Below are 57671 nucleotides of genomic sequence, written 5' to 3'. Positions count from 1 at the left end.
CCCGCCCTCGCGGCCGGCGACCTGGTCGCGGTCTACCCGGAGGGCACCCGCTCACCGGACGGCAAGCTCTACCGCGGGCGCACCGGGGTGGCCCGCCTCGCGGTCGCCGCCGGGGTGCCGATCATCCCGGTCGGCATGCAGGGCACCGACAAGGTGCAGCCGATCGGCCGGCTCTACCCGAAACTGATGCGCGACACGGTCACCATCCGGGTCGGCAAGCCGATCGAGACCGCCGGGCGCTCCGACGACCGGACCTCGCTGCGTGAACTGACCGACCTGGTGATGAGCGAGATCCAGAAGCTCACCGGCCAGGAGTACGTACCGCGCTACGCCCCGAAGCGGCCCGATCAGATCTGATCGGTCAGGAACCGCGGCAGGTACTTCGGGGTCAGCACCTCGGTGCGCAGCCGGGCCACCAGCTCGGCGCTCTCGTCGATCGACCGGCGGGTGAGCACGGCGGTGGCCATGCTGCCGTGGTCGGCCCACGCGCACACCACCACGGCCGAGCCGTCCAGCCGGCCGATGCCGCAGCTCTCGTGCACGCCGGCGTCACCGGAGTCGTAGACCACGATGTTCTTCAGCTTCAGGTCGCCGGACAGGCTCGCCAACTGCTCCTCCACGTCGGAGCCCGGGGTGAACCGCCATCCGGTGACACCGAACAGGGTGACCCGCTTGCCGTTGCCGTCGCCGTAGACCCCGGCGAACGCGTCACCTGTCGCGCCGGCCGCGGAGAGCTGCTCGGCCAGGCGCTCGGCGGCCTGCCGGCCGTTGTCGCGCAGCTCCAGGTCGGAGAAGGACGGCGGCAGCACCGCGCTGACCGGGAACTGCCGGACCGCCGGGAACTGCCAGTAGGCCAGCGGGGCGCCGCAGCACAGCACGAGGGCGAGCGCGGAGGACGTGGTCAGTCGGCGCAGCCAGCGGCGGCGCCGGGGCCGGGGCCGGGACAGCGGTGGCGGCATCGGCGGGCGCGGCTGCACGGGGGCGCGCTTCTGCGGCGCCGGCGACTCCTTCCACCAGCGGGGCTTGGCGGGTGCGCGCGGCGGCAGCCCGGTGCCGGCGGGCGGCGGCGGGTAGGTGCCCGGGCTCGGGATCGCGGTCTTCTTCTCCGTGCGGGCCGCCTTCAGGGCCTCGGCGGCGGCCTTGAGAGCCTTCTCCTTGACCTCTCGGGCCTTCTCCTTGGCCTCCTGCGCCGCGGGGATCACCACGCGGGTCGGCGGCATGTCGACTGCCGGTGCGGGCGCCTCCGGCCAGACCGGGGTGTGCTCCTCCGTCTGGTCGGCCCAGGGGTCGACGGCCGGCACCGCGGTGCGGTCGTCGAAATCGGGCGCCGGCCCGGCGACCTTGTCGCGCAGCCGGGACCACACCGATCGGCGGGGTTCGGTCGCGGGGATCGGCGCGGCGCCGCTCCAGCGTGCCGGCGGCAGTGTCGCGGTGGCCGGTTCGGCGGCATCCTCGATCCGGGTCGTCTCGGGCGTGTCCCGGGCACTCTCGGGCATCCCCGCGACCGGAGTCGATTCTTCCGGCTGGTCGGCCATTCTCGTGTTCTCCTCCCGCGCGCTCTCTAATCCCAGGTTAGGCATGGTGTGCCACTAGGACGGCGATGCCGGATCCGGACGGTGGACGTGAATGCCGGACAAGGAGGGCGATGTGCGGAACGCTCCGGAGTCGTATGGTTACCCGGACTTGTCATCTGACCTGTCCACCGAAGGTGGATAGTGCCGGTCGTCACCCTGTGGTTTTCCGTTCGGTCACGTGCTATTGGGAGGAGGGGCGCCGCCCTCGGGCGCGCCACTAACAGCATGAGCACCACATACAGAAACGCCGTCTCGACGCTCGGTTCCGACGCCGGACAGCCGATGCTCTTCGCCCACGGGTACGGCTGTGACCAGAACATGTGGCGCCTGGTGACACCGGCCTTCGAGAAATCGCACCGGATCGTCCTCTTCGACCACGTGGGCAGCGGCAAGTCCGACCTGTCGGCGTACGAGGACTCCCGCTACGCCGACCTGAGCGGCTATGCCGACGACATCCTGCAGATCATCCACGAGCACGACCTGCACGACGTGGTCTTCGTCGGCCACTCGGTGAGCGCGATGATCGGGGTGCTGGCCGCGGTCCGCGAACCCGAGCGGTTCGCCTCGCTGGTGATGGTCGGCCCGTCCCCGCGCTACATCGACGACGAGCAGGACGGTTACGTCGGAGGCTTCAGCGCGCCGGACATCAGCGAACTGTTGGAGTCGCTGGACAGCAACTATCTGGGCTGGTCCAGCGCGATGGCGCCGGTGATCATGGGAAACCCGGAGCGCCCGGAACTCGGTGAGGAACTGACCAACAGCTTCTGCCGGACCGACCCGGCGATCGCCAAGAAGTTCGCCCGGGTCACCTTCCTCTCCGACAACCGCAAGGACCTGCCCCGGCTGCGGGTGCCGTCGCTGATCCTGCAGTGCGCCGATGACGTGATCGCCCCGACAGCCGTCGGCAGGTACGTTCACCAGCACACTCCCGGCAGCACCTTCGTCGAGATGAACGCGACGGGGCACTGTCCGAATCTGAGTGCTCCGGAGGAAACGGTTGACGCGATCAAGTCCTGGTTGTAGACAGCGGGCATGATCGGCGGAGCAGTTTCGTGAGTGAATCTGGTGGGCCGGACGTGACAAGCGAGTTACGACTGCCCTGGGACGACGATCCTGAGGACCTGTACGAGCACGCGCCGTGCGGCTATCTCACGACGCTCCCGGACGGCACGATCGTCCGGGTCAACGAGACCTTCCTGACCTGGACCGGGTATGCGCGTACCGACCTGGTCGGGCACCGGCGGTTCCGGGACCTCCTGGCGGTGGGGGACCGGATGTACTACGAGACGGTCTACGCACCTCTGCTCATGATGCAGAGCGAGGTGCACGAGATCGCGCTCGAGGTGGTCGGGCAGGACGGCCGGCGTCTGCCGACCCTGGTCAACTCGGTGCTCGAACGCGGTCCCGGGGAATCGCCCAGGATCATCCGGACGATGGTGCTCAACGCCACCGAACGGCGCAGCTACGAGCGTGAGCTGCTGACGGCGCGGCGGGCGGCCGAGTCGTCCGAGCAGCGTGTCCGGGTGCTGCAGCAGATCGTGGCCGACCTGGCGGCGGCCCCGACCGAGGCCGAGGTCGCCGAGGCGGTGGTCCGCGCGCCCGAACCCGGCTTCGAGGCGGCGAGCAGCAGCATCTACCTGGTCGACGTGGAACGCGACCAGCTCGTCGCGGTCGCCTCCACCGACCCGACCACCGGCAACTGGGACGACATGCCCCGGTCGTCGCAGCGGGCGGTGGCCGAGGTCGCCCGCCGCGGTGACCTGCACGTGGTCGCCACCGTCGACGAGGCGCGGGAGCACTTCCCGGACCTGGCCGAGACGATGACCCGGTCCGGTCGCAGCACGGTGGTGCTTCTGCCGTTGACCACCGGGCCGGTCGAGGAGCCGGACGGGGTGACCGTGCTCGGGGTGCTGGCGTTCAGCTTCCGCGAGGAGCGGGTTCTCGACGACGCCGAGCTGACCGTGATCCGGCTGCTGGGCCAGCAGGCCGGTCAGGCGCTGGACCGGGCCCGGCTCTACGACGACGCCCGGCGCCGCGAGGAGCAGGCCGGTTTCCTGGCCCGGACGACGCGGTCGCTGGACGAGGAGCACCGGTTGTTGCAGCGGGCCCGCCGGCTCGTCGAGCGGGTGGTCCCGGAGATCGCCGACTGGGCGTCGGTACGCCTGCAGGTCGGCCCGGCCGGACTGCTGGAGAGCGCCGGTGGCCCGCCGCCCGAGGCGGCCCTGCTGGCCGGCCGGATCGCCGAGGCGACCAGCACGGCCGGACCGGTCTGGGCGGCCGACGGCGACGGCCTCGGCTGCACCGTGCTGCCGCTCACCGCCCGCGGCCGGGTCCTCGGCACGCTGGCCCTGCGGATGGCCCCGGACCGCCGCGGCATCGAGGCCGAGCGTCTCTTCCTCATCGACCTGGCCGACCGGGCCGGACTGGCGCTGGAGAACGCCCGCCTCTACGAGCAGGAGCGGGCCATCGCCCGGACCCTGCAGCGCAGCCTGCTCGCCGCGGACGTGCCCGGCGGCGACCCGCGGTTCGCGGTCGAGAGCTACTACCAGGCCGCGGCCCAGGACCTGGAGGTCGGCGGCGACTGGTTCGACGCCTTCCTGATCACCCCGAACCGGCTGGCCGTGGTGGTCGGCGACGTCGTCGGCCGGGGCATCGAGGCGGCCACCACGATGGGCCAGCTGCGCAGTGCCATCCGGGCGCTGGCCTCGGGGGAACACGGTCCGGCCCGGCTGATCGAGCAGCTGGACCGGTTCTGCGAACGGGAGGAGGCGGCCCGGATGGCGACCGTGGTGTACGCCGAGATCGACCTGCTCCACGGGGAGATGACGTACACCTGCGCGGGGCACCTGCCGCCGCTGCTGCACGAACCGGCCGGCTCCCCGCAGTACCTCCTGCAGGCCCGGTCCGCGCCGATCGGCTCCCGGGCCGGCGACCGGCGGCGGACCGAGCAGAAGGTCCGCCTGGCCTCCGGCAGCCGCCTGCTGCTCTACACCGACGGCCTGGTCGAACGCCGGGGCCGGCCCATCGACCGCGGCTTCGAGGTGCTCGCCCGCGAGTACGCCCGCCGCCGTGACGCCCCGCTCAAGGGCCTGACCGCCGGTCTCGCCGACACCATGGTGGGCCGGGATCACGCCGACGACGTCTGCCTGCTCTGCATCACGCTCGGTACCGAGGAACGCCTGGAACGCTCGATCGGCGCCGACCCGCTGCAGATCGCCCTGCTCCGGGCCGACCTGCGCGGCTGGCTCGCCGGGCACAGCGTCGACACCGACTGCCTGAACGCCGTGCTGCTGGCCTGCTCGGAGGCGGTGGCGAACGCCATCGAGCACGGCTACCGCGACGACCCGTTCGGGGTGGTCGACGTGACCGCCACGGTCAGCGAGGACGCGGTCGAGGTCCGGGTCACCGACCGCGGCACGTGGCGCGGCACGGGCGCCGGCTTCACCCGCGGTCGTGGTCTGCAACTGATCGAGGAAGCGATGGACGAGGTCCTCTTCGATCGGGGGGACGGGACAACCGTGATCATGCGACGGCAGCGGGGAGGTGAGCTGTGACAGATCAGTGGGTGAGTTTCTCGCGGCGGGGGGTGGCCGAGTTGGTCCACCTGAAGGGTGAGATCGACCTGGCCAACGCCAACGACATCGGGCGGGCCATCGTGGCCCGCACCACCGGGGCGAACGCGGTGCTCATCGACCTGACCGCCGTCTCGTTCCTGGACAGCGCGGGTGTCCGGCTGCTCGACTTCATCGTCGGTGACCTGGACGATCGGGGGAAGCCGATCAGGCTGGTGGTCGGTGAGCGCGGCGCCGCCCGGATGACCCTGCAGCTGTGCGCGTTCCGGACCGATCTGCTGACGACGGATCTGGAACGGGCCGCGGCTGAGCTGGACGGCTAGTCTCGCGTACCCTGGACACCCATGAGCGTGAGTTCCGTCTTCCCGCAGCTCGAGCAGTTGCTGCCCAGGGTCAGTAAACCGATCCAGTACGTGGGCGGCGAGCTCGGCGCCGTCGTCAAGGACTGGGACGACACGGTGGTCCGCTGGGCTTTGATGTACCCGGACGCCTACGAGGTCGGCCTGCCCAACCAGGGCGTGCAGATCCTGTACGAGGTGCTCAACGAGCAGCCGGATGTGCTCGCCGAACGGTCGTATGCGATCTGGCCGGACCTCGAGGCGCTGATGAAGGAACACGGCGTCCCGCAGTTCACCGTCGACGCGCACCGCCCGGTCAAGGCGTTCGACGTGTTCGGCATCTCGTTCGCGACCGAGCTGGGCTACACCAACCTGCTCAGCGCGCTCGACCTCGCCCAGATCCCGCTGAACAGCGCGGACCGCACGGTGGAGCACCCGATCGTGCTCGCCGGCGGGCACGCCTCGTTCAACCCGGAGCCGATCGCCGACTTCATCGACGCCGCCGTGCTCGGTGACGGCGAGGAGGCGGTCCTCGAGATCACCGGGATCATCCGGGACTGGAAGGCCGAGGGCTGCCCGGGTGGCCGCGACGAGCTGCTGCTGCGCCTGGCGCGGACCGAGAGCATCTACGTCCCCCGTTTCTACGATGTCGACTACCTGGACGACGGTCGCATCCAGCGCGTCGTGCCGAACCGGCCGGACGTCCCGTTCCGGGTCGCCAAGCGGACCACGATGGATCTCGACGCGTGGCCGTACCCGAAGAAGCCCCTCGTCCCGCTCGCCGAGACGGTCCACGAGCGGTACGCCGTGGAGATCTTCCGGGGTTGCACCCGGGGATGCCGGTTCTGCCAGGCCGGCATGATCACCCGCCCGGTGCGGGAGCGTTCGATCACCACGGTCGGCCAGATGGTGCGTGAGGGACTGGAGTTCTCCGGCTTCAACGAGGTCGGTCTGCTCTCGCTCTCCAGCGCCGACCACTCCGAGATCGGTGACATGTGCTCCGGTCTCGCCCAGCAGTACGCCGACGAGAACGTGTCGCTGTCGCTGCCGTCGACCCGGGTCGACGCGTTCAACATCGATCTGGCCCAGGAGCTGTCCCGCAACGGGCGGCGCACCGGCCTGACGTTCGCCCCGGAGGGCGGCTCGGAGCGGATCCGCAAGGTCATCAACAAGATGGTGACCGAGGAGGACCTGATCCGGACGGTCGTCACGGCGTACGGCAACGGCTGGCGGCAGGTGAAGCTGTACTTCATGTGCGGTCTGCCCACCGAGACCGACGAGGACGTCCTCGAGATCGCGCACATGGCGCACGAGGTGATCCGGGCCGGCCGTGAGGCCGCCGGCACCAAGGACATCCGCTGCACGGTGTCGATCGGCGGTTTCGTGCCGAAGCCGCACACGCCGTTCCAGTGGGCGCCGATGGAGCGTCCCGAGGTCATCGACGCCCGGCTCAAGATGCTCAAGAACGAGATCAACAGCGACCGGTCGCTGGGCCGCGCCATCGGTTTCCGCTATCACGACGGCGAGCCGTCGCTGATCGAGGGCCTGCTCTCCCGCGGTGACCGCCGGATCGGTCAGGTCATCCGCCGGGTCTGGGAGAAGGGCGGCCGTTTCGACGGCTGGTCCGAGCACTTCTCCTACTCCCGCTGGGTCGAGGCCTGCGACGAGGTGCTTCCGCAGTTCGGGGTCGACCTGGACTGGTTCACCGTCCGTGAGCGTGAGGAGCAGGAGGTCCTGCCCTGGGACCACCTGGACTCCGGTCTCGACAAGGACTGGCTCTGGCAGGACTGGCAGGACTCCGTCGGCGAGTTCGAGCAGGACGACTGCCGCTGGACCCCGTGCTTCGACTGCGGCGTCTGCCCGTCGATGGACACCGAGATCCAGATCGGCCCCACCGGCAAGAAGCTGCTGCCCCTGACCCCCGTCAACAACCTCCGGGTTCCCGCTTAGGAGAAGGACCATTCCCCCGAAGAACCAGCCCGTGGGCGGTCAGGCCCCGGTCGTGCAGCGGATCCGCCTTCGCTATGCGAAGCGCGGACCGCTGCGTTTCACCTCACACCGGGACTTCGCCCGCGCCTTCGAACGTGCCCTGCGACGCGCCAGGGTGCCCATCGCCTTCTCGCAGGGATTCACCCCACACCCCAAGATTTCGTACGCCAGCGCGGCGCCCACCGGTGTCGGCAGCGAGGCGGAGTACCTGGAGATCGGTCTGCAGGCCGTGACCGATCCGGATCAGCTGCGGCTGGCCCTGGACGCCGCACTGTCGCCGGGACTCGACATCCTCGACGCCGTGGTCGCCGGTGAGGGAAGTCTCGCCGACCGGATCGACGCGTCGTACTGGCGTATCGAGTTGCCCGACGTCGAGCCCGCGTTGGCGAGCAAGGCGGTCACCGCGTTCCTGGATTCCCCGGAAGTCCTGGTGGAACGCATGACCAAGCAGGGCCGCCGGTCGTTCGACGCGCGCGGGGCGGTCGTCCGGTGCACGGCCGTGGGAGAGGCGGACCTACCTTCCGGGGCCATGGGAGTACCGTGTGCGATAATCGACCTTGTCGTACGGCAGGTGCAACCAGCCGTGCGGCCCGATGACGTCCTCTCCGGCCTGCGCGTGGTGGCCGGCCTGGAGCCGCCGGTGCCCCCACGGGTGACCCGGCTGGCCCAGGGCACACTCACCGCGCAGGGGGAGATCGTCGATCCGTTGGACACGGATCGCGGTGACGTCGGCATCGGAGGACGCTAGCCGGGATCCGGTCGGCGTTCGTTGGCAGACTTCGGAAGCCCGTCCGCGACGGCCGGGCCCGAAACACTTGCAGCGACCCTGCGTGGCAGCGCTTACCCGCGCCCGGGGTCGCGAGAACTGGAGAGCGCCCCATGCTCGATAACGAGCCCCCAGTCAACCTGGGAGATCAGGGCGGTGAACGGGACGGAGTTGCCGCTCCGACCGGAGAAACCGCCGCCGAAAGCACGACCCCGGCACGCCGGACGCGGGCTCCGCGTCGTAAGGCAGTGGCACCTCCGCCGGAGGCTGCCGAGCCGGACACACCCCCGAGTGCAGAGACGTCCGTCACCCCCGACGCGTCCGCGGAACCGGTCGCCCCGGTGAAGAAGGCCACGCGCAGCCGCCGCAAGGTGGCGGCGCCGGCCGCCGACCCGGCCCCGGAGGCTGAAGCCGCCGGTCCCGCTGCGGAGACCGCCGACGCGCCGGTGGCTCCGGTCGCTCCGGTGAAGAAGGCCACGCGCAGCCGCCGCAAGGTGGTTGCGCCGGTCGACGAGCAGCCGGCTCTGATCCCCGCCGAGGTTCCCGAACCGGTCGCGACCGTCCCGGTCGTGGCCGAGGACGACGAACTCACCGCCGAGGACGAGGCCGCCCTGATCGAGGACGCCGCTGTCGAGGCCGCCTCCGCGGCCCGTGCCGCGGGCGTCCCGGTGGCCGGGGTCCTGCCGCTCGACGACGACTTCGTCGAGGAGCAGCCGGCCAAGCCGACCCGTGCCCGCCGCGCCGCCCTTCCCCCCGCGGTGCTCTTCATGCCGCCGGAGGCCACCCAGGCCGAGGCCGCCGCGCCGCCCGCCCGGCGCCGCCGTGGCACCGTCGCGGTGGAGCAGCCGGCCGCCGAGCAGGAGACGCCGGCCGTCGAGCCGGTCGCCGCCGCCGAGCCGGTGGAGACCGTCGCCGAGGAGCCGGCCGAGGGCGTGCGCCGCAGCCGGCGCCGCCGTCGTGGCGCCGCTGAGGAGACTCCCGAGGAGACGCCGGCCGCCGAGGTCGTGCAGCCGGTCCTCGACGAGACCGACGAGAACGCCGACGACGTCGACGACGCCGAGGACGGCGACGAGAACGACGAGGACGACGAGAACGGTGGCCGCCGCCGCCGTCGCCGGGGTCGCCGTGGCCGTGGCCGGGGCAAGGGCCCGTCCGACGAGGCCGACGACGACACCGATGGCGACGCCGACGGTGAGGCCGACGGCGAGGAGACCGCCGAGGCGTCCGCCGACGACAGCGAGGACGGCGAGGACGAGGAGCCGGAGGGTGTCGACGGTGACGGCGTCACCCGCCGCCGGCGTCGTCGCCGCCGCAAGGGCGCCGGTGGCGAGACCGAGACCGGTGGCATCGAGGACGGCGTGCACACCGTCGTCCGGGTCCGTGAGCCCCGGCGCAGCGACGAGGTGCAGGGTGTCTCCGGCTCGACCCGGCTCGAGGCCAAGCGCCAGCGCCGCCGGGACGGCCGCGAGCAGCGCCGGACCCGTCCGCCGATCCTGAGCGAGTCCGAGTTCCTGGCCCGCCGCGAGGCGGTGGACCGGGTCATGGTGATCCGGCAGAAGGCGGACCGCACCCAGATCGCGGTCCTCGAGGACGGCATCCTGGTCGAGCACTACGTCGCCCGGGCCACCTCCGGCACCATGGTCGGCAACGTCTACCTCGGCAAGGTGCAGAACGTGCTGCCGAGCATGGAGGCCGCGTTCGTCGACGTGGGCCGCGGCCGCAACGCCGTGCTCTACGCCGGTGAGGTCAACTGGGACGCCACCGGGCTGGAGGGCCGGGCCCGCTCGATCGAGCAGGCGCTGCGGTCCGGCGACCCGGTGCTGGTCCAGGTCACCAAGGACCCGATCGGCCACAAGGGCGCCCGGCTGACCAGCCACATCGCGCTCTCCGGCCGGCACCTGGTCTACGTGCCCAACGGCAACGCGTCCGGGATCAGCCGCAAGCTGCCGGACAACGAGCGCAAGCGCCTGCGCGACATCCTCAAGAAGCTGGTGCCGGACGGCGCCGGCGTGATCGTGCGGACCGCCGCCGAGGGCGCCAGCGAGGACGAGCTGGCCCGCGACGTCAAGCGCCTGCAGGCCCAGTGGGAGGACATCCAGGCCCGGGCCGCCGAGGGCAGCGCCCCCAAGGCCCTGTCCGAGGAGCCCGACCTGGTGATCCGGGTGGTCCGGGACCTCTTCAACGAGGACTTCCGCGAGCTGGTCGTGCAGGGCGAGCAGGCGTACGCCGAGGTGGAGAACTACCTCGACTCGGTCTCGCCGGACCTGGTCGAGCGGCTGCGCCGGCACACCGGTGTGCAGGACGCGTTCGCCGAGTGGCGGATCGACGAGCAGATCCTCAAGGCGCTCGACCGCAAGGTCTTCCTGCCCTCCGGTGGTCACCTGGTGATCGACCGGACCGAGGCGATGACCGTGGTCGACGTCAACACCGGCAAGTACACCGGTGCCGGCGGCAACCTCGAGGAGACGGTCACCCGCAACAACCTGGAGGCGGCCGAGGAGATCGTGCGTCAGCTGCGGCTGCGCGACCTCGGTGGCATCGTGGTCATCGACTTCATCGACATGGTGCTGGAGAGCAACCGCGACCTGGTGCTGCGCCGGCTGACCGAGTGTCTGGGCCGGGACCGGACCAAGCACCAGGTCACCGAGATCACCTCGCTGGGTCTGGTGCAGATGACCCGTAAGCGGATCGGTGCGGGCCTGCTCGAGGCGTTCAGCGAGAACTGCGACCACTGCAAGGGCCGCGGCCTGATCATCCACCAGGAGCCGGTGCCGGAGAAGCGGTCCAACGGCAACGGTGGCGGTGCTCCGGCCGGCCAGGTGAAGGCGGTGGCGGCGCCGGTGCGTACCGAGAGCCCGGCACCGCAGCAGCAGCAGGCGCCGGCGGGAAAGCAGCGGCGGCGTCGTGGCGGCGAGAGCGCGCCGGTGGAGCAGCCGGTGGAGCAGCCGGTCGCGGAGACCCCGCTTGCGGAGGCCGTCGAGGCCCCGGCAGTGGTTCCGGTCACCGCCCCGGAGGCGGTGGCTCCGGTCACCGTGCCGGTGCCGGAGGCGGTCGCGCCGGTGGTCGAGGTGACCGCTCCGGTGGTGGAGTCCGGCCCGGTGGCGGAGGTGGCCGCGGTCGCGCAGACGCCGGTCGTGGGTTCCGGCATCGTCCGGCCGATGCGGCAGCCGGCGCTCTCCACGGCGGACGCCGACGACGAGTACGACATCAGCGGCTACGACCTGTCCCGTTACGACACCCCGGCGAGCAACGGCGCCGTGGAGAGCAACGGGACGCCGGAGACCAACGGTGCGCAGTACCCGGCCGACGAGGAGCCGATGCGTCTGGCCGGTGCGGACGACCCGGACGCGGCTGACGAAGAGGATGAGGACGAGGAGCCGGTCGGTGCGGGCACGGGTGCCCGGCGCCGGACCCGGCGGGGCGGAACGCGACGGCGTACGCGTCCCTGACCTGTGACGACGCGACCGGGCAGTTAACTTGAAACAAAGTTAACTGCCCGGTCGCGTCTTCGGTTACCCTCATCGGCATCGATTCCCCCGTCGATCCCGAGGAGACCGGACCATGCGCCGTGCCGCAGCACTTCTCGCCCTGACCCTGGTGGCCGGTTGTTCGAGCGGGGCGCCGGTGGGCGGTCCCGTCCCGGCCACGGGGGAGCCGCCGCGGCCTGCGGTGGCGATCACCCCCGCCCCGGGGGCGTCGAGCGGCCCCGGCCCGGCCCAGGGCGCGGTTCCGGCCCAGGGCGCCACGGGGCAGGGGGATGCGGCCCTGACGCAGGACACCGCGGCCATCTGCGACCAGGCGGACCGCGTCGGTACGGAGTTCGGCACCAGGTTCGCCGCCGACTACCGTGCCCTGGTCGCCGCGGCCGCTCAGGGCGGCCAGGACGAGGAGCAGGCCCGGACGAGGATCTCCCGGACGGTGCAGAACTACTCGTCGGCCCTGCTCGACATGGCACGGCTCGCCGACGACCCGGAGTTGACGAAGGCGTTGTCGGCGGTGGGCGCCCAGGTGACCACACTTCGGGAGGATTTCGCCGCGATCGACGGCGGGAAACTCGCCGCCGTGCACGCCACGCTGGACAAGGCCTGCGGCCAGGAGTAGCCCGGTTTGGGTTCGGGCCCGGCGATGAAGTAGTCTTTCCGACGGCGCCTTTTCGGCGCTTGTTCCGTGCGCGCTCACACAGCGGTCGCCGGATCCCAGCAGTATCCGCCAGCAGCCCTCTCGGCTGCGTAAGTCTCAGGGAGTCCGCGTCGATGTACGCGATCGTCAAGACCGGCGGCAAGCAGTACAAGGTTGCCGAGGGCGACGTGATCGAGGTTGAGAAGCTCGTGGGTCAGCCCGGCGATGCTCTGACCCTGGCCGCGGTGCTCCTCGTCGACGGTGACAACCTGGTGACCGATGCGGCCAAGCTTGCCAGCGTGACGGTGTCCGGCGAGATCGCCGAGCACACCAAGGGTCCGAAGATCCGGATCCACAAGTTCAAGAACAAGACCGGCTACCACAAGCGCCAGGGGCACCGCCAGCCGCTGACCCGCGTCAAGGTTACCGGCATCAAGAGCGGGAAGTAGGGGCAGCCATGGCTCATAAAAAGGGTGCGTCCAGCTCCCGCAACGGGCGCGATTCCGCCGCCCAGCGGCTGGGCGTGAAGCGGTTCGGTGGTCAGCTGGTCAGCGCCGGCGAGATCCTGATCCGTCAGCGCGGCACGAAGTTCCACCCGGGCGACCTGGTCGGCCGTGGCGGCGACGACACGCTGTTCGCGCTTGCCGCGGGCAACGTGCTGTTCGGCACGACGCGCGGTCGCAAGACCGTGAGCATCGTTCCGACCGCGGAGTAAGTTTCTTCTCCACAGCGGGCCGTGGACCCTCGGGTCCACGGCCCGCTGTCGCGTTTCCGGACGGGAAGTCCACGCGCCGACCGGACGTCGGGTCAAGGCGGCACCCTCTGCCGATCTTGGTGCGGCAGCCACCCCACGGGGTGGCTGCCGCACCAAGATCCGGGAAGGGGCGATCGTCTGCGGGACCGCAGACGCCGTCGGGCGTGATGTGGGTGAGTGAGGGGCTACCGCCGGGAGCGCGGTGGCACTGTTGAGGGTGCGGCCACCGGCCGCCGATGTGCTTTTCTCGGTTAGGGAGTCTCTGAAGTGACCACGTTCGTCGACCGGGTCGTGCTGCACCTGCAGGCGGGTGACGGCGGGCACGGCTGTGTCTCCGTGCACCGGGAGAAGTTCAAGCCGCTCGGCGGGCCGGACGGCGGCAACGGCGGGCATGGCGGCAGCGTCACGCTGGTCGTCGACCCGCAGCAGCACACGCTGCTCGACTTCCACTTCCACCCGCACATCAAGGCGAGCAACGGTGGCGGCGGTGCCGGGTCGAACCGGGACGGCGCCAACGGCAAGAACCTGGTGTTGAAGGTGCCGAACGGCACCGTCGTGCAGACCCTCGACGGTGAGGTGCTGGCCGACCTGGTCGGCGACGGCACCGAATACGAGGTGGCCCAGGGCGGTCGCGGTGGCCGGGGCAACGCGTCGCTGGCCAACACCCGCCGCAAGGTGCCGGGCTTCGCCGAGTTGGGCGAGCCGGGCGACAACCTGGACGTGGTGCTCGAGCTGAAGAGCGTCGCCGAGGTCGGGCTGGTGGGCTTCCCGTCGGCCGGCAAGTCGTCGCTGATCGCGGTGATGTCCGCGGCCAAGCCGAAGATCGCCGACTACCCGTTCACCACGCTGGTGCCGAACCTCGGCGTGGTGCAGGCCGGCGAGGAGATCTTCACCATCGCCGACGTGCCCGGCCTGATCCCGGGCGCGGCCACCGGCAAGGGCCTGGGCATGCAGTTCCTGCGGCACATCGAGCGCACCTCCGTACTGGTGCACGTGCTGGACGCGGCGGCGCCGGAGATCGAGCGGGACCCGCTGGCCGACCTGGACGCGATCGAGGCGGAGCTGGCGGCGTACGGGGGCCTGGAGGACCGGCCCCGCATCGTGGTGCTCAACAAGGTCGACATCCCGGACGGACGGGACCTGGCCGAGATGGTCCGCCCCGATCTGGAGGCCCGTGGTTACCGGGTGTTCGAGATCAGCGCGATGACCCGTGAGGGTCTCAAGGAGTTCACCTACGCGCTCGCCGCCCTGGTCAAGGAGTACCGCCTGGCCAAGCCGGTGGAGGAGCCGACCCGGGTCGTGCTGCGGCCGCGGGCCGTCGACGACAGCGGATTCACCCTGGAGCAGGACGAGGACGGCGTCTTCGTCATCCGCGGCCCCAAGGTCGAGCGTTGGGTGCGGCAGACCAACTTCGACAACGAGGAGGCCGTCGGTTACCTGGCCGACCGCTTGGACCGGCTCGGTGTCGAGACGGCGCTGGCCAAGAAGGGCGCCCAGCCCGGCGACCCGGTGCGGATCGGCGAGCGGGAGTTCGACTGGCAGCCCAACGCCGGCGACTACGTCTCCGGTCCGCGTGGCACGGACACCCGTCTGCAGGAGGCCAACCCCCGGGCCGGTGCCGCGGAGCGTCTCGCCGCTCGCAAGGCCCGCCGGGTCCGCAGCGAGGACGAGATGGTCCACATGGCAGCGGACGGCACCGTCAGTAACGTGTCGAACTCGAAACTCCCCGTGCTTGTTACCGACGAGGACGACGACGAGGACACCGACGAATAGTGCACCGTCCAGATCACCGCAACCCTCCAGAAATGGTCGTCACCTAGAGTCACGTTCGTGCTGATTGAGTACCGCTCCTCCCTTGATCCCGAATTGGCCGCCCTCGTCACCTTCCAGAACCGGGAGTTGACGGAGGCCGGCCTCGGGACGGGAAGCCGGATGTTCCGGCCGCAGGACGACGTCGAACACCTGATCGGTGTGGTGAACGGTCGTGCTGTGGCCTGCGGCGCGTGGCGGGCTCTGGAGGACGGTGTCGCCGAGTTCCAGCGGATGTACGTACGGCCGGCGTACCGCGGTCGCGGCCTGGCCCGCCAGATGATCGTCGCGATCGAGGAGGAGGCGCTCGCCGCGGAACGCCCGGTCGTCCGCCTGGAGACCTGGAGTTTCCTGCCCGCGGCGATCGCCCTCTACCAGTCGTCGGGATACCGGCGGATCCCCGTCGCCGGGGCGTACGCCGGTGATCCGCGCCGTGTCCGCTTCGAGAAGCGCCTGCCCGCTCTGGTGTTCTGACGAGGCGGGTGCGCCCCGTGCCGGGGTGGTCGGCGGCGGCGTTTCGCGAACGATCGGTTGTGATTCTCACGTCCGTGGCGCGTGCCTGCACTGATGCCACTCCCCGGCGGGCATGATGGTCGTCATGCCGACCCTGACCCGTGCCGAGGCCGCCGAGCGAGCGTCCACCGTCGACGTCGACGAGTACCAGGTGGATCTCGATGTCACCGGGGACGGTGACACGTTCCGGTCCCGGACCGTGGTGCGTTTCCGTTCCCGGGCCGGCGCCGCGACATTCCTGGAGTTCGAGCCGGTCGAGGTCACCTCGATGACGCTGAACGGCGTGCCGGTGCCGGCCGCCGCGGCCACCGGCGACCGGCTGGCCCTGACCGGCCTCGCCGCGACGAACGAGCTGGTCGTCGATGCCGTGATGCGCTACTCCAACAACGGCGAGGGCCTGCACAGGTACATCGACCCGGCAGACGGCAACGTCTACCTCTACCAGCACCTGTTCATCAACAACGGCGGCCGGGTGCTGCCCTGCTTCGACCAGCCGGACCTGAAGGCGTCGTTCCGGGTGAGCGTCACCGCCCCGGCCGACTGGACCGTCGCCACCAACGGTGAGCTGGTCTCCCGCGACGGCGGGCGCTGGGAGTTCGGCGCCACCGAGCGGATCTCCACCTATCTGGCCACCCTGATCGCCGGCCGCTACCACGTGGTGCGCGACGAGCACGACGGCATCGCGCTCGCCCTGTACGCCCGGGCCACGCTCGCCGGCCACCTGGACACCGAGGCGCCGGAGATCTTCGAGATCACCAAGCAGTGCCTGGACCGGTTCCACGAGATGTTCGACATCCGCTACCCGTTCGGCCACTACCAGCAGGCGTTCGCCCCCGAGTTCAACTTCGGCGCGATGGAGTACCCCGGCCTGGTGGTGTTCCGCGACGAGTTCATCCCGCGCTCGGCGATCACCGAGAGCGAACGCGAGCACCGGGCCAACGTGATCGCCCACGAGATGGCCCACCAGTGGTTCGGCGACCTGGTCACGATGGCCTGGTGGGACGACCTGTGGCTGAACGAGTCGTTCGCGGAGTACCTCGGGGCCCGGGTCACCGCCGAGGCCACCCGGTACCGCGGCACGTGGACCACGTTCGCGATGCACCGCAAGGCGTGGGGCCTGCGGTCCGACCAGCGGCCGTCCACCCATCCGGTCGCCCCGGACGAGGTGACCGACACCGACGAGGCTCTGATGAACTTCGACGGCATCTCGTACGCGAAGGGCGCCGCCGTCCTCAAGCAACTGGTCGCCTGGCTGGGCGACGAGGCCTTCCTCGCCGGCCTGAACGCGCACTTCGACGCGCACGCCTTCGGCAACGCCACCCTGGCCGACCTGCTGGGCGCGCTCTCCACGGCCAGCGGCCGCGACCTGTCCGGCTGGGCCGAGGTGTGGCTGCGCCGCGCCCAGGTCAACACGCTGCGGGTCGAGGTCACCCGGAACGGCCCGGACTACGCCGAGGTCGCCGTGGTGCAGACCGCGCCCGAGGGCTTCCCGACGCTGCGCCCGCACCACATCGGCATCGGCCTGTACGACAAGGGCGCCGGCGGTGTGGTCCGGCGGCGCCTGATCGAGGTGGAGCTGGCGGCGACCGGGCGGACCGTGATCGCCGAGCTGTCCGGGGAACCGGCGGCCGACCTCCTGCTGCTCGACGACGGCGATCAGACGTACGCGAAGATCCGCCTCGACCCGGACTCCGCCGCGGCCGTGCCCCAGCTCCTGCCCCTGCTCGACGACTCGCTGGCCCGCGCGGTGATCTGGGCGTCGACCCTGGACGCCGTGGTCGACGGCGAACGCCCGGTCGACGAACTGGTCACACTGGTGCTGACCGCCCTGCCTGCGGAGACCGAGGTGGTCGTCGTCGAGGACGTGCTGCGGGCCACCCGCGGTCTGGTCGACCGGTACGCGACCCCGGCCGCCCGCCCCGCCGCACTGGAACTGCTGGCCCAGGCCACCGACCGGCTGCTCGCCGCGGCGGCGCCCGGCGACTCCCGGCAGCTGGCGGCGGCCCGCGGCCTGATCGGCGCGACCGTCGACACCGCCCGCCTGCACGGCTGGCTGGCCGGCGAGGACGTGCCGTCCGGTCTGGCCGTCGACGAGGACCTGCGCTGGCTGATCATCTATCGGCTGGCGGTGCTCGGCGCGGCCGGGCACGACACCGTGGACGCCGAGCTGGACCGGGACCGCAGCGCCTCCGGCGAACAGTGGGCCGCCCGCTGCCGGGCCGCCCTGCCGGACGCCGAGGCCAAGGCGGCGGCCTGGTCGGCGGTGGTCGGCGACGCCTCGCTGTCGAACCGGCTGGCCGAGCTCACCGCGGCCGGCTTCTGGCAGCCGGAACAGCGGGAGCTGCTGGAGCCGTACGTGGAGCGCTACTTCGCCGAGATGCCGGCGATGATGCGGATCCGCAGCGGGATGAGCGCGGAGAAGACGGCCGGGGCGGCGTACCCGGACGTGGCGGTCTCCGAACGCACCCGCGAGCTGGCCGCCGGGCTGCTCGCCGACCCGCGGGCCAACGCGATCCTGCGCCGGGTGGTGCAGGACGCCGACGACGACATGCGGCGGGCACTGGTCTCCCGGGCCTGACCGATCCGGCGTTCCCCTCCCTGCGACCTCGTGGCCCTCGTAGCCTGAGGTCACGGGGCGGGGAGGGCGCGTGGAGTGGTCCGAGGAGTTGTCCAGCGGTCTGCTGCAGGCCGCGCCGGACGCCATCCTGGTTCTGGACGGCCCCCGGATCCTGCTGGTCAACGACCGGGCCGCGCAGATGTACGGCTGGCCCCGCGACGACCTGGTCGGACAGTCGGTGGAGGTGCTGCTGACCGCCGAGGCGAAGGCGATCTACCCGGAACGCCGCCGGATGATCGAGGAGGGTCCGCCGGGCTCGATCGGCACGGTGGTCACCACCCTGCGACGCCGGGACGGTTCGGAGTTCCCGGTCGAGTCGTCCACGACCGTGGTGGAGACCCCGCAGGGCCGCCTGACCATCTCGGTGGTCCGTGACCTCACCGAACGGATCCGCGCCGAGCAGGAGCAGGCCCGGCTGCGCGCCGAGGCGCAGGCCCACCGTAGTCAGCGGCTGGAGAGCCTGGGTCAGCTCGCCGGCGGCATCGCCCACGACTTCAACAACATGCTCGGCGTGATCCTCAACTACGCGAGTTTCGTGGTGGAGGAGGCGCAGTCCGGCCGCCCCGACCCCGCGCTGATCATCGCGGACGCGGAGCAGGTCATCCAGGCCGGCAACCGGGGCACCGACCTCACCCATCAGCTGCTCGCCTTCGCCCGGCGCGAGGTGGTACGCCCGCAGCCGCTGGACCTGAACGCGCTGATCAGCGGGGCGCAGGAGTTGTTGCGGCGTACCATCGGCGACCACCTCACCCTGGTCTTCCGCCCCGGCGGCGACCTGCCGCTGGTGACCTGCGACCCCCACCAGATCGAGCAGATGCTGGTCATCCTGGCGTTGAACGCCCGGGACGCGATGCCCTCCGCCGGTGAGCTGGCCATCGACACCGACTGTCACGAGGAGCGGGTCCGGCTGCGGGTGGCCGACACCGGCCGGGGCATGCCGGAGGACGTCCGGGACCGCGCCTTCGAGCCGTTCTTCACGACCAAGGGCAGCGCCGAGGGCACCGGGCTCGGCCTGGCCACCGTCTACGGCATCGTCACCCAGGCCGGCGGCGAGGTGAGCATCGCCAGCGAGGTCGGCCGGGGCACCACGGTCACCGTGCTGCTGCCGCCGGGGGCCGGGGCCGAGGCGTACGCCGCGACGGAGAAGCCGGTCACCACGGGCGGGTGCGGCGAGACGCTGCTGGTGGTGGAGGACGAGGTCGCGTTGCGCGAGGTCACCGGGCGGATCCTGACCGCGGCCGGGTACCGGGTGCTGAGCGCGGAGGGCGGACCGCAGGCCCTGGAGCTGCTGGCCGGCCACGACGGGGTGATCGACCTGCTGGTCAGCGACGTGGTGATGCCCGGGATGCTGGGCAAGGAGCTGGCCGAACGCCTGGTCGAGGCCCGTCCCGGCACCCGGGTCCTGTTCATGTCCGGGTACGCCCAGCCGGTCCTGGCCTCCGAGGGAACCCTCGACGAGGGTGTCGCCCTCCTGGAGAAGCCCTTCACCGCGAAAGACCTGCTGACGGCCGTTCGCCGCCGTCTAGACGGTTGATCTCCATCCGGCCGCCCCGCCCACCGTCCCTGATCGGAACAAAAGATATTCTCCTTCGATGGCCGGGCGTCGCGTAGGAATCATGGGTGGGACCTTCGACCCCATCCATCACGGGCACCTGGTCGCGGCCAGCGAGGTCCAGGCCCGCTTCGACCTCGACGAGGTCATGTTCGTCCCGACCGGCCAGCCGTACGAGAAGGGCCGCGTCTCCCCGGCCGAGGACCGCTACCTGATGACGGTCGTCGCGACCGCCTCCAACCCGCGCTTCCACGTCAGCCGCGCCGACATCGACCGGGACGGCCCCACCTACACCGTCGACACGCTGCGCGACATGCGTGCCGTCTACGGCCAGTCCGCCGAGCTGTACTTCATCACCGGCGCCGACGCCCTCTCCCGGATCCTGTCGTGGAAGGACGCGCTGACCATGCTCGGCCTGGCGCACTTCATCGGCGTGACCCGTCCCGGCTTCGAACTCTCCGGCGAACACCTGCCGCCGGACAGCGTGACGCTCGTCGAGGTGCCGGCGATGGCCATCTCCTCGAGTGACTGCCGCAGCCGGGTCGCCCGGGGCCTGCCGGTCTGGTACCTGGTGCCGGACGGTGTCGTGCAATACATCAACAAGCGCGGCCTGTATCGGGACTCGGGACTTCCCGGGACGGTGTGAGACTCTTGAAGCTCATGAAACCCGACCGAGGGGACTCTTTTGCCCGTCACCGAACGCGCTCTTGAACTCGCGACGGCAGCCGCTCAGGCCGCCGCCGACAAGAAGGCGCAGGACATCTCCATCATCGACGTCGGCGAGCAGCTCTACATCACCGACGCGTTCGTGCTCGCCTCCGCGGCCAACGAGCGTCAGGTGGTCGCGATCGTGGACGCCATCGAGGAAGCACTCCTCAACCTTCCGGAGAAGGCGAAGCCGGAGCGTCGCGAGGGCCTGCAGCAGGGCCGCTGGGTGCTGCTGGACTACGTCGACATCGTGGTCCACGTGCAGCACACCGAGGAACGCGAGTTCTACGCCCTGGACCGTCTGTGGAAGGACTGCCCGATCGTCCCGTTCGTCGACCGGGACATGGTCGAGGCCGGTGCTGCCGGCACCGAGGCACCGTGACCCGTCTCATCGTCTGGCGGCACGGCAACACCGACTGGAACGCGGTCGGCCGTTTTCAGGGGCAGACCGACATCGGGCTCAACGACCGGGGCCGGCGGCAGGCCGCCGAGGCCGCCGCGCTGCTGGCCCGGAAGAAACCGGATGCGCTGGTCTCCAGCGACCTGAGCCGGGCCGCGGACACCGCGGCCGCGCTCGCGGCGCTGACCGGTCTCACCGTGCGCCACGACGAACGCCTCCGGGAACGCTCCTTCGGCCGCTGGCAGGGCCTGACCGCCCAGGAGGTGGCCGAGCAGAGCCCGGAGGAGTACTCCCTGTGGAAAGCCGGCCGGGAGGTCGTCGGCGTCGACGTGGAGAGCGCCGACGACCTGAGCAAACGGGTGTCCGAGGGGCTGCAGGACGCGGCCCGGCAGGCACCGGGCGGGACGATCGTCGTCGCCACGCACGGCGGCGCCGCCCGGTACGGCGTCGCCCAGCTGCTGGGCTGGCCGGCCGAGCAGGTGCGGACTCTGCGCGGTCTGCAGAACTGCCACTGGGTGGAGCTCACCCATGACGCGGTCCGTGGCTGGCAGCTCTCGGCGTACAACGTGGGTGTGGTCGGGGACAAGGCGGTCCCGCCCTCGATCTGACGGCGGGGCACGGCCGGGGGAACCGGCGAGCCTCCGGTAGCGTCCAAGCATCATGTCGATCCGTCGAACCGTTGCCCCCGCGGCGCTGCTCCTCGCGATGCTCGCCGCCGGTTGCGCGAACAACACCAGTGACAGCACCGATGCCGGCGCCCCCGCGCCGGCCTCGTCCTCCGCCGGGATCCCGGAGAGCACCACCGTGCAGCCCTCCGGCTCGGCACCCGCCGACGCGAAGACCATCACCGGCACGGTCACCGCGGGTGTGGAGCCCGGCTGCCTGCTCCTCAAGGACGCCACCGGCGATCATCTGCTGGTCGCCAAGGACCAGACCCTGACCGCCTCGCTCACCGTGGGCACCCAGGTCACCGTGGTCGGCGTGCCCGAGCCGGGCATGATGAGCACCTGCATGCAGGGCGAGCCGTTCCGGGTCCTCTCCGTGGCCGCGAACTGAACCGGGCCTGAATCAAGTACCTTGCCTGCATGGCCATAGCGGTCGTCACCGACTCCACCGCCTATCTCCCCGCCGAGCTGAACGGCACCTACGACCTGACGGTCGTGCCCCTCACCGTGGTCGTCAACGGCTGGGACGGGCTGGAGGGTCTGGAGATCTCCCCGGCCGAGGTGGCCCGTGCGCTGGGGGAACGCCGGGCCGTCGTCAGCACCTCCCGGCCCGCGCCGTCCCAGTTCGCCGAGGTCTACCGCCGGTTGCTGGACGAGGGCGCCGACGGTGTGGTCTCGGTGCACCTGTCCGCCAAGCTGTCCGGCACGTTCGAGGCCGCCCGACTGGCCGCCGCCGAGGTGGGCGACCGGGTGCGGGTGGTGGACAGCGGCACCGCGGCGATGGGGCTGGGCTTCCCGGCCCTGGCCGCGTCGGCGGCCGCCCGCGCCGGTGCGGACCTGGAGCAGGTCACCGCCGCGGCGATCGAGCACGCCGCCCGGGTGAGCACCCTCTTCTACGTCGACACCCTGGAGTTCCTGCGCCGGGGCGGCCGGATCGGGGCGGCGTCCGCGCTGCTCGGCACGGCCCTGGCGGTCAAGCCGATCCTGCACGTGCTGGGCGGTGCCGTGGTGGTGCGCGACAAGGTGCGCACCGCCGGGCGGGCGCTGACCCGGCTGGTCGACCTCGCGGTGGAGGCGGCCGGCGACGGCGAGGCCGACATCGCCGTGCATCACCTGCGCACCCCGGAACGTGCGGCGGCCCTGGTCGAGGCGGTCAGCATGCGTCTCGGTGACCGCCTGCGCGACTGCTATCTGACCGAGGTGGGCGCCGTGGTCGCGGCACACACCGGACCCGGTCTGGCCGGCGTCGTGGTCCATCGCCGCTGATTCTCCGGTACGCGTCGATGTCCGGCACACGTCAACCTGCGCTGGTGGCCACCGCCAGTCCGGTGCCGGTGACCACCGCGGCGATGTCACCCCGCTCGTCGGTGCGTAACACCCGCGCGCCGTCCCGTGCCAGCCGGGCCAGCAGCGACGCGTTCGGATGCCCGTAGTCGTTGTCCGGCCCGACCGACACCAGCGCCACCGCCGGATCCACCGCGTCCAGCAACGCCGGGGCCTGCAGCGCGCTCCCGTGGTGGGCCACCTTCAGCACGTCCGCCCGTAGCGCCGCCGGTCCCAGCCGGTCGAGGAGGTCCTGCTGCTGCTCGGTCTCCGCGTCGCCGGGCAGCAGCACGGTCCGCCCGCCGGTCACCGCCCGCAGGATCAGGGAGTTGTTGTTCGGGTCCGAGTTGGTCCCGCGCATCGCGTCGATCGGCCCGAGCACGTCCAGTCGCAGACCACCCGCCGCGTACGACCAGCCCGGCCCGGCGAGCCGCAGCACCGTCCCGGCGGCGCGGGCCGCCCGCTCGACCCGGGCCCGCCCGCCGGCCGGCTCCGGCCAGTCCGGCCCGATCACCGCGGCCACGTCGCGTCCCCGGAACACGCCGTCGATCCCGCCGATGTGGTCGGCGTGGTAGTGACTGATCGCCAGCACCGCCACCCGGGTCACGGCGAGCCGGCGCAGACAGCGGTCCACCGGATCCGGCTCCGGTCCGGCGTCCACCACCACCGCCCCGGCCGGCCCGCCCGGCAGCACCACGGCGTCACCCTGTCCGACCTGGCAGACGACGACGAGCCAGCCGGGAGGCGGCCAGCCCGATGCGAGAAGGCGTACCGGGAGGGCACCCAGCATCGCGCCCAGCGCGACCACCACGGTGAGCCTGCGCACCACCGGCCGGTGGGCCGCGACCAGCAGACCGACGGTGACGACCGCCAGCAGCAGGCCGCCGAGCACCCCACCGGGCCAGGGCAGCGCCCCGGCCGGCACCCGGGCACCGGCCCGGGCCACCAGGACCAGCCACTCGGCCGGCCAGTGCGCCAGCCAGGCGGCGAACTCGGCGCCCGCCGGCCACACCGGTGAGAGCACCGCCGCGGCCACCCCGAGCAGCGTGGCGGGGGCGATGGCCGGCACCGCGACCAGGTTGGCCGGCACCGCGATCAGACTGACCGTCGCCGAGATGGCGGCCACCACGGGACCGCAGGCCACCTGGGCCGCCGCCGGCACGGCCAGGGCCTCGGCGGCGCCGGACGGCCAGCCCCGGCGGCGCAGCGCGTCCCGCCAGCGCGGCGCCAGCAGCAGGAGCCCGGCGGTGGCCAGCACGGAGAGCGCGAACCCGGCGTCCGCGGCGAGTTCCGGGTCGATCAGCAGGAGCACCGAGGCCGCGGCGGCCAGTGCGGGAACCGCGGCCCGGGGCCGTCCCGCGGCCAGGCCCAGGAGACCGACCGCACCCATCGCCGCGGCACGCACCACGCTCGGCGAGGGACGCGCGAGGATCACGAACCCGGCCAGCGCGACGGCACAGAGAACGGCGGAGAGCAGCGGCCCGGCGCGGGCCCGACGCACCACGAACAGCACCACGCCGAGGACGATCGCCACGTTGGTGCCGGAGACCGCCACCAGGTGGGTCATGCCGGTGGCCCGGAAGTCCTCGGCGAGCGCCGGGTCGAGACGGCTGACGTCCCCGACCACCAGGCCCGGCAGGAGACCGCCGGAACCGTCGGGCAGCGGCTCACAGGCGCGTTGCAGGCCGTCTCGCAGGACGCCGGCGGCCCGCTGCACCCGGGACGGTTTCTTCGTCGGTACGGGTGGTCTCCGCACGGAGAGGACCGCGGCGCGCAGATCGCCGGGGCGGGGCGCCCCGAGCCGACCGGACGCGGTGACGTGCTGGCCGGGCAGCAGATCACGCCAGCCCGGATCGGTGCCGAGCACCAGCGCCCGGGCCGACAGACGGACCGGTGCGGCGTCCTCGGGCCGGACCGCCCGCAACTCCACCGACACCAGGTAGGTGGGTGGTCCGGCCGCGGCCGGCAGCAGCTGGGGATCGTCCTGGACGACGAGATCCGCCTCGACGGTGGCGCCCGCCGTCACCAGTGCCACCAGCGGTTGCGCCTCGCGGACCGAGACCCGTGCCGCGGTCGCCACCGCCCCGCACCCGATGCCCAGCGCGACCGCGATCACGATGCCGGGCAGTGGTTTCCGGATCAGCCCGAGCAGCGCGACGACCAGCCCGGCCGCGGCGAGGACGAGGCCCGCGGTCGCGGACAGGCGCAGGGCGGCCAGCGCGGCCGCCCAGAGCCCGGCGGTGAAACCGGCCAGCCGCAGGTCCGGCGTCATCAGACCGTCACCAGGTCCTTGAGCTGCTCGAACCGGGCATCCCCGATGCCGTCCACCTTGCGCAGGTCAGCGACCGCCCGGAAACCGCCCTGCGCGTCCCGGGCGTCGAGGATCCGCTGCGCCAGCACCGGGCCGACCCCGGGCAGCCCGTCGAGGTCGGCCGCCGTCGCCGTGTTCAGGTTGACCAGCCCGCCGGTGACCGCCCCGCCCGGGCCGGCCACCGGTGGCGCGACGCTCACCACGATCCCGACCGCGATCAGCTCGCCGTCGACCACCTTGCGGGCCAGGTTCAGCGGGCCCACGTCCACGCCCGGCTCCGCCCCGCCCGCCGCCTCCAGCGCGTCGGCGACCCGGGCGCCCACCGCCAGCCGCACCAGGCCGGGACGGCGGACCCGGCCGCTGACCGCCACCACGACCGCCTCGGCGGAGACGGCGGAGGCCGGGGCGGTCGTGGTGGTGACGGAGACGTCCGGCACCGGCTCCACCCGGGGCCGGGACCGCCACGCCAGGAACCCGGCGACGGCGACGACCAGCACGGCCACCGCCGCCAGCGCCCGGACCCCCGGCCGCCCCGGGTCGAACGCCCGGACCCACCCGCCGACCGGCCCCGGTGCCGGTGGGGTCTCCGCCGCCGACCAGGACGGGACGATGTCCGACCACTCCAGCGGCCCGTCCCCGGCCACCGGTTCGGGCACCGACTCGGGTCGCGCCGGTGGCCCGGCCAGGACCGCCCGCAGCCGAGCCGCCGCGGCCTCCCCGTTATCCTTCGCCTCTCGCACGGCCCCGACCGTAGGAACTCCCCGGTCGCCCTGCCCGGGCCCTTGTGGACGACCTCGCACTGTGGACAAGGACGAATCTATGGAAGACGCCCTGACCAGGGCCGTTATCCGGCTCCGCGCCGCCGGCTGCGTCTTCGCCGAGGAGGAGGCGGCGATCCTGCGGGAAGCAGCCCCCACCGAGGCCGTCCTGGACGACCTGGTGGAGCGACGGGCCGCGGGGGAGCCACTCGAACAGGTGGTGGGCCATGCCGATTTCTGCGGTCTGCGGGTCCACCTGCGCCCGGGTGTGTTCGTCCCCCGGGTTCGCAGCGCCCTGCTGGTCCGCCTGGCGGTGGAGGCGGCGAAGCCCGGGGCGGTGCTGGTCGACCTCTGCTGCGGCTCGGGTGCCCTCGGTCTCGCCGCACGGCGCTCCGTGGACGTCACGCTGCACGGCGCCGACCTCGACCCGGTCGCCGTCGACTGCGCCCGGGACAACTACCGGCGCCACGGGCTCGATCCCGGCGACGTCCACCGGGGTGACCTCTACACCGCCCTGCCCGGCGCGCTCCGGGGCACCGTGGACGTTCTGATCGCCAACGTGCCGTACGTCGCGACCCGGCACATCCCCTTTCTGCCCGCCGAGGCCCGCGACCACGAACCCCGCGAGGCCCTGGACGGCGGCGCCGACGGGCTCGACCTCTTCCGCCGGGTGGCCGCCGGAGCACCGGACTGGCTCGCCCCCGGTGGCCTGCTGCTATCCGAGATCACCGAGGCCCAGGAGGAGACCGCGGTCCGGATCGTCACCGGGAACGGATTGACGGCCACGGTGCTCCAGGACGATGATCTCGACGCCCGCGCGATCGTCACGCGGCGCACCCACCCTTGACCCCGAGGACGAAGTGGGCCTGATGCGACGACGGATCGCCCGCGCCCGGCTGGCCGCCCAGGTCATCCGGCGACTACGCCGTGCCGGGGTGCCGGACGCCCGCTACCACGCGCGTACCTTCGAGATCCACTTCACGGTCCCGGGCGACGACGAGCCGACGATCCTGCAACTGGCGCCCCTGCTGGCCGAGCGGGGCCGGCGGGGACGGTCCCGGCGTCGGATCCTCGACGAGTTCGTTGCGGGGCTCCTGCACTCGCCGGAACTGCCCGCCGACTGGGCGGACGCGGCACCGCTGCTGCGGCCGGTGCTGCGCGGCGCCGCGCCGGGGGAGCCGCTGCACCGGCCGGTGCTGCCGTTCCTGTCCGAGTTCGTCGTCGCCGACAGCCCGGAGACGATCACCTACGTGACCCGGGCCCAGCTGGAGACCTGGTCGGTGTCGTCCGCGACGGTCTTCGAAACGGCACGGTCGCAACTGACCGGCGCGGTCCTGCACGGCACGGCGACCGGGCCGGTGGTGGTGCGGTTCGTCGACGACGGGAACGCGTACTGGACCTCTCACCTGTTGCTGCAGGGCTGGCTGGCGCGGCTGTCCGGGCAGGTCGGCGGTGTGCCGGTGGCGTTCGTGCCGGAGCGGGGCACGCTGCTGGTGGCCGCGGACGGCAGCGATCATCTGCCCGGACTGTTCGCCCAGTCCGAGGCGGTCTTCCTGACCTCACCGGCGGCGCTCTCCCCGATGGCCTACGTCAGCGACGAGAACGGTTGCACGATCCCGTACCCCGCGCCGCCCGGCCATCCGCTGCACCAGACGGTGCGGCGGGCCGAGCGGGTGCTCGCGGTCCAGGAATACGCCCGCCAGGCCGCCGCGTCCCCGGAACCCCTGCCGCCGCTGTTGCTGCGGGACGCGGATCCGGCGGGCTGGACCACCCGGGCGATCTGGGAGCACGACGGTCCCGCGTTGCTGCCGGAAGCGGACGAGGTCCAGCTGGGGGACCGGGTGGTGCCCTGGGCGAGTCTCGCCCCTCATCTGACGCGCGCGGAAGACTCTGGTCCGCCGCGCTGGGTGGGCCGGTCCTGGTCGCTGTGAAGATCTTTGCGGGGGTACGCCGTAAGCGGTGGTCCCGGTGATCTCCCTCTCCTCCGCGCGCTCCCGTCACTCCGGGGAGCACTGTCTTGTCGGGAGGGGACACGCCCGGGTGGGGGATGCGTTTTGCGCGGACAAGCGGTCCGATTGTGGTCGATAAGGGACGAAAAGGCATCCATGCATTTGACCTGAGCAACCGACTGTACGACCGCCGAGGCATCTTCGTCCGCCGATATGTCTGGTTTCGCATTCGGTGATCGGTGCCCTGCGCGCAGGAGTGAGCCGTGCGGTCCTGTCGGTGCACCGTGCGACGATGTTGCACGTGAATGCCGCGCCGCCCCCCTCGCTGCTGCTCGTCCAAGGCGATGAGGAGCTGCTCGCCGCCCGCGCCGTCACCACGGCCGTCGAGCAGGCGCGCGCCGCCGACCCCGGCGCCGACGTCCGGGAATACGAGGCCGGCTCGCTCGCCGCCGGTGAAGTGGCCGAGATGCTGAGCCCGTCCCTGTTCGGCGGGCGGCGGGTGCTGGTCGTGCGCAGCGGGCAGGACGCCCGCAAGGACCTCACCGCAGCCCTCCTCGCCTATGCGAAGAACCCCGACCCTGACGTCACCCTGATCGTCACCCACCTCGGCGGCGCCAAGGGCAAGGCGTTCGCCGACGGCCTGCGCTCCGCCGGCGCCACCGTCGTCACCGCCGCCAAGATGAAAGGCGACCGGGAACGCATCGGGTTCGTCCGCGACGAATTCCGCCGCAACGGGGCCCGCTGCGACGAGGCCGCCGCGTCCGCCCTGCTCGCCTCGGTCGGCAACGACCTGCGGGAGATCGCCGCCGCCTGCTCACAGCTGCTCGCCGACACCGACGGCACCATCACCGAGGCGGTCGTCGCCCGCTACTACAAGGGCCGGGCCGAGGTCAGCGGCTTCACCGTTGCCGACGCCGCAGTGGTCGGCGACCTGCCCGGAGCACTCGAGGCGCTGCGCTGGGCCCTGCACATCGGCGTCGACCCGGTGCCGATCGCGGACGCGCTCGCCGACGGTGTCCGGACCGTGGCCCGGGTGGCGTCCGCGGGCCGCGGCAACCCGTACCAACTGGCCGGCACCCTCGGCATGCCGGCGTGGAAGATCCAGCGCGCCCAGGAACGCAGCCGCGGCTGGACCCCCGACGGCCTGATCACCGCGATGCGAGCCGCCGCCGACTGCAACGCCGCGGTCAAGGGCGGCGCCGAGGACCGCGGCTTCGCCCTCGAACAGGCGGTCTTCGCGGTTGCCGCGGCCCGCCGGGACGGCGGCTCCCGATGACCCGGACGGTCCGATCGAGTCGCGCCGAGTCGGCCTACCAGCCGCTCTACGCCCGCACGCTGCGACTGCGCCACCTGGCCCCGAGCGGCCTGCTCTGCTTCGTCTTCCTCGAGGGCACGATCGTCCTCGGCATCCTCCTGGCCCTCGCCGAGCTGGTCAGCTGGTGGGGCGTCCTGGTTCTGCCGATCACGGTGGCCCTGATGGTCAAGTTCAACGACATGGTCGCCGGTTCGCTGACCCGCCGCTACGCGCAGACGGCGTCGGCCCGTGCCAGTGTCCGGGGCGGCGGCTTCCCCGGTTTCCCGGAACAGGCGACGGTCGAGGCGCCCGCGGTGGGCGGCCCCCGCGTCACCTTCGAAGGCATGACCGGCCCGGTCGGCCCGATGCAGCAGCCCGCGGCGTGGGTGCCCGAGGCTTCCCGCTCCACCACGAGGGCGACCGCGGCTGCCCCCGGTGCCGTCGCCTACGGGAGCCCGGCCGGAGACCCCGGCAGCGCGGCTGCCGGGGTCGGCACCGCGGGTGCCGGATCCGGTCATGGCGCGGGTCATGCGGGTGCCGGATCCGGTCATGGCGTGGGTCACGCCGGTGCCGGTGTCGAGGGCGGGGCGCCGCGGCGGGGGTGGGCGGACGAGGTCGACGTGCGACGTCAGATGGCCCGCCAGGCTGCCGTCCGCCGTTACGAGTGAACGTCCCGATCGGGCACGTGACCAGGTAACGAGCGTTCCCGGCCGTCAGCGGCCGCAACCGATCGGTCAGGCCGTCATCCGATCGCGTCGTCGGATTCCGGGTTCTGCGTGGCTATCGCTGTGTTCGACCGCGGAGTCCGTCGGTCAGGGCGTGACCGGTCGCGCCCATCGATGTCGGCGAAGACCGCCGGGATTCGATCCACGACCATCCCCGAGAGCGGCTCCCGGGCCGGCGGCGGTGGTGAAGGCCACGTCCCGTCCGGTGCGGCGTCCGCCTGATCCGGCGCTGCCGGGCGCGGACCACCTCATGCGGGCAAAGAAAACCGGGCACCGCCGTGGACCTGGGAAGGTCCGGCGATGCCCGGGTCGTCCAAGCGTGCTCGCCTGACGTGGCAAGCGTTGTCCCGGGTCGCGTCCGTGCGACCGAGACCTGATCCCGAACGAGTGGGTCAGGCGGACAGCGAGGCGATCTTCTTAGCGATGGCCGACTTGCGGTTGGCCGCCTGGTTCCTGTGGATGACGCCCTTGCTGACAGCCTTGTCCAGCTTGCGGGAAGCGTCACGCAGGAGCGCGGTGGCCGTCTCGGCGTTGCCGGCGTCGCTTGCCTCGTGAAGCTTGCGGATCACGGTCTTCAGCGACGACTTGACGGACTTGTTGCGCAGACGGGCCTTCTCGTTCTGCCGGTTGCGCTTGATCTGGGACTTGATGTTCGCCACGCGACAGCCTTGTCCTGACTAGGTTCGGAAACGGTCTCAAGCGGTGACACTGTCAACCCCAGGCCCGGCGGTGAAGCCAGGCAAGCGGCGAACAGCGTGTTGCCACACGCGATGTATCAGGTTACCAGCACCCCTCCGAGCCGCCAAAACGGCTGTCGAGAGCGCGGATGAAACCGCTGCTGGAGGGGCTGCCGGACGTTGCGAAAGAGCCTACTGCCACCGCGGGAGCCGGGCCCGGCGGGGCGGGTCAGTGAAGAGGGGGCCAGCCTCGGCGCTCGGCCAGCCAAGCCAGGGCCTGGCCGCCGCTGAAGCGCTGATGCTGCCGACTGTGCGGGGAGGCGCTGGTGGGACCACCGTCGGCACGGACCAGCCAATATCCGGACAGGGCCGCCAGCGCGCCGTCCACCCCGGCGTCAGGGGCACCGAAGTCGCGCAGCCGGGCGTCGGTGTCGTGGCCGCCGGCGTACGCGCTGACGAGCACGGTGACCGTGTCGAACCAGGGCGCCCCGAGACACGGCCACGTCCAGTCGCACAGCCACGCCGCCCCGGCCCGGTCGATGAGCACGTTGTCGACGCGCAGGTCGCCGTGTGACATCCCGGTGCCGGCCGCCAGGGCGGGCAGGGACCGTTCCAGCGCGGCCAACTCGGCGAGGTGCGCTTCGGCGAGGGTGCCGCGAGCCGTTGCGGGCATCGGTTCATGGCCGGACTCGATCAACGACCACCAGGACATCTCCGCGCGCAGGATCTCCGGCAGGGGTGGGAGGCCGACCGCGAGCAGCTCCGGGCCCGGCTCGGCGAGCGCCGCGGAGGCCGCCGACCACGTGGACATGGTGGCGTCCAGGTCGGCGGGGGACCACGGCAGTGCCGGGATCCGGCCGTCGACCGCCTCCAGACAGAGGACGAACCAGCCGGCCGCGGTCATCGTCCAGCGCGGCCGGGCAGCGCGTACCCCCTGAGGTAAGGCGCTGGTCAGCGCTGCTTCCCGTGCGTACCACCGCGAGACCGGATCCTGCAGGGGCGCGGCCTTCACGAAGACCTCGGCCCCCGACCGGCCGGTGAGAACCGCGGCGAAGGCGCGGGTGAAGCCGCCGCCCGCGGTCCGCGCGGTGGCGACCGGCTCACCGAGGCGTTCGCTGATCGCCGCGCGCACGCGCCGGGGGAGGTCGGGCCATCCTGGGCGTACGGACGTCGCGTCGTACGGAACCTCGGGCAGCGTGATCGGCCGCATGTCGCTCCTGTCGCCTGCGGAGTTGTCGTACCTCACTGCGAGGATGGCAGGCATGAGAACCGACGACTTCTGGGCGGTCATCGACCGCGCGACCGAGCAGCGACCCGCCTCGCCCGCCGAGGTGGCCGAGCGTGCCGTCGCCGACCTGGCCGCCCGTGCCCCGGAGGAGATCGTCGCCTGGGGCCGTCACCTCGACAAGGTGCTCGTCGCGTCCGGCACCGAGGATCTGTGGGCGGCCGCCTACCTGATCAACGGCGGGTGCACCGAGGAGGGCTTCGACAACTTCCGTGGCTGGCTGGTGGCGCACGGGCGCAAGGCGGTGGCGGCCTCGGTGAAATCGCCCGACGTGCTGGCCGGGATGCCCGCGGTGCGCGCGGCGGCGGACACCGGCGCGGTCTTCGAGGCGGAGGAGGTGCTGTCGATCGCGGCACGGGCCCATCAGGAGGCGACCGGTGAGCCGCTGCCCGCGGAGGAGCGGGCGAAGACCCGGCCGGACGTCGCCGACCTGTGGGACTTCGACAACGAGGACGAGATGCGCCGGCGTCTGCCCCGGCTGTCCGAGCTGTTCCTGGAGCCGCCGGACTGAGACGCCGGACCTTCGAGGGGGCGGTGCCGGCCGGCAGGGCGCATTGAGCGCTGTGGGCCGTTCTGCTGCGTCGTCGGGCGAGACCGGCTGGTCGAACCGGATCCGACCGAACCGGATCCGACCGAACCGGATCCGACCGAACCGGTTTGACGCGGCTGGGCGTTCGACCGCGGGTGGGGCGCCGAGGTGCGGGGGACAGGTCGGCCCGCGAGGTGGGAAGAGGGTCGAACGGGATGGCTCCGAGCGGTGAGACTCGGTGGCATGAGCGCTGAGACCGGAACAGTCGTCGCAGTCAGCGGTAACGACGTCTACTCCTTCACCAAGCCGACCCGTGACGAGATCGTCCTGCTGGCGGGCCTCGGCGTCGAGGGTGACGTGCATGCCGGGGTGAACGTGCGGCACCGCCACCGGGTCCGGATGGATCCCACCCAGCCGAACCTGCGGCAGGTGCACCTGATCCACGCGGAGTTGTTCGACGAGGTGGGGGAGAAGGGCTACGACGTTCCGGCGGGCGGTCTCGGTGAGAACGTCACCACCAGCGGGATCGATCTGCTCGGGTTGCCGCGGGGCACGATCCTGCGGTTCGGCGTCGCCGAGGGGCCGGGTGCCGCCGACGGGACCGGTCCGGTGGGTGCCGTTCTGGCTGCTGCCGCGGCCGCGACCCTCGACGCGGAGAACGAGCGGGCCGCCGCCGCGGTGAGTGCCGCGCTCGAGCGGGATGCCCGGGACGGTGACGGGCGGCCCACCCTCGTGCTGGCCGGTCTGCGCAACCCCTGCCAGCAGATCAACGGATTCCGGTCCGGGCTGTTGAAGGAGGTCATCGGCCGGGACGGGGACGGCAACCCGGTCCGCAAGGCCGGTGTGATGGCCGTGGTGTTGCGGGGCGGCACGATCCGCCCCGGCGATCCGGTCACCGTCGAACGGCCGCCGGGCGTCCCCGAGCCGCTCGAGAGGATCTGACCGAGTGGAAAGTGCGGGCCGGGAGGTGTGATCCGAGTGCACCGCGCGGACGTGGGACGATAGGGAGTGCCGGTCCCGACGGACCGGCGCTCTCCGGGGCAGGCGCGGGACGACCGCCAGAGGCCAGCCCGAGACGAACGACTGCCGGCCATCGCGTGGGCCGGCCCGACAAGAACGGAAGACCGTGCCTGGACCGCTCGACCCCGGCGTGAACGTGATCGGATCGACCGATCCCAGCCGCATCCGCAACTTCTGCATCATCGCTCACATCGACCACGGCAAGTCGACGCTGGCCGACCGGATGTTGCAGATCACCGGGGTTGTCGACCCGCGTCAGATGCGTGCGCAGTACCTCGACCGGATGGACATCGAACGCGAGCGCGGCATCACCATCAAGTCGCAGGCCGTGCGGATGCCGTGGACGGTCCGTGCCGGCGACAAGACGGGCGAGACCGCCGTCCTCAACATGATCGACACCCCGGGGCACGTCGACTTCACCTACGAGGTGTCCCGCAGTCTCGCCGCCTGTGAGGGCGCGGTTCTGCTGGTCGACGCGGCGCAGGGCATCGAGGCGCAGACCCTCGCCAACCTGTACCTGGCGATGGAGAACGACCTTCACATCATCCCGGTGCTCAACAAGATCGACCTGCCGGCCGCGCAGCCGGAGAAGTATGCCGAGGAGCTCGCCAAGCTGATCGGCTGCGAGCCGTCCGACGTGCTGAAGGTGTCCGGCAAGACCGGTGTCGGCGTCGACCACCTGCTGGACGAGATCGTCCGGCAGTTCGTGGCGCCGGTGGGCAAGGCCGACGCCCCGGCCCGCGCGATGATCTTCGACTCGGTGTACGACGTGTACCGCGGCGTCGTCACCTATGTCCGTGTCATCGACGGCCGGATCGAGGCCCGTGACCGGATCAAGATGATGTCGACCGGGGCCGTACACGAGCTGCTGGAGATCGGTGTCGTCTCGCCGGAGATGGAGAAGGCCGGCGCGCTCGGTGTCGGCGAGGTGGGCTATCTGATCACCGGTGTGAAGGACGTCCGCCAGTCCCGGGTCGGTGACACGGTCACCGGCAACAACCGGCCGGCCCAGGAGGCGCTCGGCGGTTACAAGGACCCGAAGCCGATGGTCTACTCGGGTCTCTACCCGATCGACGGCTCGGACTACCCGGCGCTGCGGGACGCGCTCGACAAGCTGAAGCTGAACGACGCCGCGCTCACCTACGAGCCGGAGACGTCGGCTGCGCTGGGCTTCGGGTTCCGGGTCGGTTACCTCGGCCTGTTGCACCTGGAGATCATCGGGGAGCGGTTGGAGCGCGAGTTCAACCTGGACCTGATCTCGACCGCGCCGAACGTGGTCTACCGGGTGCTCACCGAGGACGCCAGCGAGACCGTGGTGACCAACCCGAGCGAGTTCCCGGCCGGCAAGATCGCCGAGATCCACGAGCCGGTCGTGCGGGCCACCGTCCTGGTGCCGAACGAGTACGTCGGTGCCGTCATGGAGCTGTGCCAGAGTCGTCGCGGCAACCTGCTCGGCATGGAGTACCTGTCCGCCGAACGGGTGGAACTGCGGTACACCCTTCCGCTCGCCGAAATCATCTTCGACTTCTTCGACCAGCTGAAGAGCAAGACCAAGGGGTACGCCTCGCTGGACTACGAGCCCTCCGGCGAGCAGGCGGCCGAACTGGTCAAGGTGGACATCCTGCTGCACGGTGAGCCGGTCGACGCGTTCAGTGCCATCGTGCACAAGGACAAGGCCTACTCGTACGGCACGACGATCGCCGCCAAGCTGCAGAAACTCATCCCGCGGCAGCAGTTCGAGGTGCCCATCCAGGCGGCCATCGGCAGCCGGGTCATCGCTCGCGAGACGATCCGTGCGATCCGTAAGGACGTGCTCGCCAAGTGCTACGGCGGTGACATCAGCCGTAAGCGCAAGCTGCTCGAGAAGCAGAAGGAAGGCAAGAAGCGGATGAAGATGGTGGGCCGTGTGGAGGTGCCTCAGGAGGCCTTCATCGCCGCACTTTCCACCTCGGACACCGCCGACAAGGGGCCTGCCAAAAAATGAGCAAGAAATAGGGCGGTTTGAGTTCTGGGAGGGTCGGGAACTCAGGGGGCCGACGGACGCAACAACATGCTCCACCCCCCGAGGAGGAACCTCATGGAATTCACTCTCACCGGCATCATCGTGGCCCTCATCGTCGGCCTGATCATCGGTGCGCTCGGCCGGCTCGTGGTGCCCGGCCGACAGAACATCCCGATCTGGCTGACCATGGTGGTCGGTGTGGTTGCCGCGCTGCTGGGCACCGTGCTCGCCCGGGCCTTCGGTGTCGCTGACACCGCCGGCTTCGACTGGATCGAGTTCTTCTTCCAGGTCGTGTTCGCCGCGATCGGTGTCGCTCTGGTCGCCGGTGTCGGCAGCCGTCGGCACCTGACCCGCTGAGGCGGGGTGCCGCAGTAACAACTGAAACCTGAGAAACGCCGGTCCTTCGGGGCCGGCGTTTTTCAGTGTTCCGGTCGATAAGAGATCGTTTATAGAAGATCAGATCAATAGCGGAACTTGTGCTGGGCACTCCGCCTGTTCACCCGTCCGGGCATGTCGTCGTGCTGTTCCGGATGAGGGAGGCGTTCCACCGGATCGTGGCGGTCGGTGATGTCCTTCAAAGTGACCACCAGTCCCTGGACGAGGCGGTCCTCCCGCAGATCCCGATAGGTGATCTCGATCAGTGCCTGGGTCTCGTCCACCCGTTGCAGCGCACAGTGGATGGTGCCGTCGCCGGTGGCGCGCATCTCCCGCTGGACCCGCCGGCGGTCGTCCGGGTGGATCAGGTCGTCCAGCGCGGTCAGCGGCGGCAGTTCGTCGAGGCCGATCAGCTGTCGCAGGGCCGGGCTGGCGTACCGGATGCGGCGGTCCGAGTCGACGACCGCCATGATCTCGGCGGTGTTGCGGATCACGGCGCGCAGGTAGAGGTCGCTGTCGCGGCGGCCGACCGCCTCGACCAGGGTGATCCGGTCCAGGGCGAGGGCGGCCTGACCGGCCAGCACCTCCAGCGCGTCGCGTCCGGCGGTCAGGGCGTCCCGGCTGCCGGTGATCACCAGGGCGCCGCCGCTGGGCCGGGCCACGGCGAGGGGCTCGAGGCGCAGCGGACAGATCAGGGTCCGCTCGTCCGGGTCGGCGGTGGTGGCCAGCCAGCTGCGGGAGTCGGCTCCCGCCGGGGCGGGCGGCAGGTTCTCCCCGGCCAGCCGGCCGTCGTCGGTGGCGAGCACCACACGGCGTACCGCGTGCGGCGGCAGCAGGCGGGTCACGGCCGCGCGGACCGCGGCGTCCACGGCGGGCAGGTCGGCCGCGGCGACCAGGTCGGTGGTGGCCGTCCGCAGACCGCGTTCGCGGCTGAGCGCCTGGCTGTGCTGGTGCACCGCGTCGGCCAGCCGGGTGACGGTGAGCAGCAGGGTGATCGCTCCGGAGACGGCGAGGACCAGCCCGTTCTCCACCGAGACCGTGCCGGTGAGCGCCTCGGCGAGCAGCACCGCCGGCGGCGTCGCGACCGACAGCGCGAGCAGGGCGATGTGACGCAGACGCCACGGGCCGGGTTCGGGCGATCGGGGCTCGGTGAGCCGGGTCATCGACGGGTGCAGGCCGGCCGCTCCCCACGCGAGGTAGAACAGGACGTATCCGGCCTCGGCGGGGCGGTCCGGCCACAGCGGATAGGTGATGTCCGCGGCGAGCAGGCCGAAACCGCCGGTGAGCAGCAGGTAGGCCGCGGCGTTGCGCCGGTCCTCGGCGACGAGACGGCCGATGACGCCGATGAGCAGCAGGTCACCGATCACGTCGTAGGAGGACACCGCGCCGAACTCGTCGGCCGCACTGATCCCGTAGACCCAGACGACCAGCAGGGTCGCGCAGGAGAAGGCGAGCAGGTCGATCAGCCGGGACCGGTCGGCGAGCATCGTGCCGACCCGGGTGAACTGCAGCAGACTGATCGTGATCAGGGCGTAGTTCAGCAGGTATCCGACGTCGGCGAGCCCGGTCAGATGCAGGTCGTAGGCCACGTCGCCGACGGCGAGCGCGACCAGCGACGCGGCCACCAGCAGCCAGGGTGTGGGCCGGACCGGCCGGTGCCACCGGATGCCCGCCAGGACGGCGATCGCGCTGCCCACACCCAGCAGGATCCACTCGACGGCCCTCAACACGTCCTACTTAGTACCAGGATGGTTGCGCACTGTCCATGTGGATGTATACGCAGCGCAATCACCATCCTCGGGTCAGTTGTAGACCTCGGCCACCACCTGTGCGGCGTCGGCACTGCTGCCGTCGGTCAGCGGCTGCCACTTGCCCTCCGGGGCGTGCCACTGCAAGTTGCCGAAACGTACCCGTTCGAGTCCGGTCGCCGAGGCGTGCGAGACCAGCCAGTGCGCGTACCGCCAGCCGATGCTCTCGTCGGCGACGGCCACGGTCAACCCCGCGGAGCCGGTCGCTTCTTCAGCTTTGCCGGCCAGCTTCTTGCCCCAGTCCAGTTTGAGGGTCTCCAGCAGGTTGGTGGCCGCCGCGGCGCCGCGCAGCACGGGCGTCCCGGTGAAACGGCACTCCACCGCCTGGGTGGCCCGGCCGGTCAGCGCGGCGGCGAGCACCCGGGACTTGTCGGCCCACTTCTCGTAGGCCTCCGGGTAGGCGGACCGCTGCACCGTCTGCGCGGCGTCGGTGATCCGCATCTCCTCCCAGCCCTCGACCTTCTTGAGCGCCGTGTAGAACCTGCCCGCCGAGTACCGCGGGTCGGAGATCTCCTCCACGGTGCCCCAGCCCTGGCTGGGACGCTGCTGGAACAGGCCGACCGAGTCCCGGTCGCCGTCCTCCAGGTTCTCCAGCTTGGATTCCTGGAACGCGGTGGCCAGGGCGATCACGATGGCCTGCTCGGGCATGTTGCGGCGCACCCCGACCGCGGCGATCGTCGCGGCGTTGGCCATCTGCACCGCGTCGAGGGCCACCTCGCCGTCGGCGCGGACCGTGCACGCGGGGCCTATCTGCGGCAGTTTGAGGTTGCTCGCCATGGTGTTCACCAGCACGACGACACCGAGGACACCGGCGAGGGCGACCACGGCGAGGACGCCCACCAACGGTTTCGTGCGCACCCTCACCTCCTGAGTTCCTGAACTTTCGGACCGCCAAGCCTAGACAACGAGCGCTCGGCGCCCGGCGTGACTGGAGCGGCAGCACCCGCTCCAGTGATCACGGTATCCAGTCCGGATCGCGTTTCTGGCGGGCGGCGGCGACGCCCTCCCGGCCCTCGGCGGACTGGAAGTATCCGGCCGAGCGGTGCGCGAGATCGGCCAGTTCGGCGCGGATGCCGTCGTTACGCGTACGCCGCAGCAGTTGTTTGGTGCCGGCGAGCGCGAGCGGACCGCCCCGGATGAGCGACGCGCAGAAGCCCGCCACGGTCGTGTCCAGTTCCTGCGCCTCGACGGCGGTGGTGACCAGCCCGATCTCGGCGGCCCGTGTCCCGTCGAAGACGTCGCCGGTCAGGTAGAGCTCGGCGGCGGCCCGGGGCGCGAGCCGCGGCAGGACCGTCGCGCTGATCACCGCGGGGATCACCCCGAGTCGCACCTCGGTGAAGGCGAAGGTGGCGGCCCGGTCGCAGACCGCGATGTCGGCCGCCCCGATCAGCCCGAGCGCGCCGGCACGGGCCGGGCCGGCGATCCGGGCGACGACCGGTTTGGGGTACTCCCAGAGCACGGCCAGGACGTCGGCGAGTATCTCGGCGGGGAGCCGGTCGCCGGGTCGCGCCGCGGCGGTCTCCTTGAGGTCGACGCCGGAGCTGAACACCGGGCCGGTGTGCGAGAGGACGACGACCCGGGCGGACTGGTCGCCGACCGTCCGGCCCAGGGTGTCGAGGAGTTGCTTGAGCAGGGTGGTGGACAGGGCGTTGCGGTTGGCCGGGCTGTCCAGGGTCAGAGTGGTCACTCCGGCGGCGGTGGCGGTACGGACCAGATCCATGCCGGGAACCTTAACTACGCTTGACCGATGGCCGGCGCACTCCCTGACGGCGAACCCGTCCCCACTGACGGTTCGCTCCCCGACGAAGCAACCCAGCACGTGGGCAAGAACGGCTTCGCCGTGTATGTCCATGTCCCGTTCTGCGCCAGCCGGTGCGGTTACTGCGACTTCAACACCTACACGGCGAGTGAGCTGGGCGGAGGGGCGAGTCGCGACGAGTACGCGGACACCGTCCTCCGCGAGTTGTCCCTGGCGTCCCGGGTGATCGCACCCGGCCGGGTGGACACGGTCTTCGTCGGTGGCGGCACCCCGACGCTGCTCAGCGCGAGTGATCTCGGCCGGATCCTGGAGGGCATCGACCGGACGTGGGGCCTGGCGCCGGACGCCGAGGTGACCACCGAGGCGAATCCGGAATCCGTCGATCTGAAGTATTTGTCGGAACTTCGGAAAAGTGGCTTCACCCGGATCTCCCTCGGCATGCAGTCCTCCGCCGAGAACGTGCTCCGCCTCCTCGACCGCCGGCACACCGCCGGGCGCGCCCCGCAGGCCGCCCTGGAGGCGCGCGAGGCCGGGTTCGAGCACGTCAACCTGGATCTGATCTACGGAACCCCGGGCGAGACCGCCGCCGACTTCGACCGCTCGCTGCAGACCGTGATCGATGCCGGGGTGGACCATGTGTCCGCCTATGCCCTGATCGTCGAGGACGGCACCCGGATGGCGGCCCGGATGCGCCGCGGTGAGATGCCCTATCCCTCGGACGATGTCGCCGCCGACCGCTACCTGGCCGCTGACGAGGCACTGACCGCGGCCGGTTTCGACTGGTACGAGGTCTCCAATTGGGCGAAAAAAGACGGAAACTGTCGTCATAACGAGCTTTACTGGACGAACGCCGACTGGTGGGGGTTGGGTCCCGGCGCGCACAGCCATGTCGGCGGCGTCCGCTGGTGGAACGTCAAGCATCCGACGGCGTACGCGCAGCGCCTTCACCGGAACGAGACCCCCGCGCAGGCGCGGGAACTGCTCACCGACGATGACCGCCATATGGAGGACGTGATGCTGCGGGTCCGCCTCCGCGAGGGCATCGAGCTGAGCCGGGTGGACCGGGACGCCGCCGCGAAAGCGCTGGCCGACGGCCTTCTGGACCCCGATGCCCACGCCGCCGGGCGACTCGTCCTGACCCTCCGCGGACGGCTGCTGGCCGATGCGGTGATCCGTGACGTCCTGTGATCGGTGGAGGATCCGTACTTTCGATCATCGCGCCGACGCCCGCCGGGACGTAGACTGGCACTCTGTCCACTGGAGTGCTAGCAAGGGGAGGAGCCGGATGAGTCTGGATGACCGCAAGCTCGCCGTGCTCCGGGCGATCGTCCAGGACTACGTCGAGACCCGGGAGCCGGTCGGCAGCAAAGCCCTCGTCGAGCGCCACCAGCTGGGCGTCTCCCCGGCCACCGTGCGCAACGACATGGCCGCGCTGGAGGAGGAGGGCTATCTCCGCCAGCCGCACACCAGCGCCGGCCGGGTGCCCACCGACGCCGGTTACCGGCTCTTCGTGGACCGGTTGACCAGGATAAAGCCGCTCAGTCCGGCCGAGCGCCGGGCGATCGAGCGCTTCATGGTCGGCGTCGTGGACCTCGACGATGTGGTGCATCGCACGGTCCGGCTGCTGGCCCAGCTCACCCGCCAGGTCGCCGTCGTGCAATATCCCAGCCTCTCCCGCTCCGCCGTCCGCCACCTCGAGCTGGTGCCGATCTCCACGACCCGGCTCATGCTGGTCATGATCACCGACACCGGCCGGGTGGAGCAGCGACTGGTGGAGATGCCCGGCCCGGTTCCGGAGACCGACGTGTGGGAGCTGCGCCGCCGGGTCAACGAGAAACTCGCCGGTCAGCGGCTCGCCGACACACCACCCTTGGTGCAGACCCTGGTGGACGAGTGTGACACCGAGCGGCGTGCGACGATGGCCTGTCTGGCTTCGGTGCTGCTCGAGACGCTCGTCGAGCGCAGTGAGGAGCGCCTCGCCCTCGCGGGTACGGCAAACTTGACACGCGGGGGTGTGCTGGACTTCCAGGGCACGTTGCGCCCCGTCCTCGAGGCTCTCGAGGAGGAGGTCATCCTGCTCAAGCTGATCGGCGACCTGGAGCCCAGCACCACCCGGGTCCGGATCGGCGACGAGAACGAGATCGACAACCTGCGGTCCGCCTCGGTGGTCAGCAGCGGTTACGGACCGGGTGCGACGATCGTTGGGGGGCTCGGAGTGCTGGGCCCCACTCGCATGGACTATCCCGGGACCATCGCTACTGTTCGAGCCGTGGCACGGTACGTTGGCGACCTGTTGGCACAGAATTGACGGATTCGCGCAGACATTGAGGACTCCAAACCCCGTGGCCAAGGACTACTACGGAATTCTCGGCGTCAGCCGGGAAGCCACCGACGACGAGATCAAGCGCGCCTACCGCAAACTGGCTCGGCAGTACCACCCCGACGTCAACCCCGACCCCGAGGCTGCCGAGAAGTTCAAGGACATCAACGCCGCCTACGAGGTCCTCTCCGACGACCAGAAGCGGCAGATCGTCGACCTGGGTGGTGACCCGCTCGCGCCCGGCGGCGGCGCGCCCGGCCCCGGGGGCGCCGGACCGTTCGTCGGTTTCCAGGACATCATGGACGCGTTCTTCGGCACCGCCGCCGGTGGTGGCTCCCGGGGACCGCGCCCCCGCACCCGGCCCGGCGCCGACGCGATCCTGCGTCTCGAGCTCGACCTGGTCGAGACCGCCTTCGGCGTCGAGGCGCCGATCACCGTCGACACCGCGGTGCTCTGCACCCAGTGTTCCGGCGCCGGCACCGCCCCCGGCACGCACCTCGCCACCTGTGAGGTCTGCGCCGGCCGTGGCGAGGTCCAGTCGGTGCAGCGCACCTTCCTCGGACAGGTGGTGTCGTCGCGCCCCTGCCAGAACTGCCAGGGTCACGGCACCACGATCCCCAACCCGTGCCCGACGTGCGCCGGTGACGGCCGGATAAGGACACGCCGCTCGCTCACCGTCAAGATCCCGGCGGGTGTCGAGGACGGCATGCGGATCCGCCTGGCCCAGCAGGGTGAGGTCGGCCCCGGCGGTGGCACCGCCGGCGACCTCTACGTCGAGATCCACGAGCGCCCGCACGACGTCTACTCCCGCAAGGGCGATGATCTCCACTGCCGGGTGACGCTGCCGATGACGGCCGCCGCCCTCGGCACCCGGATGACCATCAAGACCCTCGACGGCGAGGAGAACATCGAGGTCAAACCGGGCACGCAGCCCGGCAGCACCCTGCGCATCCGCGGCAAGGGCGTCCCGCACCTGCGCGGTCAGGGCCGCGGTGAGCTCTACGTGCACCTCGACGTCAAGACGCCGACCAAGCTCACCGCCGATCAGGAACGCATGCTGCGGGACTTCGCCAAGACCCGCGGCGAGGACATCGCCGAGCTGAGCAAGCAGGGCGGATTCTTCAGCCGGATGCGCGACGCCTTCAACGGGCACTGATCAAAATCGTAAGACCGATGTCGTAGCGGGGTGGTGGGTGCCGACCGTCGCTCCCGCCGAGGGCCTCGGAGAGCTTCACTGGCCGCTGGCGCGTCCAGAGCGTGAAGCCCTCCGAGGCGACCTGCGTGAGTGGTTGCGCCCCTCTGGTACGCCTGAACTCCCCGCGGCCGCCGCCGATGTGGGAGTTCAGGCGTTCTGTGGCCGGTATGACAGCCTCGGGTGGGTCAGATCTGGCTGGCGCCGCCGTCGACGTACAACTCGGCGCCGGTCATGAAGCTGCTCCGGTCGGAGGCGAGGAAGACCACCGCGTCGGCGATCTCCTCCGGGCGGCCGAGGCGGTTCATCGGGACACCGGCGGCCAACTGCTTGAGCAGCTGCTCGGCGGCGGCCGGGTCGGGGGCCAGGCCGCTGAGCCCGGGCGTCTCGATCGGGCCGGGGGCGATGCTGTTGACGCGTACCCGGCGGCCGGCCAGTTCGGCGGCCCAGCTGCGGGTGAAGGAGCGCAGAGCCGCCTTGCTCGCGGCGTAGACGCTGAACGCCGCAGCACCCTTCACGTCGATGTTGGAGCTGGTGACGATCACCGAGGCGCCCGGGTTGAGCAGGGGAAGCGCCTTCTGAACGGTGAAGAGCGTCCCGCCCACGTTCGTGTGGAACGTGTCGGCGAAGTGCTCCCAGGTGATGTCCTCGAGGGCGGCGAACCCGCCCCCGCCGGCGTTGGCGAACACGATGTCGAGTCCGGTCCCGCGGTCGCGGACGGCGTCCATCACCCGGTCGAGATCGCCGTGGTCGGCGACGTCCGCCCGGATGCCGGTGACGTGTCCTCCGGCGGCGACGGCGGTCGAGGCCCGCCCGGCCGGGGCGAGTGCCGGATCCCGAGCGACCAGGGCTGCCGTCTCCTGCTCGATCGCGGCGACCGCGGCATCGAGCGCGTCCTGACGCCGGCCGGTGACGAATACGTGGGCACCCTCCGCGGCGAGTGCCCGGGCCGCGGCGAGTCCGATGCCCGAGGTGCCGCCGGTGACGAGCGCGGTCCGGTTGTCGAGTTGTCCCATGATGTCTCTCCTTGATGAACAGGTCGGGCGAAGTGGCGAACAGGTCAGGCGAAGTGGCGGTTGAGGAAGGCCAGCTCGCGCCAGGCGGCGAGGGGCAGGCCCGGAGTGGCCGGATCGGTGAGGACGTGCACGGCCACGTGGTCGGCGCCCGCGTCCCGGTGTTCCTGGACGCGCCGGGTCAGGTCCTCGGCGGTGCCGTGGGCGACCAGCGCGTCGATCAGGCGGTCGCTGCCGCCGGGGACGAGGTCGTCGTCGCCGAATCCGAGGCGCCGCAGGTTGGCGCGGTAGGTCGGGAATCCGAGGAACATCCCGATGCCGGCGCGGGCCGTCGCGCGCGCCCGCCGCGGGTCGGTGTCCAGCACCACGGCCTGGTGCGGGGCGAGGAAGGGCGCGCTGCCGACCCGGTCCCGTGCGGCGGCGATGTAGTCCGGCGTGACCAGGAACGGGTGCCATCCCGCGGTCCGCGCCACCGCCAGGTCGACCATCTTCGGCCCCAGCGCGCCGAGGAGCCGCCGGCTCTCCGGGATTGCCAGGTCGTCGAGGTAGTGCCGCATCGACGTGACCGGGTCGCCGTACGGCCGGCCGTGCGCGGCGGCGCCGGCCGGGCTGCCGATGCCGAGGCCGGTGACGGTCCGCGGCCCGTGTTCGGCGTCCAGGGCGGTGACGCGCCGGGCGAGGTCGGTGGGGGACTGCCCCCAGATGTTCAGGACGCCGGTCACCACCCGGCTGTGCGGGGCGGCGCCGAGTAGCCGGTCGACGTCGTCGAGCACCCCGGATCCGTCCAGTCCGGGGAGCCAGATCGTGTGCCAGCCGAGGTCGTCCAGTTCGGCGGCGGCGTCGCGTACCCCGGGCTGTCCGGCGTTGCGCAGTTCCATGCTCCAGACGCCGACCCGGCCGAGGTTCTCCAGTCCCATGACGATCACTCCCAAATTATTTACCGCTCGGTATGCAATTCGGAACGCTAGCACGCTCGGTCCTATTTCTGTACCGGCCGGTTAGAATGAGGTGCGTCACGAGAGAGAGGCGGAACCGATGGCAGAGTCGACGCGCAAGCGCGGCCGTCCCCGTGCCTTCGACACCGACGTCGCCCTGGACCGGGCGGTCGAGGTGTTCTGGCGGCGGGGATACGAGGGCGCCTCGCTGAGCGAGCTCACCGCCGCGATGGGCATCGAGCGCCCGAGCATGTACGCGGCCTTCGGCAACAAGGAGGACCTGTTCCGTCTCGCCGTCGCCCGCTACGCCGAGGTCGACATGGCGTACGTCCGGGTGGCGCTGGCGCAGCCGACGGCGTACCAGGTGATCGAGACCTTCCTGCGCACCAACGCCGACGCCCTCACCCGCAGCGACCGCCCCGCCGGATGTCTCTCGATCCAGGGCGGGCTGGCCTGCGGCACGGACGACGGGCGGGTGGCGACGTTCCTGGCGGAGAGCCGGCTCACCGGCGAGCGGGCGCTCGCCGAGCGGCTGTCCCGGGCCGTCGCCGAGGGGGATCTGCCGGAGGGCACCGATCCGGACCGGCTGGCCCGGTACGTGATGGTGGTCAGCGAGGGCAACGCCGTGCACGCGGCGGCCGGTGTCGGCAGGGAGAGCCTGTACGCCACGATCGACCTGGCTCTGCGGGCCGTCCCGCGGTGATTCGGTAGCGTGCGGGGGTGTCTGCGCCGCTGTTCCTCGTCGAGAGTCTGCCCGGTGGTTCGTCGTTCACGCTCGACGGCCCGGAGGGGCATCACGCCGCCACCGTCCAGCGTCTGCGCGTGGGTGAGGCGCTGATCCTCGCCGACGGCCGGGGCGGAACCGCGTCCGCCGAGGTCACCGCGGTCGGCAAGGGCAGCGTCGACGTGGTCGTCGGCGAGCGCTGTCACGAGCCGGCGGCCGACCCGCGCCTGGTGGTGGTGCAGGGCATCGCCAAGGGCGACCGGGGTGAGCTGGCCGTGCAGGCGATGACCGAGACCGGCGTGGACGAGATCGTCCCGTGGGCGGCGTCGCGGTCGGTGGCCCAGTGGCGTGGTGACCGGGGCGTCAAGGCCCGCGACAAGTGGTCGTCCACCGCCCGGGAGGCGGCCAAGCAGGCCCGTCGTTCCTGGCTGCCGGTGGTGACCGGCGATCCGGACTGTTCGACGAAGCAGGTGGCGGCCCGTCTCGCCGGGGCGGCCGCCGCGTTCGTGCTGCACGAGGAGGCGGACGACCCGCTGACCGGCGTGGCCCTCCCGCCGGCCGGGGAGATCGTGCTGGTCATCGGCCCGGAGGGTGGCATCAGCGACCCGGAGGTCGCCACGTTCCGGGAGGCCGGCGCGACCGCGGTGCGCCTGGGTTCGTCGGTTCTGCGGACCTCGACCGCCGGGGTGGCCGCCCTGTCAGTGCTCTCCGCGCGTCTCGGCCGCTGGTGAGGTGAGCGCGCCCGAGGCGAGCCTGCCCTGGGCGGGCCCGTCTGAAGTGTGCCCGTCTGAAGTGTGCTCGTCTGAGGTGAGCTCGTCGGAGGCGAGCTCGTCGATGGCCCGGGTCAGCCAGGCGACCTCGGCCTGACGGGTGGCCCGGGCGACCTCGAACATCCCGCTGCGGAACGGGTCGTCCATGTCCTTCTGGCGGAGTTGCCTGCCGTCCCGGGAGAAGAACGTCACCGGGCCCTCCAGGAAGGCGAGCCGCCGCCGCAGCACGTCGATCTGCTTCTCCCGATCCGGCAGATGGCGCAGAAACGCCAGGACCGTCCAGTACCGGTTCCGGTCGGTGATCTCGGTCGGTACCGGGTTGCCGAGGCGTTCCAGCAGGCGGGTGCGGCCGGCGTCGGTGAGGAAGAGCATCTGCCGGGGCGCCGCCGAAGTGCCCGGTTCGATGCGGCGTTCCAGCAGGCCGGCCGCCTGCAACCGGTTGATCGCCGGGTAGAGCGCGCCGTCGCTGACCCGCTTGACGTGCCCGGTCAACTCCATGATCCGTTCCTTGAGTTCGTAGCCGTGCAACGGCTCGTCGTAGAGGAACCCGAGGATCGACAGCTCCAGCATCGCGCCCTTCCCTGTTTGTGCCGTCCCAGGGTAGACCTATATCGTTCCGAGGTACCTCGATTAGAGGTAGAGCGAAACGAGGTAGTGATGAATCACCGGTCGCGGTTGTTGCGGCTCGCGTTCCCCAGCTATGTGGCCCTGCTCTCCGGCGTGCTCACCGGGATCATCGACGTGGCCTGGGTGGCGCGGCTGGGCTCGTCCGCGGCGGCCGCCGTCGCCGTCGCCACCACGGTCGAGAACGTGCTGCACAGCGCCATCCTGCTGGTCAACGGCGGGATGCTGGTGCTGATCTCGGCACGGCTCGGCGCCGGGAACACCGGCGCGGTGCGGATCATCGCGCGGGCCGGCTGGCGGATCTACGCGGTGATCACCCCGGTCGTCGTGATCACCGGGTGGGTGCTGCGCGAGCCGATCGCCCGGCTGTTCCTGGACGATCCGGTCGCTGTCGCGGCGGCGGCGTCGTTCTTCGCGGTGCTCTTCCCGGCGCTGGCCATCTTCTACGCCGAGCAGGTGGTCGACGGGATCTTCGCGGGCCACGGCGACACGCGTACCCCGATGCGCCTGGCCCTGATCGCCAACGGGATCCTGCTGGTCCTCGACCCGCTGCTGATCTACGGCCCGGGCCCGTTCCCGGCACTCGGAGTGACGGGCGCGGCCGTCGCCACCGCCATCGGCCGCGGCATCGCCCTGTGTCTCGGTCTGCTCCTGCTGCACCGGCTCCTCACCCGCGGCCCGGCGCGGGCGGCGACCGTGGACCCGGCGGGAGGGGCGCGTGCGGCGGCCGTGGACCCGGCGGGAGGGGCGCGGGCGACGACCACGGATCCGGCGGGACGGACGTGGGCGGAGAGCGCGGACGCGGCGGGGGAGATGCGCGCGGCGATCCGATCAGTTGCGGTCACCGGGGCGCCGATCGCGGGAGACTTCCTGGTCCGGATGCTCGGCGCGCTCGCCATCGTCGCCGTCGTCGGGCGCTCCGGGGTGGCGGCGGTGGCCGCGTACGGGATCGGGATGAAGATCCTCTATCTGGCCACGATGGGGTTCTACGCGTTGCGCAACGCCGCGACGGTGCACACCCCGCACACGCTCGCCGCCCTCACACCGCAGGCCGCGGCCGTGCAGCGCCGCGTCGTCGGCCGGCACGTGCTGGTCCTGGCCGCGACCGCCGGGATCGTCGCCGTCACGGTCTTCGCGGCCGCCGCGCCCGTGCTGATGCGGATGTTCACCAGCGACCCGGAGGTGATCCGGGTCGGGGTGTCCATGCTGCGCGGCATCGGCGGCTACCTGGCCCCGCTCGCGGTGGTGGTCGCGCTCGCCGGTTTCCTGATGGGCGCCGGTCAGGGGCCGCGCCTGTTCGCGATCACTGTGACCGGCACCGTCACCCAGACGGTGCTGGCCTGGTGGGCCTCCGGCGAGTGGGGCCTGTCCGGTGTCTGGGCGGCGATGGCGGCGGGTTCCGTGTTGCAGTGCGTCCTGGTGTTGCGCCTGACCTTCCACACCGATCGCCGAAGCAGCCGTGAGGACGAGCATCGTGGGGGCGGCAGCCGCGAGGACGGGCACCGTGAGGACGGGCACCGTGAGGACGGGCACCGTGAGGACGGGCACCGTGAGGACGGGCACCGTGAGGACGGCAGCCGTGAGGACGCGCATCGTCAGGACGGCGATCGCGAGGACGACCGCCGTGAAGACGGCCGCCCTGCTGGGCGACGACTTACCGTGTGACGCTCGCGGTGAGACGGGGATCGTCGAGGGCATGAGCGGCGATCACGCTGTAGACGCCGGGCACCGTACGCCATCCGCCGTCCCACACCTGGAAGGCGCGTTCCGGCAGCGGGATCCGGACCGTGACGGTCTCGCCCGGTGCGGCCTCCGCGATCGCGAACCCGGCCAGCCAGCGTTCCGGCCGTGCGAGGGCGCTCGGTGCGGCTTCCGCGGACAGGTAGACCTGCACCACCTCCCGGCCGGTGCGGTCTCCCGTGTTGGTCAGCGTCACCCGCGCCTCGGCCCCGGTGACCGTGATGTCGGCGTACGCCCAGGTGGTGTAGCCCTGACCGTGACCGAACGCGTAGAGCGGGCGGGCCGCCGACCGCAACCATCCGCGGTATCCGACGAAGATGTCCTCGTCGTAACCGAGCGTGCCGTCCGCGGGGCGTACCTCGAGCACCGGGCAGTCCTGCTCGCGACGTGGCCAGGTGGTGGGCAGGCGGCCGCCCGGCTCGGCGACGCCGAGGAGCACGTCCGCGAGGGCGGCGCCGGCCTCCTGTCCGGGGAACCACGTGAGCAGCACCGCGGCCGCCTCCTCCGACCAGGGCAGCAGCACCGGTGAGCCGGCGTTGACCACTACCACGGTCCGCGGGTTCGCCGCCGCCACCCGGCTGACCAGTTCGTCCTGGCGTCCGGGCAGGGCGAGGGAGGTCCGGTCGAAGCCTTCGGACTCGACCTGCTCGGTGGTGCCGACGACGATCACCGCGACGTCGGAGCGGGCGGCCAGGGCGACCGCCTCGGCGATCAGGCCCTCCTCGTCCGGGCCGGGTCCGCGGTGACCGAGGGTGGTCGCCACCGAGTGGGCCGCGCCCGGTTCGAAGGTCTGCCGCAGCACCACCGGGGTCGGCGTGCCGGCCGCCAGTGACACGGTGAAGAGTTGCTCGCGCGGGTTGAGCAGCAGGTCCGCGCGGCCGGTGCCGGGCGGGTGCAGCGATCCCTGATAGAGCTTCTCGTCGCCGACGGTGAGTTCGAACGCGCCGAAGCCGGACACCGCGATCCGGTGCTCGCCGGTGACCGTGGGGGTGAGGACGGTACGCAGTTCGAGTTCGGTGATCGTGCCGACGTCCTGTCCGCCGGGCGGGTCGCCGATCCAGCGGACCGCACCGGTCTCCGCGGTGAACCGGTGCCCGCCGGTGGTGAAGACGAACGCGGACCATTCCGGTCCCTGGGCCGGTGGCAGGAACGGTCGCGGGTCGGCGCCGATCGCGTGCACCACCTCGGTGTCCGGAAGGGCGGCGCGCAGGCCGTCCAGCGGGGAGATCACGTGGGCCGGGGTGAGCTGGGCGCTGCCGCCGCCGAGGACCCGGGCGTCGGTGGCCAGGGCGCCGATCACCGCGACCCGGCGCAGGTCCGGGCCGGTGAACGGGAGCAGGCCCTCGTTGCGGACCAGCACGAACGATCGGACGGCTACCTCGCGGGCCACCGCGTCGCCGTCGACAGACATAGGCGAAATATCGAAGAAGTCGCTGGAGAGCGCGCCGACCCGAGAGGCCAACAGCAATACCCGCCGCACCTTGTCGTCGATCACCTCAAGCGGCACCCGGCCCTGTCGAACCGCTTCGACGAGCGTCGGACCCCACGGGTTGTCCATCGCCGGCATGGCCACGTCCAGGCCGCCCAGCGCGGTGTCCACGGTCGACCGCGCGGCCCGCCAGTCGGAGACCACGAACCCGTCGAAGCCCCACTCCCGCTTGAGAATCTCCTCCTGAATCGTCGCGTTCGCCGCCATCGACGCCCCGTTGACCCCGTTGTACGCGCTCATCACGCCCCACCCGCCGGCCCGGACCACCCGTTCGAACGGCGCGAGGTAGATCTCCCGCAGCGCCCGCTCCGGGATCCGCACGTCCACGGTCATCCGCTCGGTCTCGAAGTCGTTGCCGACCAGGTGCTTGGTGGTGGTGGCCACGCCCTGGGACTGCACCCCGGCCACGAACCCGGCCGCGATCTCGCCGGTGAGCAGCGGGTCCTCCGAGTAGCACTCGAAGTGCCGGCCGCCCAGCGGGGTGCGGTGCAGGTTGACGGTCGGGCCGAGCAGCACGTGCACGCCCTTGCGCCGGGATTCGGCGCCGAGCATCCGGCCCGCCCGTTCGGCCAGGGCGGGGTCCCAGGCGGCGGCCAGCGCGGTGGGGCTGGGCAGGGCGGTCGACGGGTCGTCCGGCGTGTATCCGGTGCCTCGGACGCCGACCGGGCCGTCCGACATGACCAGGGACCGCAGTCCGATCCGGGGGATCGCCGGCAGTGACCAGAAGTCCTGTCCGGTCAGCAGGGATACCTTCTCGTCCAGGGTCAGAACCCCGACGAGATGATCAATGTCAGTCATGCGTGCGCTCCCGTGATCGGGTGTGAGGATCCGCCGACCATTCAATCCGTACGACATAAGATCCGACAGGTGGAAAACTCCTGCCTCTTCTGTCGCATCGTGGCCGGTGAGATACCGGCGACCGTCGTACACCGCACCGAGACCACCCTCGCCTTCCGGGACATCGACCCGAAGGCGCCGACCCACGTGCTGGTGATCCCGGTCGCCCATCACGCCGACGTGACCGCACTCGCCGCCGACCCGGCCGCCGCCGCGGACGTGCTGGCCACCGCCGCCGCGGTCGCCGAGAGCGAGGGCCTCACCGAGGGCTTCCGGGTGATCTTCAACACCGGTGGTCACGGCGGCCAGGAGGTCTTCCACGTCCACGCGCACGTCGTCGGTGGCGCCCCGCTGGGCCCGATGCTGGCCGCCAGGTGAGCACGCCCACCGGACGCTACGAACGCGCCGCACGCCGGGCCCAGGCCGAGGGGCGCATCCCGGCACTCTCCGTGGCCCTGCACCGCCCCGACCGGGAACCGTGGGTGTTCACCGTCGGTGACTCCGGCAACCCGGACCACCCGCTCGGTGCCGACAGCCGGTTCCGGATCGGATCGGTCACCAAGACCCTCACCGCGGTGCTCGTCATGCAGGCCCGCGACGAGGGGCTGCTCGACCTGGACCAGCCGGTCTCGGCCTACCTCGACGTGCCCGCGCACGGTGACGCCACCCTGCGCCGGCTGCTGTCGCACACCTCCGGGTTCCAGCGGGAGCCGCACGGTGACGTCTGGGACACCCTGATCACCCCGGACGCGACGCGGCTGATCGCCGAACTGGACCGGGCCGAGCGGGTGCTGCCCAACGCGCGCCGCTTCCACTACTCCAACCTGGGACTCGCCGTGCTCGGGCGGATCGTGGCCGAGGTGCGTGGCGGCACCTGGGCGGAGATCCTCGCCGAGCGCATCCTCGCCCCGCTCGGGCTGCTCTCCACCACGGTCGAGCGGCCGGCCGAGGCGGTCACCGGGTACCTGGTCGACGCCTACTCCGACGCCGCCCGGCCGGAACCTCCGGTCGACCTCGGCGGTGTCGGACCGGCCGCGCAGGTGTGGAGCACCGCCGGCGACATGGCCCGCTGGTCGGCGTTCCTGGCTACTCCGGAGTCGAGCGACCCGGACGGCCGGGTACTCGCCGCCGCCAGCCTCGACGAGATGCGCTGGCCGCTGACCACCACCGACGAGACGCTGTGGGGTGCCGGGTTCGGTCTCGGCCTGATCCTGGTCCCGGACGGCAAGCGCGTGGTGCACGTCGGCCACGACGGGGCGATGCCCGGATTCCTGGCCGGCGTCTACGGCCGGCGTGGCGGGGAGGGCAACCCGGGTGCGCTGGGCTGCGCCGTCCTCGGGTCCTCCGGCACCGCGGGGCAGACCAACGAGCTGGTCCACGAGCTGCTGCGGCTGGCCGTCGAGGCCGATCCCGCGGACATCCACCCGTGGCGTCCGGCGCCGCCCGCGCCGAAGTCCTACCGTTCGGTGCTGGGCCGCTGGTGGAGCGAGGGCAGCGAGTTCGTCTTCGCCTGGCACGACGGCGCGCTGCAGGCCCGTGCGGCGGAGGCGCCCGCGGACCGGCCGCCGGCGGTGTTCCGGCCCACCCCGGAGCGGGCCGACGTGCTGCGTACGGTCTCCGGACGGGAGGCGGGCGAGCTGCTGCGGCTGACCCGTGACGAGTCCGGGGCGGTGGTCCGGATGCACTGGGCGACGTACCGGTTCACCCGTCTGCAGGAGGGCTTCGACGGCGGTCCGGCGTCGTCCGGCCCCGAGCCCGCCTGACGGCGTCCTCTCCCGGGTACGCGCAGAGCCCCGTCCCGTTCGGCGCGGACGGGACGCCGAGCGCGCCCGGGGAGGGCCACGGTGGTGTGGGGTTGCGGCGAAGCGGGCGGGTGATCTCCCCCGGGCGGCCGATAATGGCATCGGCGAGCGGACGGGGGAGCGGATAGGATGGCACGATCCTTGAGCACGCCGCCCCGCCTGAGCCACAGGACCCAGCCCCCGGGACGACGCAGAGAACGAGAGCAGGTGGCGGAGGCCCGCTGGGCCGCCCTATGACCGGTACGCCGAATTCTTCCAGCACGGGCTCGTCCGGCCCGGTGCGGGCGCAGACCAAGATCTCGGTGAGCGACCCGAAGATCATGGTGAACCTGCTCGGCGCCAAGGACGAGATCCTCCGCCTCGTCGAGCGCAGTCTCGACAGCGACGTGCACGTCCGTGGCAACGAGATCACCATCACCGGGGAACCGGCCGACAACGCCATCGCCGAACGCCTCTTCGCCGAGCTGATCGAGCTCATCGAGAAGGGCGAGACGCTCACCGTCGACGCCGTCCGCCGGACCCTGGCGATGCTCGAGGCCAACACCTCCGAGCGTCCCGCCGAGGTGCTCACCCTCAACATCCTGTCCCGGCGCGGGCGCACCATCCGGCCCAAGACGCTGGGCCAGAAGCGTTACGTCGACGCCATCGACGCCAACACCATCGTCTTCGGCATCGGCCCGGCGGGTACCGGTAAGACGTACCTCGCCATGGCCAAGGCCGTGCAGGCGCTGCAGGCCAAGCAGATCAGCCGGATCATCCTGACCCGGCCGGCGGTCGAGGCGGGCGAGCGTCTGGGCTTCCTGCCCGGCACGCTCACCGAGAAGATCGACCCCTATCTGCGGCCGCTCTACGACGCCCTGCACGACATGCTCGACCCGGAGAGCATCCCGCGCCTGATGGCGGCCGGCACGATCGAGGTCGCGCCGCTCGCCTACATGCGCGGGCGCACGCTCAACGACGCGTTCATCATTCTCGACGAGGCGCAGAACACCACGCCCGAGCAGATGAAGATGTTCCTGACCCGTCTCGGCTTCAACTCGAGCATCGTGGTCACCGGCGACGTCACCCAGGTCGACCTGCCCGGCGGCACCACCAGCGGCCTCAAGGTCGTGCGGGAGATCCTGCGCGACGTGGAGGACGTGCACTTCGCGGAGCTGTCCAGCTCCGACGTGGTGCGGCACCGCCTGGTCGCCGAGATCGTCGACGCCTACGCGCGGTTCGACGCCGAGCAGGAACAACAGGCAGCACAATCCGTCCACGCCGTGCCGGGCCGGGCCGCCAGTGGTGGCCGGCCGGGTCGACGGCGCTAGTACAAGGGGTAATCGCACCACTATGTCCATCGAGATCGCCAACGAGTCGGGAGTCGAGGTCGACACCGACGCGATCCTCGCGGTTGCCCGGCACGCCCTGGACGAGATGGGGGTCAACCCGCTCGCCGAGCTGTCGATCCTGCTCGTCGACATCGACTACATGGCCGAGCTGAACCACCGGTGGATGGGCAGCGACGGTCCGACCGACGTGCTCGCCTTCCCGATGGACGAGGGCAGCGTCGACCACGGTCCGGGCGAGTCCGGTGCCGGTGAGCCGGCGCTGCTCGGCGACATCGTGCTCTCGCCCGAGGTCGCCGCGAAGCAGGCGGCGGTGGCCGGGCACTCGGCCGCCGACGAGATGCACCTGCTCACCGTGCACGGCGCTCTGCACCTGCTCGGCTACGACCACGCTGAGCCGGACGAGGAGCGGGAGATGTTCGCCCTGCAGAACAAGCTGCTGCAGAGCTGGCGCGCCGGTCGTAAGGCCGGCTGAGCGCCGTGGAGCCCGCCCAACCTCTGGCAGCGTCCGCCGTCTCGGCGGGCCTGCCGGATGTGCAGTTGATCGTCGTCGCGGTCGTGTTGGTGTTCCTGGCCGGACTCGCGTCGATGACGGACGCCGCGCTGGCGACCGTCTCGCACGCCCGGGCGACGGAGTTGGACAAGGAGGGGCAGCGGGGCGCGGGAGCACTGGCCGCGGTCGTCTCCGACGTGGTCCGCTACGTCAACCTGCTGCTGCTTCTGCGCCTGCTGTTCGAGCTGACCGCGACCACCATGGTGGCGCTGGTCGCGGTGGACAGCTGGGGCGTGGGCTGGCGTGCCGCGCTGGTCACCGCCGGCGCGATGACGCTCGTCAGTTTCGTGGTGGTCGGTGTCGCCCCGCGGACCGTCGGCCGGCAGCACGCGTACGCGGTGGGCCGGGCGACCGCGCCACTGGTCCGCTGGCTGGGCAAGGTCCTCAACCCGCTGGCCAAGCTGCTGATCCTGATCGGCAACGCGGTGACGCCCGGCAAGGGCTTCCCGGAGGGGCCGTTCGGCAGCCAGGTCGAGCTGCGGGAGCTGGTCGACCTGGCCGAGCAGCGCGGCGTGGTGGAGCACGGCGAACGCGAGATGATCCACTCGGTGTTCGCGCTCAGCGACACGATCGCCCGTGAGGTGATGGTGCCGCGGACCGAGATGGTGTGGATCGAGGCGTCGAAGACGCTGCAACAGGCGCTCTTCCTGTTCCTGCGGTCCGGGTTCTCCCGGATCCCGGTGATCGGCGAGAGCGTCGACGACGTGCTGGGCGTGCTCTACCTCAAGGACGTCATCCGGCGGACCCAGAACGGGGATCCGGCGGCGGCCGCGCAGGCGGTGGCCGACGCGATGCGCCCGGCGACCTTCGTGCCCGAGTCGAAACCGGTCGACGACCTGCTCTCCGAGATGCAGGCCGCCCGCAACCACCTGGTGATCGTGGTCGACGAGTACGGTGGCACGGCCGGCCTGGTCACCATCGAGGACATCCTCGAGGAGATCGTCGGCGAGATCACCGACGAGTACGACGTCGAACGCCCGCCGATCGAGCACCTCGACGACGGCGCGGTGCGGGTGACCGCACGGCTGCCGATCGAGGACCTGGGCGACGTGTTCGGCGTGGAGCTGCCGGCCGACGAGGTGGAGACCGTCGGCGGCCTGCTCGCACAGACCCTGGGCCGGGTGCCGATCCCCGGTGCCACGGTCGAGGTCGAGGGCCTGCACCTGACCGCCGAGGGCACCACCGGCCGGCGGAACAGGATCGACTCGGTGCTGGTGCGCCGGGTCATGCCGGAGCCGCCCCGCGGCCCGGCCGATGAGAACGTTGCCGAGAATGAGGAAAGACAACCCGCCGATGCCTGACCAGACCTTTGCCGCCGCGACCGTACCGAGCGCGGACGGCGCCGTGCTGAGCGCCGAGGACGCCAAACTGGTGACCTTGGCGCGCAGCTCCCGGGCCCGGGTGGGCTCGGTCGAGGGCGCCGCGGTCCGTGACCAGGACGGCCGCACCTACGCGGCGGCGACCGTGGCCCTGCCGCACCTGGCGGTCACCGCGCTGCAGTTGGCGGTGGCGCAGGCCGCCGCGTCCGGCGCGACCCGGCTGGAGGCGGCCGCGGTGGTGACCGAGGCGTCGACGCTCGACGGCGGTGGGCACGCGGCGGTGCGTGACCTGGCGGCCGACGCGCCGATCCACGTGGCGGGCCCGGACGGTTCGCTGCTGGGCACGGTCACCCAGTGACGGGCCGGGAGCCGGGTAAGAACGGCGAGCAGAAGAAGCGTCAGACCGGCAGCCGTCAGGCCGGTGCCGCCCGCCAGGGCGGTGAGCGTCAGAACGGCGAGCGCCAGTCCGGCGGCAAGCAGAAGCACACCATCCGGAGCCTGACCGCGGATCCGCAGACGGGCACCCGCAAGGGCGGCGACCGTCAGAGCGGCACCGGCCGTCCGGGCGCGGGCCGTCCGAGCGGCGAGGGCCAGGCCGGCGGGGAACGCCGTCTGACGGCCGGCGAACGCAACGAGAAGCTGCGCCAGGAACGGCGGGCGGCGAAGCGGGCCGCCGATCAGGGCGATCAGCAGCAGCGCCCGCGCAAGCCGCGGACCCGCCCCGGCGCCACGGCTGATCGTCATGGCACCACGGGGGCCGGACAGCCGGGGACTGCTCGGGGACGTGCTGGTGCTTCTGAGTCAGGTGTGGCGCGTACCCCTGAGGGATCCTCCGGTGAGGAGAGGCGTGGCGCGCCGCAGCAGCGGGTGCACCGGCACAAGGCCGCGTCTGCCCAGAAACGCGGTGAGGGTGACTACCGCGCGGGTTTCGCCTGTTTCGTCGGGCGGCCGAACGCCGGCAAGTCGACGCTGACCAACGCGATCGTGGGTCAGAAGATCGCGATCACCTCGAACAAGCCGCAGACCACCCGACACGTCATCCGGGGCATCCTGCACCGCCCCGATTCGCAGCTGGTGCTGGTCGACACGCCGGGTCTGCACCGTCCGCGGACGCTGCTCGGCGAGCGCCTCAACGACCTGGTCCGCGAGACGTGGAGCGAGGTCGACGTGATCGGGGTGTGCTTCCCGGCGGACGAGCCGATCGGGCGTGGTGACCGGTTCATCTCGACCGAGATCAGTGCGCTGAAGGCCACGGTGATCGCCGTGGTGACGAAGGTCGACCTGGTCAGCCCGGCGGTGCTGGCCGAGCGGCTGCTCGCGGTCGCGGAGCTCTACGACTTCGCGGAGATCATCCCGGTCAGCGCGGTCTCCGGGCACCAGGTGGAGAACCTGACCGACGTGATGATCGGTCATCTGCCGCCGTCGCCGCAGCTCTATCCGGACGACGTGCTGACCGACGAGCCGGAGCAGGTGCTGATCGGCGAGCTGATCCGCGAGGCGGCGCTGGAGGGCGTCCGCGACGAGCTGCCGCACTCGATCGCCGTGATCGTCGAGGAGATGCTGGTCGAGGGCAAGCTCACCAAGATCTACGCCGACGTGTACGTGGAACGGGACAGCCAGAAGTCGATCGTGATCGGCAGTCGAGGTGCGCGCCTCAAGGAGGTCGGTTCCCGGGCCCGGGGTGAGATCGAGGAGCTTCTGGGTACCAAGGTTTACCTGGATCTTCATGTCCGGGTGGCCAAGGAGTGGCAGAGGGATCCGAAGCAGCTGCGTAAGCTCGGCTTTTAGATCGAGGTATGGATATTCGCTGACTATGGGATAGTTCACCGTGGTT

At 71.5% G+C, this 57671-nt stretch carries 51 protein-coding genes and 2 pseudogenes (1 of these 53 cut by a window edge); 40 read left to right on the top strand and 13 right to left on the bottom strand.

Features of this window, described 5'->3' with window-relative positions; all coding sequences use genetic code 11:
* A protein-coding gene (locus WH85_RS19945) for a lysophospholipid acyltransferase family protein (RefSeq protein ID WP_045743417.1) crosses the window boundary here: on the top strand, window positions 1-357 show its 3' portion. 318 nt of this gene lie to the left of the window's left edge; only the last 357 of its 675 coding nucleotides appear in the window; the start codon falls outside the window, past its left edge; its stop codon occupies window positions 355-357.
* Here the strand turns inward: WH85_RS19945 and WH85_RS48870 are convergent.
* Window positions 348-1496 (bottom strand): hypothetical protein, encoded by a 1149-nt coding sequence (locus WH85_RS48870; RefSeq protein ID WP_157411099.1) that lies wholly within the window; start codon window positions 1494-1496, stop codon window positions 348-350. The genes WH85_RS19945 and WH85_RS48870 overlap by 10 nt on opposite strands.
* A gap of 303 nt (window positions 1497-1799) precedes the next feature.
* On the opposite strand from WH85_RS48870, the gene WH85_RS19935 reads away from it, so the two are divergent.
* From WH85_RS19935 to WH85_RS19850, 18 genes are all read left to right on the top strand, one after another.
* The gene (locus tag WH85_RS19935; RefSeq protein WP_045743416.1) at window positions 1800-2597 is read left to right on the top strand and encodes an alpha/beta fold hydrolase; all 798 of its coding nucleotides are present in this window, start codon (window positions 1800-1802) and stop codon (window positions 2595-2597) included.
* A gap of 29 nt (window positions 2598-2626) precedes the next feature.
* Complete coding sequence (locus WH85_RS19930) at window positions 2627-5128, top strand: SpoIIE family protein phosphatase (RefSeq protein ID WP_045743415.1); 2502 nt, start codon at window positions 2627-2629, stop codon at window positions 5126-5128.
* Window positions 5125-5469, top strand: coding sequence for an STAS domain-containing protein (locus WH85_RS19925; protein WP_045743414.1), 345 nt, complete (start codon window positions 5125-5127; stop codon window positions 5467-5469). Before WH85_RS19930 ends, WH85_RS19925 begins: the two co-directional genes overlap by 4 nt.
* A 21-nt stretch (window positions 5470-5490) precedes the next feature.
* The gene (locus tag WH85_RS19920; protein ID WP_045743413.1) at window positions 5491-7434 is read left to right on the top strand and encodes a TIGR03960 family B12-binding radical SAM protein; all 1944 of its coding nucleotides are present in this window, start codon (window positions 5491-5493) and stop codon (window positions 7432-7434) included.
* 52 nt (window positions 7435-7486) lie between these two features.
* Window positions 7487-8221, top strand: coding sequence for a TIGR03936 family radical SAM-associated protein (locus tag WH85_RS19915; RefSeq protein ID WP_083449123.1), 735 nt, complete (start codon window positions 7487-7489; stop codon window positions 8219-8221).
* Window positions 8222-8352: 131 nt separating this feature from the next.
* The gene (locus tag WH85_RS19910; RefSeq protein ID WP_045743412.1) at window positions 8353-11688 is read left to right on the top strand and encodes an Rne/Rng family ribonuclease; all 3336 of its coding nucleotides are present in this window, start codon (window positions 8353-8355) and stop codon (window positions 11686-11688) included.
* A 112-nt stretch (window positions 11689-11800) separates the two neighbouring features.
* A complete protein-coding gene (locus WH85_RS50560; protein WP_157411098.1) occupies window positions 11801-12340 on the top strand; it encodes a hypothetical protein in 540 nt (179 codons plus the stop codon).
* A gap of 152 nt (window positions 12341-12492) precedes the next feature.
* A complete protein-coding gene (gene rplU, locus WH85_RS19900) occupies window positions 12493-12807 on the top strand; it encodes a 50S ribosomal protein L21 (protein WP_045743411.1) in 315 nt (104 codons plus the stop codon).
* An 8-nt stretch (window positions 12808-12815) separates the two neighbouring features.
* A complete protein-coding gene (gene rpmA / locus WH85_RS19895) occupies window positions 12816-13073 on the top strand; it encodes a 50S ribosomal protein L27 (RefSeq protein ID WP_045743410.1) in 258 nt (85 codons plus the stop codon).
* A 306-nt stretch (window positions 13074-13379) separates the two neighbouring features.
* Window positions 13380-14885 (top strand): GTPase ObgE, encoded by a 1506-nt coding sequence (gene obgE / locus WH85_RS19890; RefSeq protein WP_045743409.1) that lies wholly within the window; start codon window positions 13380-13382, stop codon window positions 14883-14885.
* A gap of 57 nt (window positions 14886-14942) precedes the next feature.
* Window positions 14943-15395 (top strand): GNAT family N-acetyltransferase, encoded by a 453-nt coding sequence (locus WH85_RS19885; protein WP_045743408.1) that lies wholly within the window; start codon window positions 14943-14945, stop codon window positions 15393-15395.
* 124 nt (window positions 15396-15519) lie between these two features.
* Window positions 15520-18012 (top strand): aminopeptidase N, encoded by a 2493-nt coding sequence (gene pepN / locus WH85_RS19880; protein ID WP_045743444.1) that lies wholly within the window; start codon window positions 15520-15522, stop codon window positions 18010-18012.
* A gap of 70 nt (window positions 18013-18082) precedes the next feature.
* Window positions 18083-19585: a hybrid sensor histidine kinase/response regulator gene (locus tag WH85_RS19875; RefSeq protein WP_045743407.1), complete on the top strand. Its 1503-nt coding sequence runs from the start codon at window positions 18083-18085 to the stop codon at window positions 19583-19585.
* A 58-nt stretch (window positions 19586-19643) separates the two neighbouring features.
* On the top strand, window positions 19644-20249 hold the full coding sequence (gene nadD, locus WH85_RS19870) for a nicotinate-nucleotide adenylyltransferase (RefSeq protein ID WP_045743406.1): 606 nt from the start codon (window positions 19644-19646) through the stop codon (window positions 20247-20249).
* 39 nt (window positions 20250-20288) lie between these two features.
* Window positions 20289-20693: a ribosome silencing factor gene (gene rsfS / locus WH85_RS19865; RefSeq protein WP_045743405.1), complete on the top strand. Its 405-nt coding sequence runs from the start codon at window positions 20289-20291 to the stop codon at window positions 20691-20693.
* Window positions 20690-21319, top strand: a complete 630-nt coding sequence (locus WH85_RS19860; protein ID WP_045743404.1) for a histidine phosphatase family protein — start codon at window positions 20690-20692, stop codon at window positions 21317-21319. Before rsfS ends, WH85_RS19860 begins: the two co-directional genes overlap by 4 nt.
* 52 nt (window positions 21320-21371) lie before the next feature.
* A complete protein-coding gene (locus WH85_RS19855) occupies window positions 21372-21767 on the top strand; it encodes a hypothetical protein (RefSeq protein WP_052720556.1) in 396 nt (131 codons plus the stop codon).
* Between the two features lie 29 nt (window positions 21768-21796).
* The gene (locus tag WH85_RS19850; protein WP_045743403.1) at window positions 21797-22642 is read left to right on the top strand and encodes a DegV family protein; all 846 of its coding nucleotides are present in this window, start codon (window positions 21797-21799) and stop codon (window positions 22640-22642) included.
* A 31-nt stretch (window positions 22643-22673) separates the two neighbouring features.
* Here WH85_RS19850 and WH85_RS19845 read toward each other — a convergent pair whose 3' ends face one another.
* The gene (locus WH85_RS19845) at window positions 22674-24971 is read right to left on the bottom strand and encodes a ComEC/Rec2 family competence protein (RefSeq protein WP_045743402.1); all 2298 of its coding nucleotides are present in this window, start codon (window positions 24969-24971) and stop codon (window positions 22674-22676) included.
* A complete protein-coding gene (locus WH85_RS19840) occupies window positions 24971-25750 on the bottom strand; it encodes a ComEA family DNA-binding protein (RefSeq protein ID WP_083449116.1) in 780 nt (259 codons plus the stop codon). Before WH85_RS19840 ends, WH85_RS19845 begins: the two co-directional genes overlap by 1 nt.
* A gap of 79 nt (window positions 25751-25829) precedes the next feature.
* Here WH85_RS19840 and WH85_RS19835 point away from each other — a divergent pair, with 79 nt between their 5' ends.
* From WH85_RS19835 to WH85_RS52315, 4 genes are all read left to right on the top strand, one after another.
* Window positions 25830-26615, top strand: coding sequence for a putative protein N(5)-glutamine methyltransferase (locus WH85_RS19835; protein WP_045743401.1), 786 nt, complete (start codon window positions 25830-25832; stop codon window positions 26613-26615).
* A gap of 22 nt (window positions 26616-26637) precedes the next feature.
* The gene (locus WH85_RS19830; protein ID WP_211275398.1) at window positions 26638-27699 is read left to right on the top strand and encodes a hypothetical protein; all 1062 of its coding nucleotides are present in this window, start codon (window positions 26638-26640) and stop codon (window positions 27697-27699) included.
* A 310-nt stretch (window positions 27700-28009) separates the two neighbouring features.
* Window positions 28010-28993: a DNA polymerase III subunit delta gene (gene holA, locus WH85_RS19825; protein WP_045743441.1), complete on the top strand. Its 984-nt coding sequence runs from the start codon at window positions 28010-28012 to the stop codon at window positions 28991-28993.
* On the top strand, window positions 28990-29679 hold the full coding sequence (locus WH85_RS52315; protein ID WP_052720555.1) for a hypothetical protein: 690 nt from the start codon (window positions 28990-28992) through the stop codon (window positions 29677-29679). The genes holA and WH85_RS52315 overlap by 4 nt, the downstream gene beginning before the upstream one ends.
* Before the next feature lie 449 nt (window positions 29680-30128).
* Here WH85_RS52315 and rpsT read toward each other — a convergent pair whose 3' ends face one another.
* Together rpsT and WH85_RS19810 are read right to left on the bottom strand one after the other, a co-directional pair.
* On the bottom strand, window positions 30129-30395 hold the full coding sequence (gene rpsT, locus WH85_RS19815; RefSeq protein WP_045743399.1) for a 30S ribosomal protein S20: 267 nt from the start codon (window positions 30393-30395) through the stop codon (window positions 30129-30131).
* Between the two features lie 247 nt (window positions 30396-30642).
* Window positions 30643-31623: a phosphotransferase family protein gene (locus tag WH85_RS19810; RefSeq protein WP_045743398.1), complete on the bottom strand. Its 981-nt coding sequence runs from the start codon at window positions 31621-31623 to the stop codon at window positions 30643-30645.
* 52 nt (window positions 31624-31675) lie between these two features.
* Between WH85_RS19810 and WH85_RS19805 the strand changes: the two genes are divergently transcribed.
* From WH85_RS19805 to WH85_RS19790, 4 genes are all read left to right on the top strand, one after another.
* Window positions 31676-32209 (top strand): DUF4240 domain-containing protein, encoded by a 534-nt coding sequence (locus tag WH85_RS19805; protein ID WP_045743397.1) that lies wholly within the window; start codon window positions 31676-31678, stop codon window positions 32207-32209.
* Window positions 32210-32470: 261 nt separating this feature from the next.
* Window positions 32471-33169, top strand: a complete 699-nt coding sequence (locus WH85_RS19800; protein WP_045743396.1) for an MOSC domain-containing protein — start codon at window positions 32471-32473, stop codon at window positions 33167-33169.
* A gap of 184 nt (window positions 33170-33353) precedes the next feature.
* Window positions 33354-35231, top strand: a complete 1878-nt coding sequence (gene lepA, locus WH85_RS19795; protein WP_045743395.1) for a translation elongation factor 4 — start codon at window positions 33354-33356, stop codon at window positions 35229-35231.
* A 93-nt stretch (window positions 35232-35324) separates the two neighbouring features.
* Window positions 35325-35606, top strand: a complete 282-nt coding sequence (locus WH85_RS19790) for a GlsB/YeaQ/YmgE family stress response membrane protein (protein WP_045743394.1) — start codon at window positions 35325-35327, stop codon at window positions 35604-35606.
* Between the two features lie 104 nt (window positions 35607-35710).
* On the opposite strand, the gene WH85_RS19785 is transcribed toward WH85_RS19790, so the two are convergent.
* The 3 genes from WH85_RS19785 to WH85_RS19775 form a co-directional block, all read right to left on the bottom strand.
* The gene (locus WH85_RS19785) at window positions 35711-37354 is read right to left on the bottom strand and encodes a PAS domain S-box protein (protein WP_045743393.1); all 1644 of its coding nucleotides are present in this window, start codon (window positions 37352-37354) and stop codon (window positions 35711-35713) included.
* A 72-nt stretch (window positions 37355-37426) separates the two neighbouring features.
* Window positions 37427-38296 (bottom strand): hypothetical protein, encoded by an 870-nt coding sequence (locus WH85_RS19780; protein WP_045743392.1) that lies wholly within the window; start codon window positions 38294-38296, stop codon window positions 37427-37429.
* A 91-nt stretch (window positions 38297-38387) separates the two neighbouring features.
* Window positions 38388-39152, bottom strand: a complete 765-nt coding sequence (locus tag WH85_RS19775) for an enoyl-CoA hydratase-related protein (protein WP_045743391.1) — start codon at window positions 39150-39152, stop codon at window positions 38388-38390.
* Between the two features lie 27 nt (window positions 39153-39179).
* Here WH85_RS19775 and hemW point away from each other — a divergent pair, with 27 nt between their 5' ends.
* From hemW to dnaJ, 3 genes are all read left to right on the top strand, one after another.
* The gene (gene hemW, locus WH85_RS19770; RefSeq protein WP_045743390.1) at window positions 39180-40379 is read left to right on the top strand and encodes a radical SAM family heme chaperone HemW; all 1200 of its coding nucleotides are present in this window, start codon (window positions 39180-39182) and stop codon (window positions 40377-40379) included.
* A gap of 97 nt (window positions 40380-40476) precedes the next feature.
* Window positions 40477-41499 (top strand): heat-inducible transcriptional repressor HrcA, encoded by a 1023-nt coding sequence (gene hrcA, locus WH85_RS19765; RefSeq protein ID WP_045743389.1) that lies wholly within the window; start codon window positions 40477-40479, stop codon window positions 41497-41499.
* 34 nt (window positions 41500-41533) lie between these two features.
* On the top strand, window positions 41534-42667 hold the full coding sequence (dnaJ, locus tag WH85_RS19760) for a molecular chaperone DnaJ (protein ID WP_045743388.1): 1134 nt from the start codon (window positions 41534-41536) through the stop codon (window positions 42665-42667).
* Between the two features lie 224 nt (window positions 42668-42891).
* On the opposite strand, the gene WH85_RS19755 is transcribed toward dnaJ, so the two are convergent.
* On the bottom strand, window positions 42892-43719 hold the full coding sequence (locus WH85_RS19755) for an SDR family NAD(P)-dependent oxidoreductase (protein ID WP_045743387.1): 828 nt from the start codon (window positions 43717-43719) through the stop codon (window positions 42892-42894).
* Between the two features lie 44 nt (window positions 43720-43763).
* On the bottom strand, window positions 43764-44633 hold the full coding sequence (locus WH85_RS19750; protein WP_045743386.1) for a TIGR03620 family F420-dependent LLM class oxidoreductase: 870 nt from the start codon (window positions 44631-44633) through the stop codon (window positions 43764-43766).
* Between the two features lie 118 nt (window positions 44634-44751).
* Here WH85_RS19750 and WH85_RS19745 point away from each other — a divergent pair, with 118 nt between their 5' ends.
* On the top strand, window positions 44752-45354 hold the full coding sequence (locus WH85_RS19745) for a TetR/AcrR family transcriptional regulator (RefSeq protein WP_045743385.1): 603 nt from the start codon (window positions 44752-44754) through the stop codon (window positions 45352-45354).
* A 17-nt stretch (window positions 45355-45371) separates the two neighbouring features.
* Complete coding sequence (locus tag WH85_RS19740) at window positions 45372-46106, top strand: 16S rRNA (uracil(1498)-N(3))-methyltransferase (RefSeq protein WP_045743384.1); 735 nt, start codon at window positions 45372-45374, stop codon at window positions 46104-46106.
* 46 nt (window positions 46107-46152) lie between these two features.
* Here WH85_RS19740 and WH85_RS54145 read toward each other — a convergent pair.
* Both WH85_RS54145 and WH85_RS54140 read right to left on the bottom strand, forming a co-directional pair.
* A pseudogene (locus WH85_RS54145) lies at window positions 46153-46227 on the bottom strand (hypothetical protein); the annotation flags it as partial.
* Window positions 46228-46493: 266 nt separating this feature from the next.
* Window positions 46494-46715: pseudogene (locus WH85_RS54140) on the bottom strand (PadR family transcriptional regulator); the annotation flags it as partial.
* Between the two features lie 87 nt (window positions 46716-46802).
* Here WH85_RS54140 and WH85_RS19730 point away from each other — a divergent pair.
* Window positions 46803-48434, top strand: a complete 1632-nt coding sequence (locus tag WH85_RS19730; protein ID WP_157411097.1) for an MATE family efflux transporter — start codon at window positions 46803-46805, stop codon at window positions 48432-48434.
* Here the strand turns inward: WH85_RS19730 and WH85_RS19725 are convergent.
* The gene (locus tag WH85_RS19725; RefSeq protein ID WP_045743383.1) at window positions 48424-50796 is read right to left on the bottom strand and encodes a beta-glucosidase family protein; all 2373 of its coding nucleotides are present in this window, start codon (window positions 50794-50796) and stop codon (window positions 48424-48426) included. The two genes, WH85_RS19730 and WH85_RS19725, sit on opposite strands and share 11 nt — an antisense overlap.
* A 69-nt stretch (window positions 50797-50865) precedes the next feature.
* Here WH85_RS19725 and WH85_RS19720 point away from each other — a divergent pair, with 69 nt between their 5' ends.
* The 7 genes from WH85_RS19720 (at window position 50866) to era (ending at window position 57625) form a co-directional block, all read left to right on the top strand.
* Window positions 50866-51213, top strand: coding sequence for an HIT domain-containing protein (locus WH85_RS19720; protein WP_045743382.1), 348 nt, complete (start codon window positions 50866-50868; stop codon window positions 51211-51213).
* Complete coding sequence (locus WH85_RS19715) at window positions 51210-52598, top strand: serine hydrolase domain-containing protein (RefSeq protein ID WP_045743381.1); 1389 nt, start codon at window positions 51210-51212, stop codon at window positions 52596-52598. The genes WH85_RS19720 and WH85_RS19715 overlap by 4 nt, the downstream gene beginning before the upstream one ends.
* Before the next feature lie 272 nt (window positions 52599-52870).
* On the top strand, window positions 52871-53947 hold the full coding sequence (locus WH85_RS19710) for a PhoH family protein (protein ID WP_045743380.1): 1077 nt from the start codon (window positions 52871-52873) through the stop codon (window positions 53945-53947).
* A gap of 22 nt (window positions 53948-53969) precedes the next feature.
* Window positions 53970-54440, top strand: coding sequence for an rRNA maturation RNase YbeY (ybeY, locus tag WH85_RS19705; protein WP_045743379.1), 471 nt, complete (start codon window positions 53970-53972; stop codon window positions 54438-54440).
* A 5-nt stretch (window positions 54441-54445) separates the two neighbouring features.
* Window positions 54446-55819: a hemolysin family protein gene (locus tag WH85_RS19700; RefSeq protein ID WP_045743378.1), complete on the top strand. Its 1374-nt coding sequence runs from the start codon at window positions 54446-54448 to the stop codon at window positions 55817-55819.
* Window positions 55812-56195, top strand: coding sequence for a hypothetical protein (locus WH85_RS19695; protein WP_045743377.1), 384 nt, complete (start codon window positions 55812-55814; stop codon window positions 56193-56195). Before WH85_RS19700 ends, WH85_RS19695 begins: the two co-directional genes overlap by 8 nt.
* 509 nt (window positions 56196-56704) lie before the next feature.
* Window positions 56705-57625 carry a GTPase Era gene (gene era, locus WH85_RS19690; RefSeq protein ID WP_045743437.1) on the top strand — a complete coding sequence of 307 codons (921 nt, stop codon included), beginning with the start codon at window positions 56705-56707 and terminating at the stop codon, window positions 57623-57625.
* The last annotated feature ends 46 nt before the right edge of the window (window positions 57626-57671 follow it).

The organism is Actinoplanes rectilineatus (assembly GCF_000962825.1).
In the GTDB taxonomy this organism is placed as follows: Bacteria; Actinomycetota; Actinomycetes; order Mycobacteriales; family Micromonosporaceae; genus Actinoplanes; species Actinoplanes rectilineatus.
This window is presented reverse-complemented; position numbering and strand designations above follow the sequence as displayed.

Excerpts from the sequence above, each read along its gene's own strand:
- WH85_RS48870 (WP_157411099.1), bottom strand. The coding sequence starts at position 1,496 with ATGCCCGAGAGTGCCCGGGACACGCCCGAGACGACCCGGATCGAGGAT.
- WH85_RS19935 (WP_045743416.1), top strand. The coding sequence starts at position 1,800 with ATGAGCACCACATACAGAAACGCCGTCTCGACGCTCGGTTCCGACGCC.
- WH85_RS19920 (WP_045743413.1), top strand. The coding sequence starts at position 5,491 with ATGAGCGTGAGTTCCGTCTTCCCGCAGCTCGAGCAGTTGCTGCCCAGG.
- WH85_RS19910 (WP_045743412.1), top strand. The coding sequence starts at position 8,353 with ATGCTCGATAACGAGCCCCCAGTCAACCTGGGAGATCAGGGCGGTGAA.
- WH85_RS50560 (WP_157411098.1), top strand. The coding sequence starts at position 11,801 with ATGCGCCGTGCCGCAGCACTTCTCGCCCTGACCCTGGTGGCCGGTTGT.
- rplU (WP_045743411.1), top strand. The coding sequence starts at position 12,493 with ATGTACGCGATCGTCAAGACCGGCGGCAAGCAGTACAAGGTTGCCGAG.
- rpmA (WP_045743410.1), top strand. The coding sequence starts at position 12,816 with ATGGCTCATAAAAAGGGTGCGTCCAGCTCCCGCAACGGGCGCGATTCC.
- pepN (WP_045743444.1), top strand. The coding sequence starts at position 15,520 with ATGCCGACCCTGACCCGTGCCGAGGCCGCCGAGCGAGCGTCCACCGTC.
- nadD (WP_045743406.1), top strand. The coding sequence starts at position 19,644 with ATGGCCGGGCGTCGCGTAGGAATCATGGGTGGGACCTTCGACCCCATC.
- WH85_RS19855 (WP_052720556.1), top strand. The coding sequence starts at position 21,372 with ATGTCGATCCGTCGAACCGTTGCCCCCGCGGCGCTGCTCCTCGCGATG.
- WH85_RS19850 (WP_045743403.1), top strand. The coding sequence starts at position 21,797 with ATGGCCATAGCGGTCGTCACCGACTCCACCGCCTATCTCCCCGCCGAG.
- WH85_RS19845 (WP_045743402.1), bottom strand. The coding sequence starts at position 24,971 with ATGACGCCGGACCTGCGGCTGGCCGGTTTCACCGCCGGGCTCTGGGCG.
- WH85_RS19835 (WP_045743401.1), top strand. The coding sequence starts at position 25,830 with ATGGAAGACGCCCTGACCAGGGCCGTTATCCGGCTCCGCGCCGCCGGC.
- WH85_RS19830 (WP_211275398.1), top strand. The coding sequence starts at position 26,638 with ATGCGACGACGGATCGCCCGCGCCCGGCTGGCCGCCCAGGTCATCCGG.
- holA (WP_045743441.1), top strand. The coding sequence starts at position 28,010 with ATGTTGCACGTGAATGCCGCGCCGCCCCCCTCGCTGCTGCTCGTCCAA.
- WH85_RS52315 (WP_052720555.1), top strand. The coding sequence starts at position 28,990 with ATGACCCGGACGGTCCGATCGAGTCGCGCCGAGTCGGCCTACCAGCCG.
- WH85_RS19810 (WP_045743398.1), bottom strand. The coding sequence starts at position 31,623 with ATGCGGCCGATCACGCTGCCCGAGGTTCCGTACGACGCGACGTCCGTA.
- WH85_RS19805 (WP_045743397.1), top strand. The coding sequence starts at position 31,676 with ATGAGAACCGACGACTTCTGGGCGGTCATCGACCGCGCGACCGAGCAG.
- WH85_RS19800 (WP_045743396.1), top strand. The coding sequence starts at position 32,471 with ATGAGCGCTGAGACCGGAACAGTCGTCGCAGTCAGCGGTAACGACGTC.
- WH85_RS19790 (WP_045743394.1), top strand. The coding sequence starts at position 35,325 with ATGGAATTCACTCTCACCGGCATCATCGTGGCCCTCATCGTCGGCCTG.
- WH85_RS19775 (WP_045743391.1), bottom strand. The coding sequence starts at position 39,152 with ATGGATCTGGTCCGTACCGCCACCGCCGCCGGAGTGACCACTCTGACC.
- hemW (WP_045743390.1), top strand. The coding sequence starts at position 39,180 with ATGGCCGGCGCACTCCCTGACGGCGAACCCGTCCCCACTGACGGTTCG.
- hrcA (WP_045743389.1), top strand. The coding sequence starts at position 40,477 with ATGAGTCTGGATGACCGCAAGCTCGCCGTGCTCCGGGCGATCGTCCAG.
- WH85_RS19755 (WP_045743387.1), bottom strand. The coding sequence starts at position 43,719 with ATGGGACAACTCGACAACCGGACCGCGCTCGTCACCGGCGGCACCTCG.
- WH85_RS19750 (WP_045743386.1), bottom strand. The coding sequence starts at position 44,633 with ATGGGACTGGAGAACCTCGGCCGGGTCGGCGTCTGGAGCATGGAACTG.
- WH85_RS19745 (WP_045743385.1), top strand. The coding sequence starts at position 44,752 with ATGGCAGAGTCGACGCGCAAGCGCGGCCGTCCCCGTGCCTTCGACACC.
- WH85_RS19730 (WP_157411097.1), top strand. The coding sequence starts at position 46,803 with ATGAATCACCGGTCGCGGTTGTTGCGGCTCGCGTTCCCCAGCTATGTG.
- WH85_RS19725 (WP_045743383.1), bottom strand. The coding sequence starts at position 50,796 with ATGACTGACATTGATCATCTCGTCGGGGTTCTGACCCTGGACGAGAAG.
- WH85_RS19710 (WP_045743380.1), top strand. The coding sequence starts at position 52,871 with ATGACCGGTACGCCGAATTCTTCCAGCACGGGCTCGTCCGGCCCGGTG.
- ybeY (WP_045743379.1), top strand. The coding sequence starts at position 53,970 with ATGTCCATCGAGATCGCCAACGAGTCGGGAGTCGAGGTCGACACCGAC.
- WH85_RS19695 (WP_045743377.1), top strand. The coding sequence starts at position 55,812 with ATGCCTGACCAGACCTTTGCCGCCGCGACCGTACCGAGCGCGGACGGC.